The sequence below is a fragment of the Rhodococcus sp. Ni2 genome, from assembly GCF_021352185.1.
GTDB classification, from domain to species: domain Bacteria; phylum Actinomycetota; class Actinomycetes; order Mycobacteriales; family Mycobacteriaceae; genus Rhodococcus_F; species Rhodococcus_F qingshengii.
Genome location: NZ_WOXZ01000002.1, coordinates 130,344 through 188,014, shown reverse-complemented (window position 1 = coordinate 188,014; position 57,671 = coordinate 130,344). Strand labels below are relative to the sequence as shown.

The following is a 57,671-nucleotide window of genomic DNA, read 5'->3' as shown; positions in this document are numbered from 1 at the left end:
GGGGCGCCGCACCGTCGTCCGATACGATCCTGCGGGCAATGGCCGAAACCTTCCCGGACGCATTCAATGTCGCGGTCTTCGGTCAGACCGAGATGTCGCCCATCACTTGCGTTCTCGACGGCGAGGATGCGATTCGTAAGCTCGGATCCGTCGGTCGGGTCATCCCGACCATCTCGGCCAGGGTCGTCGACGAGAACATGGACGACGTGGCGCCCGGTGAAATCGGTGAAATCGTCTACCGCGGGCCCACGATGATGAGCGAATACTGGAACAACCCCACCGCCACCGCTGACGCCTTCCACGGTGGATGGTTCCACTCCGGCGATCTCGTTCGAGTCGACGACGAAGGCTTCGTCTACGTCGTGGATCGCAAGAAGGACATGATCATCTCCGGCGGAGAGAACATCTACTGCGCGGAGGTGGAAAACGTTCTCTACGAACACGAATTGATCGTCGAAGCGGCCGTCGTCGGTCGCCCCGACGCCAAGTGGGGCGAGGTGCCGGTAGCGATCGTCGCGATGGCGCCAGGTTCAGCCGTGGACCTGACCATCGAGGAGCTGAGCAGCTTCCTCAACGATCGTCTCGCGCGCTACAAGCACCCGAAGGACATCGTCGTCGTGGAAGCACTGCCGCGCAATGCAAGCGGCAAGGTCGTCAAGGGTGAACTGCGAGAGAAGGTTCGAGCGGTCGACGCAGTTTCCTGACTTCACACGCAAACGGGCGGCACCTCCAGCGAGGTGCCGCCCGTTTGTGTGTGCCCGTCAAGCGCTCTGCGAATGCAACTTCCGATGCAGTTCTCGCACCAGCGGAACCAACTCCGGCACCGGGCCTTCGACCGGGACGTTCGGCGCAACCTCGTTGACGGACAGAGACTTCACCGGCGCCGGGGACACACCCCACTCCGCGAGCCAGTCGCCGAGTTGAGCCGAAGAGCAGATGTAGACGATACGTCCGAGGCCCACCCACGCGTGCGCGGCCGAACACATCGCGCAGTGCTCTCCCGAGGTGAACACCGTTGCCGTCGAACGCTCTTCCGGCGTCAGGTACTGAGCCGCCCACCGAGCCAGCTCGAACTCGGGGTGGCGAGTGTTGTCGCCGCCCGCGATCCGGTTTCGATCTTCCGCCAGAAATGTTCCGTCGGCCGCTGCCAGGACGGAACCGAAAGGTTCGTCGCCCGCATCCAATGCTTCCGTTGCCAATTCGACGCAACGACGCAGGTGACCCAGTTCGATGTCGTTCATGTGTACGCCCTCTCCCGTGATACACGAAACGGGCGGCACCGGTGAGGTGCCGCCCGTTCGTTACCTACTCTGCTGTACTACTCTGCTGCGCTTTCGCTTTCGCCGGCCTTGGTCAGCTCGATCGGCGGTGCGTCCGGCACGTCGATCGGCTTCTTGGTGGGCGTGAACGTGAACTTCGCGTCCTCACCCGAGCCTTCGCCGTCCCAGTTCTCGACGTCGACGAGCACGATGTGGCCGGGTCCGATCTCTCCGAAGAGGATCTTCTCGGACATCTGGTCCTCGATCTCGCGCTGGATGGTGCGACGCAGCGGTCGTGCACCCAGTACCGGATCGAATCCGCGCTTGGCCAGAAGCGACTTGGCCTTGTCGGTGACCTCCATGGCCATGTCCTTGTTCTTGAGTGCCGCCTCGACGCGAGCGAGCATCAGGTCGACCATCTGAACGATCTGCTCGTTCGTGAGCTGATGGAAGACGACGATGTCGTCGATACGGTTCAAGAACTCGGGACGGAAGTGCTTCTTCAGCTCGTCGTGAACCTTGAGCTTCATGCGCTCGTAGTTCGACTCCGTGCCCGTTCCCGAGCTGAAGCCCAGGCCGACTGCCTTGGAGATGTCAGACGTACCGAGGTTGGACGTGAAGATCAGCACCGTGTTCTTGAAGTCGACGGTACGTCCCTGGCCGTCGGTGAGACGGCCGTCCTCGAGGACCTGCAGGAGGGTGTTGTAGATCTCCTGGTGTGCCTTCTCGATCTCGTCGAACAGGACAACGCTGAACGGCTTGCGGCGCACCTTCTCGGTGAGCTGGCCACCCTCTTCGTATCCGACGTACCCGGGAGGGGCACCGAACAGACGCGAAGCGGTGAAGCGGTCGTGGAACTCGCCCATGTCGATCTGGATCAAGGCGTCGTCGTCACCGAACAGGAAGTTGGCGAGCGACTTCGCGAGCTCCGTCTTACCGACACCGGACGGGCCGGCGAAGATGAACGAGCCCGAGGGACGCTTGGGATCCTTCAGACCTGCACGCGTACGACGGATCGCCTTCGAGACGGACTTGACCGCCTCTTCCTGGCCGATGATCCGCTTGTGCAGTTCCTCTTCCATGCGGAGCAGACGAGTGGTCTCCTCCTCGGTGAGCTTGAAGACGGGGATACCGGTCCAGTTGCCCAGAACCTCGGCGATCTGCTCGTCGTCGACCTCGGCAATGACGTCCAGGTCGCCCGCACGCCACTGCTTCTCACGCTCAGCGCGCTGAGCAACGAGGGTCTTCTCCTTGTCACGCAGGTTCGCAGCCTTCTCGAAGTCCTGCGCGTCGATCGCGGACTCCTTCTCGCGACGCGCGTCGGCGATGCGATCGTCGAATTCGCGCAGGTCCGGCGGTGCAGTCATCCGACGGATGCGCATTCGCGCGCCCGCCTCGTCGATGAGGTCGATCGCCTTGTCCGGCAAGAAACGGTCGTTGATGTAGCGGTCGGCCAGCGTCGCCGCTGCCACGAGAGCACCGTCCGTGATGGAGACACGGTGGTGAGCCTCGTAGCGGTCACGAAGACCCTTGAGGATCTCGATGGTGTGCTCGACGGTCGGCTCGCCCACCTGAACGGGCTGGAAACGACGCTCGAGAGCAGCATCCTTCTCGATGTACTTGCGGTACTCGTCGAGCGTGGTGGCACCGATGGTCTGCAGCTCACCGCGAGCAAGCTTGGGCTTGAGGATGGAGGCCGCGTCGATAGCGCCTTCGGCCGCGCCCGCACCCACGAGGGTGTGCAGCTCGTCGATGAACAGGATGATGTCGCCGCGGGTGTTGATCTCCTTGAGAACCTTCTTCAGGCGCTCTTCGAAGTCACCGCGGTAACGGCTGCCGGCCACGAGCGACCCGAGGTCGAGCGTGTACAGCTGCTTGTCCTTGAGGGTCTCGGGGACCTCACCGTTGACGATTGCCTGAGCCAGGCCCTCGACCACAGCGGTCTTACCGACACCGGGTTCGCCGATGAGAACCGGGTTGTTCTTGGTACGACGCGAGAGAACCTGCATGACACGCTCGATTTCCTTCGAGCGGCCGATGACCGGGTCCAGCTTGCCTTCGAGGGCAGCTTGCGTCAGGTTGCGACCGAACTGGTCGAGCACGAGCGAGGTGGACGGCGTGCCGGCCTCTCCGCGGGTGCCACCGGTTTCGGTGGGCTCTTTGCCCTGGTAGCCCGACAGCAGCTGGATGACCTGCTGGCGGACGCGGTTGAGATCGGCACCGAGCTTGACCAGAACCTGGGCTGCTACGCCCTCACCCTCACGGATGAGACCGAGCAGGATGTGCTCCGTACCGATGTAGTTGTGTCCGAGCTGCAGCGCTTCGCGCAGACTCAGCTCGAGGACTTTCTTGGCGCGCGGTGTGAAGGGGATGTGACCGGACGGAGCCTGCTGGCCCTGGCCGATGATCTCCTCGACCTGGCTGCGGACTCCCTCGAGGGAGATACCCAACGACTCCAACGACTTGGCTGCGACACCTTCGCCCTCGTGAATGAGGCCGAGAAGGATGTGCTCCGTGCCGATGTAGTTGTGGTTGAGCATCCTGGCTTCTTCTTGAGCCAGGACAACAACGCGCCGCGCGCGATCGGTGAACCTCTCGAACATCGCTCTCCCTCACACTCTCCGGCGGGCAGGTTCGAGACCGGATGTCTCGTCCCTGGTCGCCGCGTTTCGCTCCGGCACTACAGACTGATCGCCTCGCCGGTCAGCGGACTGACGTCCACGAATCGACAAAGGTTGCACGACCCCACTTATTACTCTAGAGGGCGCGAAGTCCACCTGCTGCTCCTCCACCCGATTGGCGGCGGAAGCCGGACTGCTTACCGTTCACAACGTCGCAGCTGAGGGAATCGTTTCCCGGTTCCTGTACGCCTGAAGCGAACAGCGATTTTCGACGCCTGATCAGCCGAATATCGGGAGTACCCGAGCGCACGGCACCTCACGCGGATTCGACGGATCCAGCGCGTTGAGCGTCAGAGTCGCCGTTCGCTGCGACGCCACCAGCGCGATGTGATCCGACAGGTCCTGCTCGCAACCGTCCTGAACAACTATGTTCGACGCGTTCGACGCGGCCAGTATTCCGCTGCTGTACGGAACGACCACTTGATCGAACCGAGTCACGATGTTGGTGTACTCGACGTCATCGGAGTAGACGCCCGCGTCGCGCAGTTCGGTGACGAAGCTGGCGTTGTCGAAATCCGGTCCCCCGACGCCTTCCGGCGGGCCGACCTCCGAGCCGTCCCACAACGGAGCGATGGAGACGATCTTGGAAACGTGCGTGTCACCGCCGAGGAACTTGGCGTAGTAGGCACTGACCGTCGTCCCCTGGGAGTGCCCGATCAGGTCGACCTTCGAGGCACCCGTCGCAGAGAGAACGTCGTCGACGAAGTCCGACAGCTGCCCTGCGCTGTCTCCGAGTGGTGCGAGACCGCCGGCCGCGGAAATCGGCCACGGCTGGTCCGTTCGATTCCCGAAGGTGAGCGCAAAAACGCAGTATCCCTCGTTGGCCAGTACGGGTGCGAGTACGCCCCAATTGGTCTGACGGTTGGCCGCCGTCCCGTGCACCAGGACGACCGGATCAGGATGAGCAGCGGAAGGCGCGCACGAGAAGTCGTTGGTGCCAGGGGCCGATCCGCCCGGGTTGGTCGCTTCGAGGACGATTCCACTGAGGAAACCGGACGGAACGGGAAGAGGTTCGTTCGCCGACGCAAGAGACGGCGCGGACGCGGCCACGGCTCCCGCCACAGCGAGAGCGCCCACGCATGTTCGAATCCCCACCGAAGGCCTCCGCATAGTGATCAACCCACGACGGGCAATACCGAGTTGCACGGTACCGGCCGCTGATGCGCGGGGTCGAGTGCATTGAGAGCAAAAGTCGCGGCGCGCAGCGATGCCGCGATGGCGAGGTGATCGGAGATGTCTTGCTCACAACCGTCCTGGACGACGATGTTGGTGGCGTTCGGCCCAGGCTCCAGCCCATTCGTATACGGCAGCACCAGTTCGTCGTAGCGGGTCGTGATGTTCGTGTAGTGAACACCCGGCGCGTAAACGCCTCCCGCACGGAGATTTTCGATGAACTCCGAGCCTGCCCCCATGTTCAGACATGCCTTGCAGATCGGGAATCCGGCCTGCGCTGCCTCGGATACCCCGAGTTCGCGAAGGCTGCGGCCGACACTTGCCTGCTCGTTTCCGAGCGTTCCCTTCCACAGCGACGCCACCGAGACGATGTTGTCCACTTTGTCGGCACCACCGAGGAACTTCGCGTAGTACCCGTTGATGATGGTGCCCTGGGAATGTCCGATCAGATCTACCGATGTAGCACCCGTGGCATCAAGTACTTGATCGACAAAATTCGACAATTGTGCTGCGCTGGAAGGAATTTCCTGCATTCCACCGATCGCCGACAACGGCCACGGTTGCTCGGGGAAGTTGCCGTACGTCAGCGCGAAGACGCAGTAGCCCTCGTTGGCGAGCAACGGCGCATAGGTGGCCCAGTTGGTCTGCCTGTTTCCACCCGTTCCGTGAACGAGCACAACCGGATTGGGATGTTCGGCAGTCGGTTTACACGAAAAGTCATTGGATCCCGGAGCTGAACCGCCAGGATTTCCCAACTCCTGAGGCACACCGGCAAGGAAGGCATTGGGCACGGGCAACGGAGCCTGAGCCGAAGCCACGGAGGTGAACCCGACGAGCATCAGAGCGGCAAGAACCACGCCCCCGAACAACCTGTTTCTGTGCACGACCGACTCCTCTACGAGAGATGCGAACCGTGCAGACGCTAACAAACTAGAACGCGTTATCAATCCGTTTCGGCAAAATGCGCCCGAATCCATTCGCGATCCATTTCAGACGGCCTTTTCGTAGGCTCGGCGCACCTCGGTGGAAATACGACCGCGGGCCGAAATCTCGAAGCCGGCACCCTTGGCCCATTCACGGATGGCGGCACTCTGATCGCGGTCGGCAACGGGACGGGATTTGGTCACCGCTCCGTTGACTGATTTGGCGGAATTCGACTTTCTCGCATGAGGAATCCACTTTTTCAGTGCATCGCGCAGTTCCGCGGCGTGAGCGGCGGTGAGATCGATTTCGTAAGCAACTCCGTCGACGGAAAACTCCACAGTTTCGTCCGCGGGCGATTTTTTGTCCAGATCGTCAACCATCGTGACAACAACCTTTTTCACCACGACCATTCCTCCCCAGATCCTTCGATAAGCAGCGACAATAGCACCTGGACAAACGTCCTGTCTTGGCTCGTCAGGATGATTGGGACTTCTCGCCGCCGGGTATGCCGGTCGACTTGTCTTGCGACAAAGACAGTGCCGATACACTCCTCGCGACGCATCGGGGGATGCATCCAGACGGGGGAATCATGACAGACGACGGCTCGAGAAAAGACCTCTACCGAGCGCAATCTTCGCCTCCAAGAACAGCACTCTCGCCAGTATCGCTTACGGCGGACCCACGAATTTCACCATCTCCGGACGCCCTGCGATCCGGTACGCCGCAACCGTCACAAATATCCCGGCGGACAACGAATGCGATCCGCCCTCAGCACAATTCGATGTCGTCACCACACCCGGATACTCCACAGCCGAGGTCATGGTCTTCCTTGTCCAGTCGGATCAGGGACTACCTGACACACTCAACCAGGGCACGATCGACCAAATCATCGCAACAATTCGAGAGTCCGAAACTCGGGCGACCGCGCATGGATGAATCCTTTGCCGCAGGCGAATGTCGTTGGGAACTATCGAATACCTTGGGAGCGCCCCAACTGAAAAAGGTTCGGCCGCAACATGTGCGGCCGAACCTTGATCGAAGTAAAGCTAGCGAGCGGACGGACGAACGATCGGGAAGAGGATCGTCTCGCGAATACCGAGACCAGTCAAAGCCATCAGCAGTCGATCGATTCCCATGCCGGTGCCGGTGGTCGGCGGCATGCCCTGTTCCATCGCGGCGAGGAACTCCTCGTCCAGCACCATCGCTTCGTCGTCGCCTGCCGACGCGAGGCGCGCCTGGTCGACAAAGCGCTCACGCTGGATGACCGGGTCGACAAGTTCGGAGTAGCCGGTCGCCAACTCGAATCCGCGGATGTACAGGTCCCACTTCTCGGTGACACCCTTCTTGCTGCGGTGATCACGGGTCAGGGGCGACGTCTCGACCGGGAAGTCACGGACAAACGTCGGGACGTACAGCTGATCGCCGCACTGGTGCTCCCACAGCTCCTCGACAAGCTTGCCGTGGCCGTAACCCTTGTCCTTGGGAACCTCGAGGCCGACCTTCTCCGCCAAAGCGAGAAGCTCGTCGACCGTCGTATCGGGGGTGATCTCGGTGCCGATGGCCGCCGACAACGACGGGTACATCTCGAGGACCTGCCACTCGCCACTGACGTCGTACTCGGAACCGTCGGCGAGGGTGAGGACCTGCGTGCCGAATGCTTCCTGCGCAACTTCCTGGACGAGCTCACGAATCATCTTCGCGGAATCGTCGTACGTGCCGTAGGCCTCGTACGTCTCGAGCATTGCGAACTCCGGCGAGTGGGTGGAGTCGACGCCTTCGTTGCGGAAGTTGCGGTTGATCTCGAAGACCTTCTCGATACCGCCGACGACGCAACGCTTGAGGAACAGTTCCGGCGCGATACGCAGGTACAGGTCGATGTCGAGAGCGTTCGAGTGCGTGACGAACGGGCGAGCTGCCGCGCCGCCGTGCAGCGTCTGCAGCATCGGCGTCTCGACCTCGAGGAAGCCGCGGCTCTCGAGAGCATTGCGCAGTGCGCGGACGACAGCAACACGCTTGCGGGCGTTGTCCCGAGCCTCAGGCCGAACGATCAGATCCGCGTAGCGCTGCCGCACGCGAGACTCTTCGCTCATCTCCTTGTGTGCGACCGGCAGGGGGCGCAGCGCCTTGGATGCGATCTGCCACGCGTCGGCCATCACGCTGAGCTCGCCGCGACGGGAGCTGATGACCTCACCGTGGATGAAGACGAAGTCGCCGAGATCGACGTCGGACTTCCAGGCGGCCAATGCCTCTTCGCCGACGCCGGCGAGGCTGATCATGGCCTGCAGCTGGGTGCCGTCGCCTTCCTGCAGAGTCGCGAAGCACAGCTTGCCGGTGTTGCGCATGAAGATGACGCGACCGACGACGCCGACAATCACGCCGGTAGCGGTGTCAGCTTCGAGTTCCGGGAACTCTGCGCGGATCTGCGCGAGCGTGTGGGTGCGATCGACCGAGACCGGGTACGCCTCCTGCCCCTGCGCGAGGATCCGTTCACGCTTCTCGCGCCGGATACGGAGCTGCTCGGGGGTGTCGTCGACTGGCTGGGCTTCTACATCACTCACGGGGTACAAGACTACTGGGCCGTGTCCACCGCGTTTGTTGCTGGTAGTACCGCAGCCACCGCGAGCACGATTCCCGACAGCAGGTACAGCCCCACCCTGACGTGATTCCACATCGTCCAACCCGCCTCGTACGACGCCCATGCGCCTGCGTCGGTAGTGCTGACCGAGGCAAACGCGTCGTTGCGGGGGACGTGGTAGATCGCGGTCACCGCGAAGGACGCGAGTACCCCGACGCAACCGACAACAGCAAGGACCCAGCCGTCCGGCCTGGAGATCGATGCCCAGATTCCAGCAGCGATCGCGGTGAGCGCCGATCCGACCAGCGGCAGCATCAACGCACTACGCGGCGCTTCGAGGTTGATCGCCTGCATCGACGCGATCGCGGTCTGCGCATCCACCGATCGCAGGGCGGGCATCACAAAGGAAGAGAACGCGAACAACGCACCCCCGGCGACGAGCGCGCCGAGTGCAGTCCCGCCGACCAGCAGCTCCAGAATGATTTCGGACTTCTTCACGACCAAACCCCCGTTCGAGCGACCTCGGCGGCAAAAGTGGAGAAATCGCGGGCGGGCCGTTCCAGGACCTCTTCGACGACGCCGGTCACACTTTGATTTCGTCCGTCGAGAACCTCGGCGAACAGGTACGTGAGCAACTCGACTACATCACTCGGGACGCCGACTTCGGCCATACCATCGGAAAACTGTTGCAGTCCAATCCTTTCGAATATCACGGGGCGGCCCGACGCCCTCGAAATCGCACTCACTGCCTCCGCGAAAGTGAGCAACCGCGGACCCGTCACCTCGAGAACGCGGCCGAGGAGGTCGGCTCGAGTCAATGCGGCCACCGCCACGTCAGCGAGATCGTCGACGTCGATGAAGGGCTCCCCCACCTCACCGACCGGAAGTGCCAGGTGGCCTTCCCTGATCGGATCGAGCAGATACCCCTCACTGAAGTTCTGGGCAAACCAACTGGCCCGCACCACAGCCCATTCCAGTTCGCTGTCGGCCAGAACCTGTTCGGCTTTCTGTGCCGCCGGTTCACCCCGTCCGGACAGGAGCACCATGCGACGAACCCCTTCGCGGTACGCGAGATCCGCGAGTTCCTCGATGTGGGTGCTCGATTCCGGCACTGCGAGGTCCGGCGCATAGGTCACGTATGCCGCTTCGACACCGGACACAGCGGGCCGCCATGTCGTCTGATTGTTCCAGTCGAAAGGTGTCCCGGATGTTCTCGACGCGATTCGGTTAGGGATTCCCGCTGTCGTCAACCTCTGTGCAACGCGCGCACCGGTCTTGCCGGTACCACCGATCACTACCGCCGACTGAATTTCACTTGTTGAAGTCATGAACTCATTCGACCGCGCGACGCCAATACGATCCATAGCCGAAGGTCGCAAAAACATACGCCAGCGTCTACCGTCGAATCATGGATGCATTGTCGATGATGCTGGCAGGATCCCGAGCGGAAGGTGCATTTCTGTTGCGCTCGTTGCTCGATCCGCCGTGGTCGCTACGTATCGAGGACCACGCACCCGTCACCGTGTTGGTTCTGGTTCGCGGCACCGCAGTCGTCCTCTCCGACACCGGACAGACCGAGAATCTCGGGGCCGGCGACGTGGCACTTTTGCGGGGACCGGATCCTTATACGGTCGCCGATCAACCCGGCACCCCGGTCCACGTACTCATCGACGAGGCGCAGAACTGCGCCGCGGTCGACGGCTCACCACTCGAGGACATGTCAGTGCTCGGAGTTCGCACGTGGGGCAACTCTACGAACGGCAAGACCGTCATGCTCACGGGCACCTATCGCTTGGACTCCTACGTCAGCCGCCAGATCCTCGACAGCCTGACACCCGTCGCGGTAGTACGACGCAGCATCGAAACCGCGCCGATGACAAACCTTCTGGAACAACAGATCGCCGCCGACGGGCCCGGACAGGAAGTGTTGTTGGACAGGCTCCTTGACCTGGTCCTGATCTCAGCGGCCCGGACCTGGTTCGCCGAGAACCCGAATCGATCACCGCGATGGATCAAGGCCTACGAGGATCCCATCATTGGGCATGCCTTGCGGCTCATACACAATCGGCCGGAACACCCCTGGACGGTCGCGAGCCTGGCCCAGGAGTCCGGCAGTTCGCGAGCGGCCTTCGCGCGCCGGTTCACCAGCCTCATGAGGCTCGGACCTGTCGGCTATCTGACCGAGTGGCGACTGTCCGTGGCGGCAGATCTGCTCGCAGACCCGGCACGAACGGTGTCGTCGATCGCGCGAGAAGTGGGTTACTCGAGCCCCTTCGCCCTCACAACCGCGTTCACCCGTCATCACGGAATGAGCCCGAAGATGTACCGCCAGACCCGCTGTGCGCCTTTATTAACCGCCCGCGGTTAACAAAGGCGCACAGCAAATACCTCAATGAGCCGAAACCGCCGCCAACTCGCGGGAGCAATGACGCACTCCGCTGAGCGCACCGAGCAGGCCGGCGGCCTTGATCGCCTGGTATCCACCCACGAGATCGGTGGCCTTGTGCAGACCCAACTGCTGCAACGACGCTGCGGCCAGGCTCGAGGTGTAACCCTCGGAGCAGACGATCACCCACTCGACGTCGTGGTCGGTGGCCAACGCGAGGTGTGCGCTGCTGGTGGGGTCGAGGCGCCATTCGAGCACGTTCCGCTCGATCGCGAGTGCGCCGGGAAGAGTTCCCTCGATGGCGCGCTGCGCCTGCGGGCGAATGTCGACGAAGATCGCGCCGCGGTGGAAGGCTTCGGTGAGCTGGAAGACGTACATACGATCGATCTGTGCGCGAGCGTCGTCGAGCATTTGGTCGATGGTCATTTGGTGCCCCCCTCGGGCAGGTCGGTCAGCTCGGTACGGGTGCGGCGAAGTGTCCGGTGATCCGTCACTTCGTAGAAGGACATTGCCGTCAGCGGCGGCGAGTACGCGTGAACGCTCAGAGTCGGTGCATCAGAGCTGATTTCGATCGGAGCACCGGGAGCATCCGTCGAACGCACGACATCGTGAACCCAGCCGAGTGGGAACGAAGCCTGGTCGCCGGCGTCGAGCTGGCGTTCCACCAGGGCGTCACCGGCCCAACGGAATTCGGTGAGCGAACCACTGAGGACGGTCAAGGCGCCGAACGAGCCTGCGTGGTCGTGCAATTCGGTGTTGCGTTCGGGCACCCAACTGATGAGCCACACATCGACGTCGTCGTCCGCGTGCAAGCGGGTGGACCAACGGTCGAGCGTCGGGAAGGTGTCGGGGATGAGGTGATCGAAACGGCCGTCGAGCACGCCGTTTGCTCCCTCGTCGGTCAGACGCAGCAGATCGGCCGGGCGAAGGCGGGTAGGCAACGACGCACCACTCGGACGGCGTCCGGACGCCCCACGATTAGCGCTACGACCTGCGGAAACAGCACGATCAGCAGCGAGAGTCGGGGTCAAAACAGAGAGATCTGCAGAATATGTGGATAGCACGAGCTAGCTCCAAGGAATGTGAATTGGTCAAGGCAGCGGTCAGCCTCGACAACACTCCTGAGCACCCATGCAGCGATTCACGAGCACCATTGTGGCATAACTTTTGCAATCGCGAAACCGCTGGAACGAAACCATCGATCAGGCGACGGGTCGTCGACCGGATCCACGACGCGCCTGATTGCGCTCGAAGACCAACCTCAGCCCCTCGAGGGTGAGGTCCCGTTCGAGGTGATCGATGGTGTCGGACTCGGGAATGATCAGCGGTGCGCTGTCCCCGGTCGCGATCACGGAGACGTCGTCACCACCGAACTCCGGTAGTTCGTCGCGGACGCGGTTGACCAATCCGTCGACGAGGCCTGCAAAGCCGAATACCGCACCGGACTGCATGCATTCGACGGTATTCTTGCCGACCACCGAACGCGGGCGCACCAATTCGACCTTGCGCAGCGCAGCGGACTGCGACGCCAAGGCATCGGTCGAGATCTCGAGTCCGGGCGCGATGCAGCCGCCCAGAAACTCACCCTTGGCGGAAACGACGTCGACACAGGTCGACGTACCGAAGTCCACGACAATGCACGGCCCCTCGTAAAGATGGTGAGCGGCAAGGCTGTTGACGATCCGGTCGGCTCCCACCTCTTTGGGGTTGTCCACCAGCAGTGGCACACCGGTGCGAATACCCGGTTCGACCACCACATGGGGAACGTGACCCCAGTACCGCTCGAGCATCACACGGATTTCACGCAAGACGGACGGCACTGTCGACAGCGCCGCAACGCCGGTGATCTGATCGACATGAGAACCCAACAGCCCACGGAAGGTCAACGCCAACTCGTCGGCAGTCATCCGAGGATCGGTTCGCATTCGCCAGTCCTGCAACAGCTTCGAATACTCACCAGTCCCGGAGAACAGACCGAGAACGATGTTGGTGTTCCGGACGTCGACCGTGAGCAGCATGGATTACACCAGGCTGGATTCGCGCGAGGCCTCGAGCGTCGACAGCATGCGTGGGGTGATCAGACCCGAACCCTCCGGCGCGTGAGCCGGGTCGGAACCGAGTTCGATCTGCTTGTTGTCGGCATCGACGAAGACGACGCGCGGGGAGTACTCCTTGACTTCCTGCTCGTTCATCACGCCGTAGGCGATGAGGATGACCAGGTCGCCTGGCTTGACCAGATGCGCTGCCGCACCGTTGATTCCGATGACACCAGTTCCGCGCTCGCCGGCAATGACGTACGTCTCGAGACGCGCACCGTTGTCGATGTCGACGATGCACACCTGTTCGCCTTCGAGGAGGTCTGCGGCGTCCATCAGATCCTGGTCGACGGTGACGGAGCCGACGTAATGCAGGTCGGCGTGAGTCACGGTGGCGCGGTGGATCTTCGACTTCATCATCGTGCGAAACATATCCAGGTCCTTACTCGTGAAAAGTGCTCAGTGAGACAGCAGGTCGTCGATGGCGTCGGCGGATGGGTCGGTGTCACGCTCGAGGAAGCCGGTTCCCACCGCGACACCGACGTTGTCGATCAAACGGGTGGTTCCGAGCTTGGCGGCCACCAACAGTCGACCGTCACCTCGCTCGGGCGCGGGGCCCAGATCGACGCCCCGAACCTCGAGGTAGTCGACCTCGATTTCCGGAACAGCTGCCAGAACAGCGCGTGCGGTTTCCAGGATTGCTTCCGCTCCCCCAGCCGCCGCGTGTGCACCGGCGATCAGAGCGGCGGACAGCGCGACCGCTGCCGCGCGCTGGTTCTCGTCGAGGTAGCGATTGCGAGAGGACAACGCGAGACCGTCGAACTCGCGAACCGTCGGAACTCCGATGATCTGTACATCGAAGTTGAGATCCCACACCATCTGACGGATGAGCGTCAGCTGCTGGTAGTCCTTCTCACCGAAGTACGCGTGATTGGGTGCCGCGATCTGCAGCAACTTCGCCACTACCGTCAGCATTCCCGCGAAGTGAGTGGGGCGCGCTCCGCCTTCGAGTTCGCTACCCAACGGGCCCGGCACGACGGTGGTGCGCTGGCCCCGCGGGTACATCGTCTTGGCGCTCGGCGCGAACACCAATTCGACGCCCTCGGCGCGCAACAGGTCGAGATCCGCATCGAGAGTGCGCGGGTACGCGTCCAGGTCTTCACCGGCACCGAACTGGAGCGGGTTCACGAAGATGGAAACGATCACGACGGCGCCGGTGACCTTGGCCTGACGAACCAGTTCGATGTGGCCGGCATGCAGCGCACCCATCGTCGGAACGAGCGCCACCTGACGCCCGACACCTCGCAGTGCCCGCGAGACGCGCCGAAGCTTGTCCGGATCGTGGTGCACCGTCAGTTCGCCGCGCTTGTATCCGCCCTGCAGATCACTCACGACGGTCACCTCCCGTTTCAGTCAAGATGTCGAACAATTCGGTGGGGGCGCCCACCCGCTGGGCCGATCGCAAGGACATCGCCCGATAGCCGGCAGCGAGCTCCGGATCCAGGTCTGTCAGTACGCGCAAATGTGTGTCGACAGCAGCAGCGTCGCCGCGTGCCACCGGGCCGGTCAACGCCGAGGGACCGCGTCGTAGCGCGTTGTCCAAGGCCGCCGACAGCAGCGGCTGCAGGACACGCTCGGCCACTCCACCCGGATCGCCGTCGACCAACTGCTGACCGAGCAGCTCGTCACCTTGCAACGACGCTCGCAGGGCCTCGACGGCGTCGACCACGAGCGTGACCAGGTGATTACTGCCGTGAGCCAGTGCGGCGTGGTAGAGCGCGCGGTTCTCCTCGCGCACTCGGACGGGCTCGCCGCCGATCTCGAGGACCAGTGACTGCGCGATCGCGTAACCGATGTCGTCGGCAGCGGTGATTCCGAAGCATGCCGACGACAGCCGTGCGGTGTCCTCGTCGTGACCGGTGAACGTCATCGCCGGATGGATAGCCAGGGGTAGTGCGCCCAGTTCGGTGAGTGGAGTCAGGATCGCGATCCCGTTGGCACCGGACGTATGGGCGACGAGCGTGCCCGGCTTGACGGCATGGGTGGCCGCCAGACCTCGAACAAGATCCGCAAGCTGATCGTCAGGAACGGCGAGAATCAGCAACTCGGAACGAGCTGCGACGTCGGCAGCCGGAAGAATTTCGGTATCGGGAAGCCGCTTCACAGCGCGGGCAACCGAGGCGCTGGAGACGGCGGAGCAAGCGCTGACAACATGACCGGCTCGCTCCAATGCGGCACCGACAGCTGTTCCGACCCGGCCTGCTGAGACAATTCCTACCGTCAATCGCGCAGGTGCAGGTCCATTAGTGATCCCGAAGGAAGTCACCGGATTCCTCTCGTTCGTTCCAGTCCCGCTCGGCGGGTACCAGACGTTCTGCGTCCGAGGATATCCTTCGCCCGAACCGTCATGCCATGGCCGGGCGAGTGATCTGCGACTCAGTCCTCTCGGCGACGGCGTCGACCGGAGCCTTCGGACGGGTTGTTCGAACTCAGGTTTGCCATGATTTCGGCGACGGTCAATCCGTTGGAATGAGCACCACTGGCGGCATCTTCCGGGGCAGCACGGCGACGACGTCGCGGCTCCGCGTCAGGCTCCGCAGCGGATTCGGGTTCAGCTTCCGCGACAGCTTCGGGAACAACCGCGGGAACAACCTCGGGCACCTCTTCGACGACAGCGTCTTCGATGACGGCATCTTCGATGTTCGGGGCCTGGGCGGGAGCCTTGACTTCAGGCTCGACCGGCGCGACCGGCTCCGAATCCTTCTTCACCGGAACGTCTTTCACCGTTCGTGTCGGCGAGGAACTCACCGGAGAACTCGGTGCTTGGTTCCCGCTCTGGGGCTTCTGCGTCTCTCGAGACTTCTGGGTCGGGATGACGCGCGGCGCCACGAAGCTGCTGTCACGCCACGACGTCTCCGCGAACACGACGGTTGTCTCAGCAGTCACCGGATCGTCGTTGGGTGAAGCCAGGCCGCCGACGTTCGGTGCCGGTTGGCTGGGCCCGCTCTGGCCGGCGCCGGGAACGTACAACCCCGACGGTGCCGGCTGGTACGCGCCGTACGAACTACCGCCAAGTTCCGGCACTCGCGTCGAATCGGTCTTGAGCGCGGTCTGTTCGGGCAGCAGCCCACCTTCGAACAGTGCTTCGAGGTTTCGGCGCAGCGCTACCAATTCGGCGCGCAACCCGGCCAGCTCCTCCGCGTCCGCGGTCACCTCACGTCGCACGCGACCTTCGACGCTCAGTTCGTACTCGCGTCGAGCAGAAATTTCACGTTCGAGCTGCAGTTCGTACACGGTCTGCAGATCAGCAACCTTGGCTTTGTCCAGTGCCGACTCACGCCGATACTTGGTCATGGCGATAGCGCCGAGGGTGGCTGCCCACAGAGCGACGACCAGACCCACCCGAAGAAGCTGAACGCTGTTGCTGAAAATCAGAAACAGCGAAGCAATGACAGCAAGTGCCAGAAGAGCAGCAATGATCATCTGGCTCGCGCTGCGCTTGCTTCGGCGCGCAGACTTCGATCGACCAGAATTTGTCATGGTTGCCAGGGTACTTGCCGAGACCGGGGTCGCCACGTACCTCGGTGGGTGATTTGCCGACCAGGCTGTCAGTGCGCAGGCTCGTCAGGTGTATCTTCCGGCGTCTTGCAACAATGTTCGAGCCACAGAGCTGCCGCTACCAGCGCAATTGCGGCGCCCAACCCCACCCACGCGCCCGGCGTGTCGGAGGCTGCAGCCTGCAGAACCGAGCGCTGTGGGATGAGATACACCAGCACTCCGACCCAGACACCGACGGTAGCTGAACCGACCAAAGCGGATGCTTTGGCCAATGCCAGCGCTCGGGCGGCGGTGATCGGATGAAGCTGTCTGAGCCCGTCGCCGACCTGCCGGTTTTTGACGCGTGAACGAATGACAAAAGCGAAGACGGCCTCGGCAACGGCCACGAAGTACAGCGACGCTCCCGCATAAACAGGGATGGGCGGCATCGAACCGTAGAACACGCGAATCAGAATCCAGGTGGCCACGGCCGCCACTGCGGCGAGTACCGCGAGTTCACTGATCCGGGTCGGCTTCAAACCCTTGTCGTTTTCGGTCACCGCGCAAGCACCACATCGGTAGTGCGGACACCTTCGCGCTCAGTGCGATCGAGGCCGTCGAGAATTTGTGCCACCGGCAACTTCTGGCCGTCGACGATCAGCGTCGCGTCAGGCTCGACGTCCAGCCAGGGAACGAGAACGAATGCCCGAAGATGCGCGCGCGGATGCGGAAGTGTGAGCACGGGATCGGAACTGACGACGCCTTCGCAGTCGACTACGTCCACGTCCAGGCTCCGTGGCCCCCACCGCTGTTCGCGCACCCGGTCTGCGGCTTCCTCGAGAGCTTGCGAGCGGCGAAGCCATTCAGCGGCATCGGCTTCGGGATCGTCGACCACCACCACCGCGTTGTAGAAATCCTGCTGCTCGACGCCACCCCACGGCGCGGTCGAGTAGACCGGTGAGACAGCAACGACGGCGCTGCCCAACCCGTCGACAACGGACTGCAGGTGAGCCACGCTGTCGCCGATGTTGGAACCGATCGACAGAACAGCGCGCGTCATGCCGATCGGGTCCGATGTGCGACGACGGCGACGTCCGCAAAAACCAGCGGAATCGGTGCCGACGGTTTGTGGACAACAACCTCGACGCTCTCGACTCGCGAATCTTTCATGACGTCGTCGGCGATCTCCGCGGCGACGGTCTCGATGAGATCGCGCGACGGGCCGGCGACTATCGCTGCGGCGGCTTCCGCCAACTCGCCGTAGTGCAGGGTCTGCGTCAGGTCGTCCGACGCCGCGGCGGGAGCCAAGTCCATCCATACGGTGATGTCGATGAAGAAGTCCTGACCGTCACGCTTCTCGTGGTCGAACACTCCGTGATTGCCGCGAACCTTCAGTCCGCGCAATTCGATTCGGTCCCCCATGTCAGGCCCTTTCTCGTCCACGGTTCCAGGCGTCGACCACGGCAATGGCGTCGAGCGAAGCTTGTGCGTCGTGCACCCGAACTCCCCAGGCGCCTTCGCGCGCTGCAAGGGCGGAGACCACGGCCGTCGCAGTCTCGCGGCCACCGGGTGGACGCGGATTGCCGTCGGGATCGCTGAGCAGAGACCCGAGGAAACGCTTTCGGGAAGCGCCGACCAGTACCGGGAATCCGGTCGCGTTGAACTCGGGTAGTGCTCGCAACAGTGCCCAGTTGTGGTCGGCGTTCTTAGCGAACCCGAGGCCGGGGTCGAGGATGATCGACGACGAATCGACCCCTGCTTTCAACGCCAGATCGACCTGCGACAGCAGTTCGTCACGGACGTCGCGGACCACGTCGTCGTAGTGATCGGCGCTGCCACGATGGACGTAGTCACCGGCCGAGCGCCAATGCATGAGGATCCAGGGCACTCCGGCGTCGGCCACAACGGAGGCCATGTCGGGGTCTGCGCGACCACCCGATACGTCGTTGACGATGCCTGCGCCCGCTTCGATCGCGGCGGCGGCGACGGAAGCACGCATCGTGTCGACGCTGACGCGAATTCCGGCTGCCACCAGTTCTTCGATCACCGGGGCAATTCGGTCCGCCTCGAGTTTCGGATCGACGCGGGTGGCTCCGGGACGCGTCGACTCGCCGCCGACGTCGACGATGTCGACGCCGATGCGTTGCAGTTCGAGTCCGCGAGCGATCGCCGCGTCACGATCGAGAAATTGACCACCGTCGGAAAACGAATCGGCGGTGACGTTCAGAATCCCCATCACGACCATCCGGGCCGGATCGCTGCCTGCAACGGGAGCCGCGGACATCTTGCTCACTTACGCAGGATGAGGTCCAGCGCTTCGGACCGCGAGGCCGCGCTGGATTGCAGGAGCCCACGAACCGCAGACGTGGTCGTGCTGGCTCCGGGCTTGCGGATACCGCGCATCGCCATGCACAGATGCTCGGCTTCGATGACGACGATGGCTCCACGCGGGTCGAGCTTGCGCATCAAAGCATCCGCGATCTGACTGGTCAGGCGTTCTTGAACCTGCGGACGCTTGGCGTACAGGTCGACGACGCGCGCGAGCTTCGACAAACCGGTGACCTTGCCCGACTTTCCCGGGATGTAGCCAACGTGAGCAACACCGTGGAAGGACACCAGGTGGTGCTCGCACGTCGAGAACATCGGAATGTCTCGCACGAGCACCAACTCCTGGTGACCCTCGTCGAAAGTCGTGTTCAACGCGTCGTCAGGTTCGGAGTACAGACCCGCGAAGATCTCCTTGTACGAGCGCGCAACCCGGGCCGGCGTATCGAGCAGGCCTGGGCGCTCCGGATCTTCACCGACCGCGATCAACAATTCCCGTACGGCAGCCTCTGCCCGCGCCTGATCGAACGGGCGGCCCGTTCCGAGCGACACCAGTTCACTGGCCACATCATTCACCGACAACCGAACTCTCCTCGAGAATTGTTCACAGGTCCCCCGCCGCAGAGCCTAGTGGCGCAAGGTCAGCGAGATCCGTCCGGTCCGTCCCAGCGAACGGTGCTCGGTCCCTCGTCCTCAGCCGAATGGTGCGGCGGAGGAGTTTGCGGCTGTTCCGGTGCGGGGCTCTGCCACTGGTTTTCACCGGTCGGGTTTCCCCGGTTCGGATCGGCGAAGGGTCCACTGTCCGGGTACTGCACCGGGTAATCGGGCTGCGCGGGGTAACGGCGGCCGGGATGCGGCTGCTCCGGGTACGCCTGCTGTCCCGGGTGCGGCTGGCCGTACTGCCCCTGATCGGGCTGGGGCTGACCGTGTTGGGGCTGACCGTACTGGCCCTGCGACTGGTTCGGCGGGGTCGGATTCTGTCCACCGGTGTACCCACCCGACTGCTGTCCGGGGTACGTCGGCGACGGGTTCTCACGCGGAGGCCAACCCGGTGCCGACCATCCGGCGGGCGCTCCGTAGTCGGGTGTTCCCGGTTGCGGAGTCTGCTGCGGAGCACTCGGCTGCGGGTACGAAGGCTGTGCGTAGCCGTTCGAGGGTCCCTGGTTGCCGTTGTTGGGGAGACCACCGTTGTTGGGGAGACCACCGTTGTTGGGGAGACCACCGTTGGGGGCACCGCTGTTGGGTGCACCTGCCTTGACGAGAACAGGTGCCGCAGCGGGCTCCGGCCAGGTTTCGCCGCGCTCGATCGCGAGTTCGCGAGGAGTCTTCACCGGCGGACGATCCGAAGGCGTACGCCCACCGAAATCGTTGAAAGCCGTGATGCGCGGACGCTTTTCGACGCCGGCAAGGATCTTCTCGAGGTCCTTGCGAGTCAACGTCTCACGCTCGAGCAGTTCGGTAGCGATGAGGTCGAGCGCATCGCGGTACTCGTTGAGGATTGCCCACGCTTCGGTGTGCGCTGCCTCGATGAGGTTGCGCACCTCTTCGTCGATTTCACGGGCGATCTCGTGTGAGTAGTCGGACTGAACGCCCATCGAACGGCCGAGGAACGGATCCCCGCCCTCCTGTCCGTAGCGAACCGCGCCGAGCTTGGCACTCATGCCGTATTCGGTGACCATCGCGCGGGCGATCTTGGTCGCCATGTCGATATCGGACGACGCTCCGGTGGTGGGCTCGTGGAACACCAACTCCTCGGCGGCGCGTCCACCCATCGCCATGACGAGACGAGCGATCATCTCCGAACGCGTCATCAAACCCTTGTCGTCCTCGGGCACGGTCATCGCGTGGCCACCCGTGCGACCGCGAGCGAGGATCGTGACCTTGTAGACCGGCTCGATGTCAGGCATTGCCCAAGCAGCCAGAGTGTGACCGCCCTCGTGGTACGCCGTGATCTTCTTCTCGTGCTCGCTGATGATGCGACTCTTACGCCGCGGTCCACCGACAACACGATCCACCGATTCCTCGAGCGAGGCTTCGGTGATGACGGTTCCGTTTTCGCGTGCGGTGAGCAGCGCAGCCTCGTTGATGACGTTGGCGAGATCAGCACCCGACATTCCGACGGTCCGCTTGGCGAGACCTTCGAGGTCGGCGTTGGGATCGATCGGCTTGCCCTGCGAGTGCACGCGCAGGATCGCGCGGCGACCGGCGAGGTCGGGGGCGCCGACCGGAATCTGGCGATCGAAGCGTCCCGGACGCAGCAGTGCGGGGTCGAGGATGTCGGGGCGGTTGGTTGCGGCGATCAAGATGATGCCGGTGCGATCACCGAAGCCGTCCATCTCGACGAGCAACTGGTTGAGTGTCTGCTCGCGCTCGTCGTGTCCGCCGCCCAGGCCTGCGCCGCGCTGACGACCGACGGCGTCGATCTCGTCGACGAAGATGATGCAGGGGCTGTTCTGCTTGGCCTGCTCGAACATGTCGCGAACACGCGAAGCACCGACACCGACGAACATCTCGACGAAGTCAGAACCGGAGATGGTGAAGAACGGGACGCCGGCCTCGCCTGCGACAGCGCGTGCGAGCAGCGTCTTACCGGTTCCGGGAGGGCCGTACAGCAGGACACCGCGCGGAATCTTGGCGCCGAGCGCCTGGTAGCGGGCCGGGTTCTGCAGGAAGTCCTTGATCTCGTACAGCTCTTCGACAGCCTCGTCCGCACCGGCGACGTCGGCGAACGTGGTTTTCGGCATGTCCTTGGTGAGCTGCTTGGCCTTCGACTTACCGAATCCCATGACTCCGCCGCGACCACCGCCGCCCTGCATCCGGTTCATGACGAAGAAGAAGATGCCGAACAGAATGATCATCGGCAGCACGAACAGAAGGATCGACGTCAGCCAGCTCTCCTGAGTGACCGTCGTGTTGAACTTGTCCGCACCGGCGCCTTCGACCTTGTCGAAGATCTGCTCCGACGCACTCGCGGGGTACTTCGCCAGGATCTGCGTCTTACCATCGGTGGCGTCGTTGCCGTTCTTGAGCCACAGACGAACCTGCTGCTCACGGTCGTCGATCTGCGCCGACTCAACGTTCTTGGCGTCGAGTTGGGAGATCGCGACCGAGGTGTCGACGGTCTTGAAGTCGCGGGTGTCGTTGCTGAAGTAGCTGAAGGCATAGATCACCAACAGCACGACGGCTACGAGTAGCACGTTACGGAACACAGTCTTACGGTTCATACAGGTCGGCCGATGTGGCCGGTCCTTTCGAGAGTGCGGGTCTGCCAGGTCGCCTTCCGGCTGCCAACCGGACACCTGCAGGTTACCGCGATCGGCCCCATCGATGCCCGCCAGCGGCCGTGCCGCTTGGTTGGAACGGTCGTCACTGTGTTCAACGTGCGCATTGCCGATCAGGTTCCCGGGCTACGTCGCAGCACAGTTTCCTGTGAGCGAACATGCCCATAGTGGTTATCGTGCGCTTTTCCGACGCTCGTCCGTCGTTATTCGTCAGGCCGTTTCGGAGAGGATTCCCGCAACAGCGTCAGCGGCGCCCGATTGGTCACCGTCGATGATCCGGTGGGCGAGCTGATCGAGTCGCGCAGACAGTCGCGCCGAGGACTCGGGCACGTCTGCCTGCTTGGCGATGGTGTCGTCGAGATCAGCCAATAGGCCGCCACCGGCCAGGTGCCTGACGCAGCGCCATGTCTCGGCGAAGTTTCTCGCGGTCCCGTCGTCGGTCAACATCGCGACCCGAAGCGCAGCGTTGGGATTCGACGCCGCCGCCCGAGCCAGGCCGGCCATGATCGCCTCCCTGGCAGCAGTCAGTTCGTCGACAGTTCGGTCTTGCAACCGCACTCCCGAATCCGCAGACCTACCCGCGTCGGGCGTGGGAGCTTCGCGAATCACCGCTCCGTTACCGTGCTGAATTTCGACTCTGCCCCGAATCTCGAGGGCCACGAGCGCTTGAGCCAGCGACGCGCGACTCACGCCGAGTTCGGCAGCCAGGCTGCGTTCGGGAGGAAGCCGATCGCCGGGCGAAAGGCCTTGAGCCTCGATGAAATTCGAAATGTGCTCGGCCAACTGCTCATACAGACGCGGACGCTTCAATCGTCCGGGCAGGCCCGAGCGCGAGCCGGGCGATGACGTCGAATTCATGCCTCGGAGTGTACTTGACAAATGGAGCAGTGGCAGAGAGGCTAGGCCAATTCCAAGTGATGCAGACCACAAGCTGGTCGCGAACGAATTGAGAGTTCGATGGCAAATGTCATAGCCCTGTCAGTACTTGTCCTGGTGTTCGTCATATCCACCGTGAGGTCGGTGAACATGGGTGCGCTCGCCCTGGTGGCTGCCTTCGTCGTCGGAACACTGGTCTTCACCGTCGATACCAGCGAGATCCTCGACGGCTTCCCGGCCAGCCTCTTCGTCATCCTGGTCGGCGTCACCTACCTGTTCGCGCTGGCCAGAAACAACGGCACGGTCGACTGGATCATTCACGCGGCAGTCCGCGCGGTCAGAGGACGAGTGGCCCTCGTGCCGTGGGCGATGTTCGCGGTGTGCGCGGCCGTCACCGCCATGGGCGCGGTCAGTCCCGCTGCCGTCGCCATCATCGCGCCCGTGGCAATGGGCTTCGCCACCCGCTACCGGATCCACCCCATGCTGATGGGCTTCATGGTCGTCCAGGGCGCAACGGCGGGCAGCTTCTCCCCTATCGGAATCTTCGGTGTGATCACCAACGACGTCATGCGTCAGAACGGCCTCCCGTCGAGCCCGGCCTTGCTGTTCGTCTCGACCTTCGCGGCCGCGGCCGTTGTTGCTGCCATCGCGTACGTCTCGTTCGGCGGACGCGCGTTGATTGCGCGCGGCGCCTCCGAACGCGTGCTCGTCAACGCAGTCGGCAATGCGTCTGGCGGTGGCGACACCATCACCGGTTCGGGTTCCGGCGACAGCTCGAAGGGTGGCGGCAAGTCCTCGGGTGGGGCCGCTCCGCACGAGGGAGCGCTCAATCTCGAGCGGCGACTCACCCTGCTCGGACTGGCGTCGCTTGCACTCGGCGCCTTGGTGTTCGACCTCGACGTCGGATTCACCGCACTGACCGTCGCGGTACTTCTCACCCTGATCTTCCCTGCCTCCGCCCGCGGCGCCGTCGACAAGATCAGCTGGGGCACCGTGCTCCTCATCGGCGGAATCGTCACGTACGTCGCTCTTCTGCAGAACCAGAACACCGTCCAGTGGCTCGGGGATTCTGTTGCACACGTGGGGATTCCACTTCTCGCAGCCTTCTTGATCTGCCTGATCGGCGCGATCGTGTCGGCGTTTGCATCCACCACGGGAATCCTCGGCGCACTCATCCCTTTGGCAATTCCATTCCTCATGACCGGTCAGGTCAATGCAACCGGTCTGGTCATCGCGCTGGCAATCTCCTCGTCTCTGGTCGATTGCAGTCCGTTCTCGACCAACGGCGCGCTGGTGGTCGCGAACGCCGCTCCGGAAGAACGCGACGTGGTGTTCGGGCTGACGATGCGGTGGGGCATGACCATCATGGTGGTGACGCCGATTCTCGCCTGGCTGCTGTTCGTTGTTCCATGGTCCGTCTGAATCTTCGCTCAAAGAAAGGGAACTCGCGATGAACAGCGAATCCACACTTCTGCGCTCCCTCGACCCCCGCATCTTCGACGATCACGGAGCGGCGGTCAGTTTCGGCGAAGGCGCAACCCTCTCTCGCGCCGACTTGTTTGCCGCCGCCACCGCGGTCGCCGATCGAATCCACGGTGCACAGCGAGTGGCAGTACAAGCCGCCGCCGGCCTCGAGACAGTGGTCGCCGTCGCCGGCGCACTGATCGCCGGTGTTGCCGTGGTCCCGATCCCGCCCGACTCCGGCCCGCTCGAACGTCAGCACATCATCGCCGATTCCAAGGCCGAACTGATACTCGGAGAAGGGCCGACGGATTCGAGTATCCCGTTGATTCCCATCGATATTCACGCGCGATCTGCGACGTCCTATCCCGAACCGAGTGCGGCAGCTACTGCACTGATCATGTACACCTCGGGAACCACCGGAGCTCCGAAAGGCGTTGTCCTCTCGCGAGCATCGATCGCAGCGGATCTCGACGCGCTCGCTCATGTGTGGAATTGGACGCCAGAGGACACACTCGTCCACGGACTGCCTCTCTTCCACGTCCACGGGTTGATTCTCGGCGTGTTGGGCGCCTTGCGCGTGGGTTCGCCGCTGATTCATACCGTCAGACCAACTCCGGATTCGTATGCCGCAGCGGGTGGCTCGTTGTACTTCGGTGTTCCGACCGTCTGGTCACGCGTGTGCGGTGATCCCTCGGCGGCAGCAGCATTGCGATCCGCGCGCTTGCTCGTGTCCGGAAGTGCACCACTTCCGGTTCCATTGTTCGAGCGGATGAAATCGCTGACCGGGTTGGCTCCCGTCGAGCGCTACGGAATGAGTGAAACCCTCATCACCGTCAGCACGACGCACGACGGCGAACGTCGCCCGGGTTGGGTCGGGCACGCCGTTCCGGGAGTCAGGACGAGGTTGCGCGGCGAGAACGGCCAATTGTCGGCGCACGACGGAGAGCAGCTTGGGCAACTGGAAGTTGCGGGCGCCGTTCTCTTCGACGAGTACCTCGGGAACCCCTCGAAGACAGCGGAATCCATGACCGAAGACGGCTGGTTCCGCACCGGCGACATCGCGGTGATCGACGACAGCGGATTCCACCGCATCGTAGGTCGCGAGTCGGTCGACATGATCAAGTCCGGTGGATACCGCATCGGTGCCGGCGAGGTGGAACAGGCACTTCTGGCATACCCCGGCGTTCGCGAGGCCGCCGTCGTCGGTATGCCGGACGACGATCTCGGCCAGCGCATAGTCGCCTTCATCGTCGGCGACGTAGCCGACTGCGCTGTGGTTTCGGACTTCGTCGCCGAATCACTGTCGATTCACAAGCGCCCACGCCAGGTTTGTCTGGTGGACAGCTTGCCGCGCAACGCTATGGGCAAGGTCCAGAAGAAGCTGCTGACGCTCTGAGGCTGGACCTGTAGCAGCCACCGACGAACCCAGTGGCTGCTACGTGCTAATTTGCGGTGCGAGTCAGCTCGGACTAGGCGGCCAGGGCGGGAAAGACGACAACCGATCCATCACGCCGTCTTGCGATCTCGATCGCCACGTCGGATTCGTTGTCCGACATTGCGACCCCATCTCCCAACTCCCGCAACAGGTATGCGGTCCGCAGCATCTTGTCGACTTCACTCGACTTGAACACAAAATCACGAACACCGTGGGATCGGTCAAGCCTCAGCTCGGAAAGTCCCATGAGCAGTGACGCGATGCCCGACTCCAACTTCGCGACACGCTGCTGATCGCTCTTCAACGCGCGAGTAAAGCTCTCGAAAGGGTTGGCTTCGTCCATCTGAGCGTGCTCCACAGCTTGAAGGACGATCACACGCTTCTTGAGCGCGATAGCGAGTGCGGCAAGCTCGAGGTGGGCGCGGAACTCGCCACCGTCCTCGTCGATTCCGGTGAACGCTTTTCGCAGAGTATCGAGCTCGACGCGACCGGTCTTCAATGCGTCGAGTCCCTGCTGCCATTTCTTCAGTCGCCCTTCGGCATCCGCCATACCGACACTGATCGCGTGTACGGCGGAGTCCAGTCCAACTGACGCGCCGATGCGTCCCTGATCGAGCAGAATCGCAGTCGCAGTGTCGATCGCGCCCCGACATCCGTTCAGGGAGTTACGTTCCTTTTGCAACGCGTCATCGTGGAGCTTCTCGAGTAACTTGGTGATGTTCTCGATTGCGAGTTCACGCTTGTGGTCGGCGTGGGCGCTGACACCAACCGCGACTGCCATCAACACCAGGGGAGCCGCGACTGTCAGTGCACCCGCACTGGCTGCTGCAAGACCTGCCGTCGCGGCGGACCCGCCAGCGGCACCAACCGCGGCTGCCTGTCCTGCAACAGGCACGAACGAGGCCTGCGCAGCAATCCCCGAAGATCCGATAAGCGCACTGTGCACGCCACCCGCCGCCGCCTTGGACGTCATCGGTTTCACCAGCCCACTGCCAACTTGCGCGGCGACTTTTGCCGGGACAACCATGCGGTACAACGTCTCGCCACTCGCGACCGCTGAACTCGACGAAGCTTTGGATGTCTGGCTGATCAGCTGCGACAGATGGGTAGCCAGTGGACTCGCACTATCCAGGGAGATCCCTCGATCGAGGTCGATCGACTTCGGAAGCGGATGCGCCTCGAGTGTTGCGATCGGGGTCTCGGCCAACACCGCCAGGACTGTCCGCAACTCCGCCAGTCGGTCGGGCGTCATGGTTCCCTCGTCCGGAATAGCGGGCACCTCCGCCTGCTTTGTAGCAAGCGTCCACACCGGAATTACATTGTCATTGTTGACCACATCGAGCCTTCCTCGGTTACGTCGCGCTCACGCTATCCGGTCACTCAGATATTTGGATGCGTACACGGTATGCGGCTGGGATGGACCAGTGCCGCCAACATTCCCCCACGCCAAGACTGCAGTGCTGGTACAACCATCTCGTGGACACACTGCTCGCACCAACATGTCATGAGGTGTGCTCATGACCTCAGCGCTCACGGGCTTCACGGTCCCCCAGTTCTCAGAGTTCGATCCGCCGGTCGCAGGAGAAGGGAGCCTGGACCCAATGGGTCTCGGCGCCATTTCGGAAAAGTTGTCTGACAAACTGGTTCCCGACTTCCGCGCGCGAATGACTCGGTTTCGCCTGATGACAGCCATGGCCGTCGGCAGTATCGTCTGTGACGATTTCGAATCCACACGTGCCGCAGACGGCGTGACAACACCCCAAATCGCATTCGAATGGATAGTTCTGGAGGCGTTTGCGCGAAGTTCTAAAAGTGCACTGCGTGGCGTCCCCGGGATGCAGAAAGCACGGGCGGTGGTCGGGCGCCGAGATCGCCTGTCTGCGAACTCGTACCTCAAAGGTCCGTCGGTGTTCGGTTTTCACGGCGTGTACAAGCCGCTCGCGAAAACGCTCGACATCGTTACTTCGAGCTTGACGGCGGGGTCGCAGCAAACAGCATTGGTGTCGATGTGGGAACGCGAAGCCAACCTTCCTGGCTTCGTCGATGAGACCGCAGGAACGGACGGTGGCGAACTACGTCGCGACCTGCGCAACGCCCTACGTCGAAGCTTCGAGTCATCTCGCTGCGATGTTGCTCCTACTGGTAGGACAGTCGGCACACTTGCGCAGGCATTAGATCCCGACGGCCCGGGAGCAGGTGAACGCAGCTTACTCCGGGGCCTGTCCGAAGAACGCCACCCGCTACGCAGTGAACTCGCGCGCTTGCTGGAACCTTCACTCGACGACGAAACCCTGACGGAAAGCGATGTGATTTCGGAGATTGTTCGCGCTTCGTCGCCCGCACTTCGCGAGACGATCAACGCCGTCATCGCATACGAGAACTTTGCGCGCTACCTCGACACTTGCTTCCGTACGGTGTGCCACGTTTCGTATTCGCTGGGCACGACGCCATTGAAAGCCGACGCGTTGAAGCACGATCCGACCTTCGTCCGCGCAGCAGGAAATCTCCCGGCTCTCCACAAGCGCGCGTTTGAGACGCTCTCCGCGACAACGGGCACAGTTGAATTCGATGCGCGTTTCACCGGTTTCGCCGACGAACACACACCCGCCGATCTGGCCCAACTGGTTCTGAATCATCATGGCGCGATACAAGCGTCGAAGCCGCCACTGGGCAAGCGGCCATGGTTCGAGCCGTACAAGAACGGCTGGTTGGTGCGGCCCGGATACGAGGAACGAACCCGGCCATCGCTCGACGGACCATTCATTCATCCCATCCGAATAAACGCATTGCGTCGATTCTTACGAGATACCGCCGTATGACCACAAAAATGCTCGACCACTGGTCCGCGCCGGCAGGCAGCGGATCTGCAGTGGCATGTCTGGCAACAACATTCACATTCGACCCTCAGTTCTTCACGGATGATTGCCTTAGCAGATTTCTTGCGCTATCTGCGGTAACCGGCGAGGGGGACAAGATCAGCTCGATTGCCGCAACCTTCGAAGAGGAGCTTCGACTTAGTGAAACCGCGGCCATCTCAGTCCTGGTCGATCGAGGCACTCGCACCGACAGACGCAATCTTCGATGGGACCTGATACCGGTTTCGACGGGCAATGGCCTACTACATGCCAAAGTCGTAATACTCATATGGGAACGCCATGCGCGCATCGTCGTCGGCTCGGCAAACCTCACCCCTGCGGGCTACCGAGAAAAGATCGAGGCGGCGCTTGCATTCGACATCACCCAAGGCTGCCAGATACCACGCCCAGTCCTTCTCGGCATAGTGAGCGAACTGCGCAGCTACCTTGAATTGTTGCCTGGTGCAGCTAGTTCGACGACGGATCGGGCAACGGACACGCTCAACCGCATCACCAGCCGCATCGAGCAACATTCCCCTGCCTTGCCGACAGAAACCGCAGTGCACCTCGCGGTCGCGCCTTCAGCTCCCGGTTCTTCCCCACTCGACGGTTACAAGGCTGTGTGGCGAACATCGAAGAAACCACTGCGGGCATCCGTACTGTCACCCTTCTGGGATGCCGCAACGAGCACGACGGCATTGACCTCGGTTCGATCGCTACTCACCGGCCAGCCGAAGACTGCGCGAAGCGTGACCGCTGTCGTCGGCCTTGATCGTGTGGGTGCGGTAATGGCACCGGTTGAGCTCGCCTCACAAGTGGATCGAGTGCGAGCACTGGCGCCACTCGATGCCGAGCAACGCACCTTGCATGCCAAGGCACTTGTGTTGGAGAACGACGAGTGGGTCGCGGCACTCATAGGATCATCGAACGCAACCACGGCCGGTTGGGGGCTCGCAACGACCCATGGCCACCGAGAACTCAATGTGTGGGTCGGCGCCCCGCGTACGTCGCCCACAGGTCGAGCTTTGCGCGCACTGGTCAGTACACAGAAATCCGTCGACTTGAATGCCATCGAAACGGTGAACACTGATGACGACGACAGCAACCTTCCTTCACTTCCGCTCTTCTTCTCTTGGTGCACAATCGAACTGACGTCGAATTCCGCACAGTTGGCGCTTTCGTTCGATCGAACGGAGCAAGAGCCGGACTCGTGGTCTGTGCACGCACTTGGCCTCGAGTGCGCTGTGGACCAAGAGTTGTGGCGGAAGCAATTGCAACCTGAACAACTTTTTGTGACGGTAGACAGAACCGCAGTACCTTCATTCCTCGACGTCGGTTGGACGGCTGACGGAACCCCGGTATCAGCCCAATGGGTAGCGAACGTCGACGACACGAGCAAGCTGCCGATTCCCGCAGAACTTGAGGACCTTCCTGTGCAACTCTTACTGGACGCCCTCGGATCGACCCGTCCGCTCCCAGCTGCGGTGGAGCATGAACTCCGGCGAATCGAAGCTCGAAAGCTGGCGGGTACGGATGCAACCGACGCCCTACGCCGATTCGATTCGAGCGGTCTACTGCTGCATCGCACACGCGCGCGGTCTGCAGCCCTCTGGGCGTTGCGTGAGCGACTCGGCACACGTGCTGCTTCGCTCGAGGTATTGCGAAATCGCCTGTTCGGTGTGGTCGGGCCAGTCGAGATCGGTAGGCTCCTCGTACTTGACCAGACAGCTCTCGATGGGGGTTCGTCGGGCACAGGGACCGCAGCACCCGCCGAGACTCATTTCCTTCTCGCTGAGATCGCACTGACGGTCGGGACCGTCGACTGGAAATGCGCTCTCCAATCTTTGGATCGCGCTGTCGCACAGAGTGTTCTCGCCGAGGCACTTTCGAAGATCGAGGACAGACAACGATCCCTGAATTCCGATGAATTGGAGAGTGACATGCTCGAATACGTTGCCGACGCATTCAAGGAGGCACGGCGCTCATGTGGACTTTGAGCCCGGACATCGACCTCTCGAACGACAACCTCCCCACAGCAGACTCGACGCGCCAGCAGAAAACCGCTGAGGAGATTCTTCGTAGATTCGCGAATCAGCCGGGTCTGGTACTTGCCGACGAAGTCGGCATGGGGAAAACATTTGTGGCACTGGCAGTCGCAGCATCGGTCGTTCGAGCAACCGGCCACCGGCATCCGGTCGTGGTGATGGTGCCACCATCCGTCGCCGAGAAATGGCCTCGAGAGTGGAATGTCTTCGCCGAAAAGTGCTTGCCGGACGCGTCGGACATTCGTGTCTCGGGAGCCATTCGACACGGAATCGAGTTCTTGAAGCTTCTCGATGATCCACCAGAACGCCGACGTCACATCATCTTTCTGACGCACGGAGCCTTGACAAGAACGACAAATGATCCGTTCGTCCGACTCGCACTACTTCGACGTGCGGGCCGCAGAAGAGCTGAATTACAGAGGCGACGGCCGGCGATCGCTCGGCATGCATCATTCCTCCTCTCAGACAAACGCTTCCGCGACGAAGCCCTTGTTACGCGCCTTCTCGAAACGCCCGAGAGCAACTGGATGGACTTGTGGAACAAGCACTCGGGGGCTGCACCATTGGATGACGACCCGGTTCCCGCCGCGTTTGTCGATGCCATCGACAATGACATCCTCGAACCACTCCGCGATGCACTCACACTGCTACCAATGAAGCAATCGATCAATTTCGACGATCGGTTGTCCGGAGCCAAGAAAGCTTTGACGACGGCGATGCGCGGCGCTTGGGCTGACGGGCTTCGCCAACTCGATGTCACCCTCCCATTGCTCGTGTTGGACGAAGCCCATCACGTCAAGAACGACAACGCCACATCCGGTTTGTTCGCGAACGAAGAGGCCCAAGGAGATGCCGAAGCACTCCGGGGCCCACTCGGCGGAATGTTCGAGCGCATGTTGTTCCTGACTGCAACCCCGTTCCAGCTCGGACATCACGAATTACTCAGTGTACTAAGGCGGTTCGACGGTATTCGATGGCCGAACCCCGTCGACCGCGTCGCGTTCGAAGACTCGATCAGCGAACTCGGTGATGCATTGGACACTGCGCGATCAGCCGCCCAACGGTTCGAGCAGCGTTGGACAGCCATTGACCCCGTACAGGATTCCAGTTTGAAATCGCTTTCGAGCTTCGACAATGCCGACATCGAGAGTTTGAGTCGTTCGGCCCGTGCCGCTGTAACAAGCGGGATCGATGCGCGTAAGGCCAAAGACTGCGCCGCAGAGGCATTGCGCCCGTGGGTCATCCGCCATCTGAAGTCCAACGACACCGAACGTCGTCGCTATCGTGCCGGTGCGGCGGTCCTCGACAGTAGGGCCGGCGATCTCGGGTTGCCGATCGACGGCGCCGCGGCTTTGCCGTTCCTGCTTGCAGGTCGCGCAGATGCTGTCGCACGGCTGTCTGGCGACTCGACAGGCTCCACCCGATCGCTCTTCTCTTACGGGATAGCATCATCGTTCGAGGCCTATCGCAGAACTCGATCAAATGGGGCGGCAGATATCGACGATGTCGAGGGCGCAAAGCGCACCGCGCCCACGACAGGCCCCGTCAAGTGGTATCTGGATCGTATCGAACAACAACTCCCCGACAATCCAGAGAGCCTCGCGCGCCATCCGAAAATTGCTGCCACAGTGGAGCTTACACTCCGTTTATGGGACGAGGGCCACAAGGTCCTGATCTTCTGTTTCTACCGAGAAACCGGGCGCGCACTTCGGTTGCACATCGCACGAGCACTACAGAAGCGCATAACCGAGCGAGCAGCGGGCGCACTGTTCGTCGATGCCACTGATCCGACAGCAGTCGGCGAAGCCGTCAATCGATTGCGCAATCGCCTGTTACGTAGCGATTCCTCTGGAAACAAACGCATTCGAGATACTGTCGAGGAATGGGCCGACCTTCTCGATAAAGAATCTCGATACCAACTCGGCGAAGTAGTCGTGAGATTTCTTCGCACGGATTCCTTCCTCGTTCGGTTCACGCCCATTTCCCCTTCGATGACCGTCGAAGAACTGATGAAGGGACTCGAAACAGCTCCTCCGGGTGGCATTCCACTACGAAAGCGTATCGAGTCATTTGCCGAGTTTCTTTCCAAGAGAACCCCGGAGGACCGCGAACGCATTCTGAATATTCTGCTGACAACGCGAACCGGCGACATCACAGTCGACGAATCCGCGGACGACGAAATCGATCCAGCAGAGCACTCACCCCTTCACACCACGGTTGCACCCAATGTGCGGCTCGCGAATGGTGAAGTAGCTCAAAAGACTCGACAAAGGCTCATGGCGTCATTCAACTCCCCGTTCTTCCCCGATGTGCTCATCGCCAGTTCCGTGATGTCTGAGGGTGTGGATTTGCACGTTGCCTGCCGACATGTCATTCACCACGACTTGGACTGGAACCCCGCGACGCTCGAACAACGAACGGGTCGCCTGGATCGACTCGGCTCGGCCGCGCAACTGGCGGGCGAACCTTTGATCGTGTACGAGCCATACCTCGGCGGCACCCACGATGAACGTATGTATCGAGTGGTCAAAGATCGAGATCGTTGGTTCGGCGTCGTCATGGGAGATACGCGTACTGCGGACAATGCAGAAACGGGTGGTGTGGAAACTAGGGTGCCTCTTCCGTTGTCACTGGTACGTGAACTCACAATGGACTTGGCAGTCACGGAGTCATCCCACTGACGCACACATACTCAGCCGCTCTCCAACAGGACGGCAACAACTCCACACAAATGCCGCACCTCGGCGACGGTCGGCGCAAGTTCATACGCATGGTGATGACAGACATTGCTCAATCTGTTCCACGCCACTGCTGCGGCGTCGGCACGTGCCGGTGTGTCGAGGGAACGCAGTATCACCAATCGCGAGCGCATGCTTGCTTGCGGCGCTTCGGCATTCAGCGCGATACACCGTTCGGCTACCAGTTCCTCCAATGCCTGCCTGGCCAGAAAAGCAGCCAACCGTGCCGAACTTCCAGCAGCACCGACACTTCCATCGAGCAGTAGCTCCGCATTTCGCAGCACAACAGCCGGCGGCATCTGTGTTGTCATTCCGCGAGGATCCCGTCGATCGTCTTCCTGAGGTCATTCACTTCGCTCCTCGTGATCGACATGTCGGCCCCGACATGCGAGCCGGCGTTGGCAATGTTGAGCGTCGCTTTGCGCCCTTCTCGCAGAATTTGCCACTGCGACAAAGGCTTCTCGGCATCGCCGTACACCGCGAGCGCGATCTTGGCCCGCGTCTTTTTCACCGATGTCCACCGGTTCTCGGTATCGACCCGACTCTCGCCCGCCTTGTGCTGCTTCGCGTAATACACCTGCTGCGCCGCGGATTCCAAGGCCAACCGGAACAAACCTGGTGCCACTCGGCGCTTGACCTCGTCGGGAACGTTCTCGTCGAGCACCAGCGCGCGGACGTCGTCCACATAGCGGGTCGCCTGGTTCAGTGTCTCTGCGACACAGACCTGCGATCCGGTCTCACGTGCAACCTCGACCAGTCGCGCATTCACCGCAAGTTGCCGTATCGCAGTGGCCAATCGGTCGTCGTGGGAGAACACGATGACCTGCCGTGTCTCCGACAGCTTCGACAAAACTCGGATGAACCCGTCGATCTTGGCCGGGTCCATCGCCTGAATCGGATCATCGAGAACGATGAAGCGGAACGGACTGTTCGGTGTGGTCGCACGTGGAATGAACAGTGCAAGCGCCAGAGCGTGCAACTCCCCCTGACTCATCACCGCCAATGCTTCGGTCGGCACTCCGTCCACCGACCCTTTCAGCACCGCCCTGCGTCGAGTATTGCTGCCTTCCAGGCTGATCGACCCGATGTCGACGTTGCTTTCCTGCCTGAGCTCCGACCAAATCTCGCGCGCCTGCTCCGCGATCGGCTCGAGTCTCTGATTCCGCAGTTCTGCCGCATGGGCGGCTACCCACCTCTTCGCCGCATCCAGGGCTTTGACGGTGTCATCACTCAATCGTGCGTCACGCTCGAGGTTGACCCACGTCATCAAACGACCCGCGATCGGAGCCCATGTGTCTTCCTGCTCGGCGATTGCGACCGCCGCCTCTTCGCGCACGGCGTTCGCAGCGTCGATCACCGCAGGCAAGGTCTTCTCGATGTGCTCGGCGAGCTCGGTTACCCCGGTCGGCGCACCTTGGGCAGCGGCCACTGAGTCTCGGTACCGGATCAACGACTCCAATTCCGGACCCTCGACCGTTTCCAGACGCACCAGCTCGTTCAGCAATTCCTTTGCTGCCCGACATGCGTTGTCAAGATCGCGTCGAGACTTCCGATACTTCCCCAGCTTGCTGTTCTGTTCCGCGAGGCGCGTTCGGGATTGCGTAGCCCAGGCGTCGTCGAGCACCCCCGCCGCACATACCGGGCACTCGATTGTGCCTGTCTCACTGTGCAATTGAATGGCTCTATCGAGGATATCGCTGCGCTGTTCCACTACCGACAAAGCATCGCCAGCGTGCTCGACGGTGTCGGCGACCGCAACCCGAAGATCGGCGACAACCATGTCGATCGCCGGCTTCTGTGGGACCGCCAGATTCGCGCACCTGCGCAGACCAGACAGGGTGGACGCAACAGCCGAACCAGAGCCTGTGGCGAGCGCAAGCACCTCGTCGAGATCGTGAGTCCGCTTCTTCAACTGAGTGACGGCGGTTTGTGCACGCTCGTCTGCTGATTCGGCGACAATTTCCTTGAGTTGACGCAGCTCCTCATTCGCGCACTGACGCGCAGTCTTGGCAGACTTCAGCGCGGCGGTGAGCCGTTTCTCGGCGTCCGCGATCTCGTCCAGTCCCAATAGCTTTGCAAGTGCGTCGTACAGCGTGGACGGGCTGTCCTCGACCAGCCCTCCGATCTCGTCGTAAGACAAGATCGGCCGATGCAGCTCGACGGCGGACTTCCATCCGAGTTCGTCGGTACCGACAGTGCGCTTCTGTTTGCCCGTCTGGGTCCACGCTTCGTTGTCGTGCAACGTGGCACCGATCGGCCAGTTGACGGCGACGACGGTCGGTTCGGAACCCTCGACGGTCAGCCCAACGCGCACCTCGCATGGATCCGGGCTGTGCAGGTTTCGCCAGCTGTCAGCCCATAATTTCGCCTTGTTTTTCCACCGGTAGCTCGAGCTGGTAACTGCAAATTCAAGAGCTTCCGCAAAACTCGACTTACCCGACCCGTTGCGTCCACTGACGATCGTGATGCCAGGCGCAGGATGCAGATCGAGAACGGCTTTCGGTCCGATGCCGCGGAAGCCGGCGACCGAGATAGATGTAAGGAATGCTCCAACTGGTTCTTCTGCTGGGCCGCTGGCGGTTTCGGGTCGGGTTCTCAGCTGCTCCGTACCGCCAATCTGCTTGCTGAGCGCATCATCACCCTCGAGTGCTGCAAGAACGAGATACTTCGCTGCATCAGGCAGATTCGTGTCTTCGTCGATCGCGTCCCAGACAACCTCGTCGAGCGATCTTTCTGCATCTCTGTTGGCAGTTGTCACCAAAACTCCCTCGCCTCGTCGATCCCAACCGACCCAACGGTTTCATATGGGACCGACAGTACGTCTTGGCGAGGGAGCTCAGCTGCACATCAGGACACGACAAAATGCGACAGGATCGCCTGGACTTCGTAGATGTCAACCTGCTTGGTGAACTGTTTCTGGATCGGTGTCGCGTTCCCCGAGATCCATATCTTCAGCTCGGCGTCGAGATCGAAGGTTCCGGCTGTCTCGACCGCGAAGTGGGTGATCGACCGGTACGGCACACTGTGGTACTCGATCTTGCGACCCGTCAGCCCCTGCTTGTCGACCATCAAGAGTCGCCGATTCGTGAACAGAAATGCGTCGCGAACCAACTGATACGCCGCATGAACCTGCTCCCCGTGTCCGAGCAGACGCGCGTATTCGTGGTGCGCGGCAGCGGGATCGATCTTTCCAGCGTTACCGATCAACCCGTCCATGAGACCCATCAGGCCCGATACCTCCGTGCTCGTCCAAATTGCCTCCACGGTCGAAGGCGACAGCGACGCTATCGGTGGACGAGTCAGTGGTGTTACCGGCGAGCAGGCTCAGCCGCCGTAGACCTCGGGGTCCAGGGTGCCGATGTACGGCAGATCGCGGTACCGCTCGGCGTAGTCGAGGCCGTAACCGACGACGAACTCGTTGGGGATGTCGAAGCCCACGTCGCGGACGTCGACGTCGATCTTGACCGCATCCGGCTTACGGAGCAGGGTGACGACCTCGAGCGAAGCGGGATTACGTGTCTTGAGGTTGCGCATCAGCCACGACAGCGTGAGACCGGAGTCGATGATGTCTTCGACGATCAGCACGTGGCGACCGGCGATGTCCTTGTCGAGGTCCTTGAGGATGCGGACGACGCCCGAAGACGAGGTCGAGGATCCGTAGGAGCTCACGGCCATGAATTCCATCTGCGACGGGATCGGCAGGGCGCGGGCGAAGTCGGTCATGAAGAAGACCGCTCCCTTGAGGACGCCGATCAGCAGGAGATCCCCTTCGGGGGCGCCTGCCGGGTAACGCTTGGCGATGTCCTCAGCCAGTTCCGCCGTTCGTGCACGGATCTGTTCTTCGGAGATCAGTACCGATGCGATGTCGCCCTCGTACACGCGTCAAACCCTTCGTCGGTCTTCGAATCCGAGGATCAGCCTGCCACGTCGCCGGGCCGCCACCAACCTCGCCTCCGGTGTTCCGCCCCCGATCGCGACGCCGCCTTGCCCCCGCCAGTCGGTCACCAGGGCGTCGACTGCGCGTAACTGTTTGTCCGTCAATGCTTTTGCGCCGCCCTGCAGCAGCCAGGCCCGCAGAGCGCGTCGGCGGATTGCGGTGGGCGCTTCGGCAAGTGTGTCCACTTCCACTTCTCCGTCGACGACAACCCGTAGGAGTAGGGCTTCGGCGTACTCGTCGAGCGCCTCGCCGTCCTCACGCAACTGCGTCGCGGTTCGGGCCAACGCTTCGGGAACTCCCCCGCCGAGAATTTCTTCGAGCAGCGGCAACGCCTCGTGCCGCAGACGTACGCGAGTGAACTCGGGATTGTTGTTGTGCGGGTCCTCCCACGGCGTGATTCCCAGGTCGACGCAGGCCGCCCTGGTCACCGATCGCCGGAGGCCGAGGAGCGGCCGTCCCCAGGGAGCGTCGAATGCAGCCATACCTTGAATCGATCGCCCACCGGACCCGCGCGAGAGTCCGAGAAGCACGGTCTCGGCCTGATCGTCGAGCGTGTGTCCGAGCAGAACCGGGAGGTCAGCCCTCGCGTCGCGTAGGGCGTTATACCGAGCCTCACGCGCAGCGGCTTCGAGACTCCCACCATCGGCTACGTCGACTGTCAGCACCGTCGCGGTCCGGCAACCCAGCGCCAGCGCCTGGTCTGCGGCCGAGCGCGCGACGGCATCCGAACCATCTTGTAGGCGATGGTCCACGATCAACGCGTCGACCGAATCGGTTTCCGCCACCGCTGCTGCTGTCAGGGCCAACGAATCGGCTCCCCCGGACAGGGCGACGACCACACGGCGTCGTGGCTCGAATGCGAGCGTCCACGCCCGCACGGCCTGTCGCAGCGCCAGTAGGGCAGGCGTCTCAGGCAGCAGCATCTAGCCGAGAACGCGCTTTACCCACGCGTCGGGATTGTCGATCTCGTCGAGCAACGGCAAGGTCTCGGGCCCGGTCCAGATGGTGTTGAACTGCTCCATGCCGACCTTGAGAACCACCGCGTCGACGAAGGCCTTGCCGCGCACGTACTGCGCCATCTTGGCGTCCATGCCGAGAAGCATCTTGATGATCCGCTGCACGGGGTTGGACTTGCGCTGCCGACGCTTGTCGAAGGCCGCGCGGATAGTTGCCACCGACGGCACCACGGCGGGGCCGACGGCGTCCATCACATGGTCTGCATGCCCTTCGAGGAGGGTGCCGAGTACAAGCATCCGATCCAGCGCGTCACGCTGAGGTTCCGCCTGCGAGGCGCGCAGCAGTCCGATGATGCCGCCCGCCGTCGCACCGTCACCGGAGTCGGGTTCCTTCCGCGAGCGCAGCTCTGCAGCAAGGCGCCCGACAACGTCGGTCATCGACTCGTCCACCGTCGCACCGAGCGTTTCGACGGATTCCTTCATGTACTCCGCTAGCCACGGCGAGGACGAGAACTGAACCCGGTGCGTGACCTCGTGCAGGCAGACCCACAACCGGAAGTCACTCGGGTTCAGCCGAAGGGACCGTTCGACGGAGACGATGTTCGGTGTGACCAGAAGCAGGGTGCCGTGCTCGCCGGTGAACGGGTCGTACTGCCCGAGGATCGCCGAAGACAGGTACGCCAGCATTGCACCGGCCTGCAAGCCCGCCGGCTTTCCGACGATGAGATTGCCACTGCCGTCAGGGTCGGCGCCGGTGAGATGTGCCATCGACCGCGAGGCCGCCGTGATCCACCCGGCCCGGTCAAGCACGTCAGCAGCCGGGACCGGTAGACCGTCGGCCAGCCCGGTCACTTCACGAACCGGCAGTTCTGCGCGCTCGGACGCTTCGGCGAGTTCTGCGGTTGCCGTCTCGGCCGTGTAGCGAGACATCGCGGGGCCGCCGCGCGCCAGTTTTATCCCGGCTTTGGCGGCAAGACTCCAGTCGACGGCACCACCGAGCGGAGCCGAGGCTTCATCATCTTGTGGAGTCTTTTCGGCCACTATTGGCACCCGCAATTCCTCAATGCTCCGGCAATCGCGTCCAGGGCAGGACGGCTCACTTCTGGCGGCCGGTCATTGGACATCAGTGCGAAGGTGAGCACTCGCCCGTTCTGATCGACCACGAACCCTGACAACGCGCTGGCCGTCGAGAGAGTTCCCGTCTTGGCCCGTACCCAACCCGCACCGGTTCGGTTTCCGGACGCGTAGCGGTCGGACAAACTTCCTGTTCCGCCGGCCACCGGAAGGTAGTCCAGCAGCGGACGCAGTTTCGGATCACCGTCACCGGCCGCAGCCGTCATGACCCGATCGAGTACCTGAGCGGGAATGAGATCGTCGACGGACAGTCCGCTGGAATCGTGCAGCGATACACCGGTGTAGTCGAACCCGGCCGCCTGCAGGGTCTTGCCGGTCGCGTCGACTGCTCCGGTGAACGAGGCTTCTATTCCGGAGGCAATCGCGACCTCACGCCCGATGGTCTCTGCGAGCACGTTGTCGGAATGTTCCATCATCTGCAGCAGCCGGTCGCTCAGCGGCGCCGACTGCACGGTGGCGATCGGCTTGGCACCGGCAGGCGCCGCGCCGAGACTCACGTTGGCGGGATCGACACCGAGGGCCTGAGCGAGGACCTTGCCCGCGTCCAACGCGGGCGTTTCCGAACGCGGCGACTCGTCTTGAGTGCCGTCGTACCGACCACCTTCGATCATCACCGATTCGATCGGGGTGATGTAGCCGGCCGCGATGTCCGCGGGGAACCATCCGGTGGCCATGTTGTCGCCCTTGAACAAGCTCGAGTCCACCACGACGCTGGTCACCGGCGTACCGGCAGCCTTGATCTGGTCGACGAGATCCGCGATGGGCGCTGCGTTGGCGTAATACCCGCTCTGCCCCTTCGGCGTGGCCGTCAGCGTCGGGTCACCACCGCCGACCAGAACGACCTGCCCGGGGCTCGCTCCGGGAACCACCGTCGTGGACAGCCGGTGGTCGAGCGGCAACTTCAGCAGTGCCGCCGATGCGGTCAGCACCTTTGTCGTGGACGCGGGCGTCATCGGCGTCGACGGGTCCGTGCTCCAGAGAATGTTTCCGGTGAGCGCATCAGCGACTACTCCGGTGAACTTCCCCAGATCCGGGTTGGCCACGGCCGGGCCGATCGCCGCTGCGATTCCCGACGCGCTCGGGATCGGTGCGTCCGTCGGGACGGGCACCACCTGAGGTGACGGCGTCACGAGCGCAGGCTGCGGCGACGTAGTCACGGTCGCGCTGCCCGCGGTGTCGTTCGACGTACCGAGTTTCACGACGACAACTCCGGCGACGGCCAGTACAACCACTGCACCGACCGCCAGAAGGATGCGGAAGTTACGCCGTCGACTCTCTTCCAACGAGCCGATCTTCTTCTTTCCTTGGCCCGCCAACGCCCCTCCGTCTGTGCTCTGCCTACTGGGTGGTCAGGCAACCTTATCCTTGACCCGATATCCTTCCGACGAATCATTACCGACACGACAGCGAGGAATCGGCGTGGAGTTCGACGTCACCATCGAGATCCCCAAGGGTCAGCGCAACAAGTACGAGGTCGACCACGTAACCGGTCGCGTCAAACTCGATCGCTACCTCTACACAGCTTTCGGCTACCCGGCCGACTACGGCTTCATCGAAAACACCCTGGGTGAGGACGGCGATCCGCTCGACGCCATGGTCCTGCTCCCCGAGTCGGTCTTCCCCGGCGTCATCGTCGAGGCTCGCGCAGTCGCGATGTTCAAGATGGTCGACGAGGCCGGCGGAGACGACAAGGTCCTCTGCGTTCCGGCCGGTGACCCCCGCTGGGATCACATCCAGGATCTGGGTGACATCTCACAGTTCGAGCTCGATGCGATCAAGCACTTCTTCGTCCACTACAAGGACCTCGAGCCGAACAAGCACGTCGAGGCAGCCAACTGGGTCGGCCGCGCCGAGGCAGAGGCCGAGATCGAGGCTTCGATCAAGCGTCTCGCTGCCAACGGCGGTCACTGAGCTCGAGTTCTCAGGCCTTACGAGAATCCCCGCACATCGGAAGATGTGCGGGGATTTTTGTGCTGTTTTTACTCGCCCTTGCAGTTTCTACTCACCCTGGAAGACCGGCGGGCGCTTCTGGAAGACGGCGGTGATGGCCTCGGTCAGATCCTGCGAAGGCAGGAACGCCGCGTTCCAGGCTGCGACGTAGCGAAGGCTGTCGTTCACGCTCGCGCTGCGGGTGTGATCGAGCACGTCCTTGATCCCGTGGACGACGAGCGGCGGGTTGAGCGCAATCTCCTTGGCGGTCGCGCGCGCCGCGGCCAGTACCGCGTCGGCATCTTCGAACACGTCGTTGACGAGGCCGATCTTCTCGGCGCGCGCTGCGTCGATGTCCTTGCCGGTCAGAGCCAACTCACGCAGGTGTCCGTCGCCGATGATCGCGGGCAGACGCGCGAGGCTGCCCATGTCTGCGACGATCGCGACCTTGACCTCGCGGATGCTGAACTTGGCATCGGCACTTGCGTAGCGGATGTCCGCCGCCGTGATCAGGTCGACGCCGCCGCCGATGCACCAGCCCTGCACAGCTGCGACGACGGGCTTGCGGCAATCTGCGACGGCATTGATGCCCGACTGCATGCGCTTGATCATGTCGTGGAACTTGGTGCGCGGGCCTGCCTGAGCCTTGTCCGCGAGGACGGCACCGAATTCGCCGCTCATCGCCGGCAGGTCCAGTCCGAACGAGAAGTGCTTGCCTGAACCGGCGATGACGATTGCACGCACCTCGGGGTCGGCGTCGAGGTCGGCGAAGATTTCGGGGAGTTCACTCCAGAAATCCGGCCCCATCGCGTTGCCCTTGCTCGGCCCGATCAGCGTCACCTGGGCGATGTTGTCTTCGCGCTCGACGGTGAACGCATTCCAGCTCTTCTGTTCAGTCATTACTCAAGAGTAACTAAAGGTCCGGCTCAGCCGAAGACCGCTGCCTTCATCCGAAAATTCCTGCCTCGTCAAGTACCAGTACGACGAGGGTGACGGCCATCAGGGCGAACATGATGAGCATCGCCATCCTGGCCGCCCGCTCACTGGTCGGTGGGAAAACGCGCTGCGCCGGATGCTCGGCCACGTACTCGGACAAGGACATGGTCCTGGCACGTGAGCGTGTCGGATTCTGTACCGCTGCTGTTGTAGCCATGTCGGTGATCCTTTCAACTACGCAATCTCAGTCAGGTACCCCAAAGGTGAAGTACCCGACTGAGTTCGACTTCTCCAATGTAGACCCGCAGATCGAAGAAGTCAGCGTGAGTTTGGTGCGAATTACCTGAGAGTCAGTCCACACAGGGAATGCCGCCATTCGCGTCGGCCCGGATGGGTGATCCCTGCGCTCCCGTATCGGGAACGGTGCCGGCGGATACCGACGAGTCCGACTGCGCCGGAGCGGCCGAGAACACGGTCTGCGCATTGTCCTCACCGATGAGTACAGACACTGATTCGGCCGCTGCCTGCTCGTTAGGCACTGCGGCCACGCCCAACTGCTCGGCCAGCGCCTCTGCGACGGCTTTGGCGCCGACTCCATAGCTGACCACCGACTTTGCCGTCGCAGCTGCGGTGCTCACCTCTCCGACTTCGACTCCCGACGCTTTCGTCGCCGCTGCCAACGCGGCGCCCAACCCGTCCGTCGCGGTTCCGTTGCGGATGTCCACAACTTCGTTCCCGGTCGAGACAGCAGTGTCCATCGCAGGTGCAGATGCCGAGTCACCTCCCGCGAAGATCCGCGACACTTCACTACGCAGACGCGCCGGATCGACCATGTTGACGTCCTGGCCGTCGACTGTCTCGTATCCCTCGATGGGCAGGGTGTAGAAGTCGATGTTCCCACCTGCGAGAGCGCTTGCCTGAGAAGCGAATCGGACGGGATCCATGGCAGAATCGATCACCACGTCCTTCTTCACCACGTCGGCCAGTGCCGTCATCTTCGGAATGTTTCCGATGACGCCGGAGCCCTTCAAGTTGGCGATCACCGCGCTGATGAAAGCCTGCTGCCGGTGGGTGCGATCCAAGTCCCCGTTGTCCAGGCCGTGGCGTTGACGGACAAACGAAAGTGCCTGTGACGCATCGAGAGTCTGAACTCCGGCCGGGAAGTTGGCGCCCGAGAAGTCATCCTGCACCGGATTGTTGAGGCACACCTGAACGGGGCCGATAGCCGAGACGACGTCGTAGAAGCCCATCAGGTTCACTTCGGCAAAGTGATCGATCGGAACCTTGAGCAGATTCTGCACGGTGGTCAGTGTCGACCGTCTTCCGACTTCACGCGCTTGTTGTTCTCGTGCAGCAGGATCCGTCACCCCGTCCGCTATCAGTTTGGCGTCCGCATCAGCCTTCGCCATTCCGTACGCTTCCTTGATCTTGGCCATTCCGTAGCCGGGTACCGCGACGTAATCGTCGCGTGGAATTGCCACCGCACTGGCCTTGCCACCATCGCCCGGAACATGGAGCAGGATAAGCGTGTTCGTGTTGTATCCACCCACATCACTGTCCCCCGCATGCAGCTTGTCGGTGACGAACTCAGCCGGCAGGTCGCTGCCGTCCATCGCTTTACGACTGTCGAGCCCGATCAACAAGATGTTGGTATCCCCGTCGAGCGAACTGCCGGCGTCGTCACCGAGGGCGGAGAGCGCGTCCGATCGGTACAGCCCCGACGTGAGATCCGACTGCACGTACCAGCCGATTCCGACGCCCACCAGAATCGTCGTCGACAGGGACGCCGCCGCCAGCTTGCGCCCCACCGAGAGCGTCGACCGCTGCGGTTGACGCCTACGCCTGTGCCTGGTTGCCGAGTGTCGAGGTCGCGGTTCCACGGCCGACACGCTATCCACCGTTCCTGAGTAGAACCTGTCGATACCGGACACGGCTGGTCTTTCGCTGAAAGAACGCTGAGAATGAAGTCCGAATTAGGCAAATCTGCTCTAGGCTCCGCCCTGTGGACCGCCGACGCTTCCTCAGTGCCCTCGCAGCAGCAACTCTGACCGGAACCGCCGCGGTGACCATGGGAACCGCTTGTTCGTCACGTTCGGTCGGCACGGCAATCGCCGCAGCCGACGAACCAACCGACCCCGTCCCTGTCCCGGATCTCCCGCCTGCCTTGTTGCCGCCTCCACCGCCGTCTGCCCGGGTGCCGCTGCCCGCCGGCGGATCGTTGACCGCGTTACCCGGCGGTGGGGATCTGTTTGCCCTGACGGTTGACGACGGAGCCAGCTCCGAAGTCGTGCGCCTCTACACACAGTTCGCAAAAGACACCGGCATCCGTTTGACGTACTTCGTCAACGGGCAATACAACTCGTGGACCGAAAACGCCGGACTTCTCAGACCGCTGGTCGAGAGCGGACAAATTCAGCTCGGCAATCACACCTACTCGCACCCGGATCTGACGTCCGTGTCGAAGCAGCAGATCGCAGACGAGCTGACGAAGAACGGCACGTTCCTGCGCAACACCTACGGCGTGGACGCGGCGCCGTACTTTCGGCCGCCGTACGGAAGGCACAACGCGACAGTCGATTCCGTGGCCGCGAGCGTCGGCTACACCGTGCCCACCCTCTGGTACGGATCACTGTCGGATTCTTCGTTGATCACCGAGGAGTACATCCTCCAAATGGCGAACCAGTACTTCAATCCGGGGGCCATCGTGATCGGGCACCTCAACTATCTGCCCGTGACCCACGTGTATCCGCAACTGGTGGACATCATCCGGAGCCGAAACCTGCGGACTGTCACGCTCAACGATGTTTATCTGAAGCCGTGACGCCGTGGTGACCGCAGCCGACAACGAGGTCCCGGCCGACAACACGGCTCCGTCTGTGAAACAACGCACCGAGGCCTGGCTGCTCGCGGACATCACCGAGGAACCAGCCGGACATCTGGGGCCACACCGGATGGCGCCGAAGAAGGAGAAGCGCCACCCGTGGTGGAAGGTGATGTGCCTGACGGGTGTCGATTACTTCTCCACTCTCGGTTACCAACCCGGTATCGCGGCACTGGCGGCCGGCACGTTGGCTCCCATCGCGACAGTCGTATTGATCCTGCTGACACTCTTCGGCGCTCTACCGGTCTACCGGCGAGTGGCTCGCGAGAGTCCGCACGGCGAGGGTTCGATCGCCATGCTCGAGAAGCTGCTGCCCAAGTGGCGCGGCAAGATCTTCGTTCTCGTGCTTCTCGGCTTCGCGGCCACCGATTTCCTCATCACTATGACGCTCTCGGCTGCCGATGCCACGGCGCACCTCGTCGAGAACCCTTTTGCTCCAACCTTTCTCTCCGGACACACCGTCGCCGTCACCCTGGTTCTGCTCGCGCTCCTCGCTGCGGTCTTCCTCCGCGGATTCACCGAAGCGATCGGTATCGCGGTCGGATTGGTCGCCGTCTATCTCGCCTTGAACGTGGTGGTCATCTCCGTAGGTCTGTGGCACATCGCGACCGCGCCGTCGTTGGTCACCGACTGGACGCGCGCCATGACCACCGAGCACGGAAACCCGGCGATGATGATCCTGATCGCGCTGATCGTCTTCCCGAAGTTGGCTCTCGGTCTGTCCGGCTTCGAAACCGGCGTCGCGGTCATGCCGCAGATCAAGGGCGATCCGCACGACACCGAACAGAATCCACGTGGCCGCATCAAAGGTGCGCGGCGCCTGCTCACCACGGCGGCGCTGATCATGAGCGGATTCCTGCTGACGTCGAGCCTGGTCACCACCATCCTGATCCCAGAAAACGAGTTCCAACCCGGAGGCGCTGCCAACGGTCGCGCGCTTGCCTTTCTCGCCCACGACTATCTGGGTGAGATCTTCGGAACCGTCTACGATCTCAGCACGATTCTGATCCTCTGGTTTGCCGGTGCATCGGCAATGGCAGGGTTGCTCAATCTTGTTCCGAGGTATCTCCCCCGCTACGGCATGGCGCCGTCGTGGGCCCGCGCCGTGCGTCCGCTGGTCCTCGTGTTCAGCGTCATCGCCATCACTGTCACGATCTACTTCGACGCCGGTGTCGACGCTCAGAGTTCCGCGTACGCAACCGGTGTCCTCGTGCTCATCTCGTCGGCGACCGTCGCCGTTGCACTGTCCGCTCGTAAGCACGGTCAGCGAAAACTGTTCGTGGGGTTCAGTTTTGTCGCAGTTTTGTTCGTCTACACGACGATCGCGAACATCTTCGAACGTCCAGACGGTGTGAAAGTGGCGTCGTTCTTCATCGCCGCGATCATGGTGGTGTCCTTCCTTTCCCGGATCTCGCGAGCCTTCGAACTACGGGCAACCTCCGTCGAATTCGACGAGACCGCGCTGCAATTCATCGCCGAGGCAGCCGAGAAGGGTTACCTCGCGATGGTGGCGCACGACGTCGACCGTCTCGACGAGGACGAGTATCGGCAGAAGGAATCGCAGCAGCGCGCCGAAAGCAACATCCCGGAGGCGGAGTCGATCATCTTCATCGAGGTCAACGTCACGGACTCCTCCGAATTCAGCACCGACCTCCTCGTCCACGGCCGACAGCGCGGTGAGCACCGGATTCTGTGGGTCGACAGCCCGGCCGTCCCCAACACCATTGCGGCGGTTCTCCTGCGGACGAGAGACATCACCGGCGTGATTCCCGACGTGTACTTCGAGTGGACGGAGGGAAACCCGCTCATGTACCTGCTCCGCTTCCTGTTCATCGGTGAGGGCGAAACCGCTCCCGTGACCCGTGAGGTCCTCCGCCGCGCCGAACCCGACCAGTCCCGCCGGCCACACGTCCACGTCGGTTGACGCCCACTCCCACTAACCGCTCACAAGCCCGCTCGCGATTGCTGTCGAACATCGCTGCATCCAGGGCTGTGGTGGCCGAGGTGGCGGGCGACCAATGCGGGCGCGATGGTGAGGGGCGTCGTTCGTCATGGCGACCTTCCATTCGTGTCTGGGGGCCAATCTCGGTCCCCTTCATGGATTTCGCCTTCTGACAACGGAAATTGCACCGGCAAGAGGGACTGGCGTGCAACTGGTGAGCGAAAAGTCTGTCCGCACGCGCGAGTGCAGATTGAAAGGCCTTTCGACCCGCAGGTGGACGGGACGATGCGACGGAGATCGAGAATGACCGCGACATACAATCGCGATCAGAGCGAAGCTCCAGGCCGAGATTCCGGCGCCGCTGTGATGGAGGGGTCAGGATGTTCGGTTGGAAAAAGAAGCGCAACGATTCAAAGATGACGCTCGACGATGTGATGTCGAAGCTCAGGCCTGACCTGAGTCGGGAATCACTCGGCGTCGGACCCGACTTTCCGGGCGTCGCCCCGAACCCGCTCATGAGCAGTGATGCACGCAAGCGCAATGCGGAACTGCGGACGGGGGTGCTTGCGCTCGGCGTTCTCGTCGACTGGCGGGAGGTCAACAGCAATCCACGCGTGGTCCTGATGTTCGACGTGGAGACCTCCGACGGCATCTTGTTCCGCGGTATCGCAGACGAAGACCTCACGATCACCGAGCTGACACGACTCGCCCCAGGACAGACGTTGCCCGTGCGCTACCGGCCGGCCGTCATGGACCACTACGTCGCCCTTGCCCGGGACGCGGACGCCGCCCACGTTCAGCAGCTCTCCGACGAGATCGCGACCCGCAAGCGGACCTGACCCGAAGCCTTGGCCGGATCCTAGGTCGCCGGCACTCCGATGATGGCGTCGGCGGTCACACGCATGTCGATCACGACGAGACTGGTTGGTAGACGCATTCTCTCGGTTGAAAATAATATGTAGACCGGTCTATTGTTGGCTCATGGCATCCAAAGGAGACCTGACAAGGGCACGGCTCGCAGAATCCATGCTCGAGCTCATCCAGACCAGCGGCTACAGCGGCACGGGCCTGAACGCCGTGATCGAACACGCCGCAGCGCCGAAAGGGTCGATCTACTTCCACTTCCCCGACGGGAAGGAAGGCCTGGGCGTCGCAGCGATTGAGCTCGCCACGAAGGCATTCGGGACGCTGATTGCAGAGGCCGCGATTTCCCGGGTCGATGCGGCCGAGGCAGCACGCGCCGCGATCGAGGCCCTGACGACCATCGTCAGCGAGAGCAACTTCCGGCGGGGTTGCCCGGTCTCTGTCGTCACCCTGGAGATGGGCGCGGAGAACGAGCGTCTGCGGCAGGCGTGCGCCGCTGCCTTTGAGTCGTGGATCGCCCTGACAACCGCGTTTCTCGAGGCCAGCGGCGTTGTCCCCGACGAGGCCCGATCCCTGGCGACCGTTGTTGTGTCGACGATCGAGGGGGCGGTCATCGTCTCTCGCGCTACGCGAAACACGCAACCCCTGATTTCGGCCGCTGACATCGTTGCGGAGCTCATCAACCAGCGCTGCCAGACCGTTGGCGGAACGCGATGACTCCACGCGACGTCTCCCGTCACGCCCTGGTCTTCGGGGCCTCAGGTCTGGTCGGTCGGCACCTCGTCCTGACCCTCGCCGAGGCTGGTACGAACGTCACGGCGGCAGTTCGGACCGCCGAGTCCGGGGCCCGTGTCGAGCGATGGGTCAGAGAGCATGGCCTGACGCGGAGCATCAGCACGACGATCGTCGACTTCGACGCTCCTGAAATCGTCGCGGGTGGCCCATCGGCGTTCCCTTTCATCACAGAGATCCACAACTGCGCCGGGTCCTACCGATTCGGAATGACCGCCCAGGAGGCACGCAGCGCGAACGTCGGCATCGTCGAGAAGCTGATCGACTTCGCCAAGGACCTCCCCAACCTGCAGCGCGTGATCCACGTGTCGGGCTACCGCGTCGGCGGACAAGACCCCACAACGGTTCCATGGCCCGACGATCACCGCACCGCGGTTTACAAGGACCTTGGCGCCTACGAAGCGTCAAAAGTGGAATCCGACGCAATCTTCCAGGCCCGAGCCCTCAAGCACGGAGTTCCCTGGACCATTGTCAATCCGTCCAGCGTGATCGGCGACAGCGCCACCGGGGAATCCGACCAGCACATCGGGCTGGCCAGCACAGTCGAGCAGATTTGGAACGGCACCGCAGCAGCGTTGCCTGGAAACGAATCGACGTTTCTCCCGATCGTCACGGTCGACTATCTGGCGGCCTTCATGACGGCAGCTGCGGTCGATCCCGCTGCTGAGGGCATGGCCTACTGGGTTCTCCACGACGACACCCCACCGCTAGCGGACCTGCTCACACACGTCGGTCGGCATCTCGGTGCGAAGGTCCCGCGGGTCAGGATTCCGATCGGCGTCATCAAGCGGCTCCCGCAGCAGATCACCAAGGCCGATCCCGAGACCCTCACCTTCATGTCCGCCGACCGCTATCCGACAGAGTCCGCCGTCGAGTTCGCCGACAGACACGGGATCCTGATGCCCGACGTGCTGGTGTCCCTCGAACGGTGGGCCGACTACCTGGCAGCGCATCGGTTTGGTGCCGTCATGTCCGCCGACCGTCGATTCGTCGACGTCGGCGGCCTGAGGACATTTGAGCTCGGCGTACGAGGATCGAGTCGGGTGATTCTTCCCGGCTTGCCCGTGAACGCGGACACGTGGGCAGAGGTAGCTGCCGGCATCGAGGGGCGGGTCGTCGACTTGCCCGGCCTCGGCCTCAGTAGCGGGGCCGGCGTTCAGGACTGGGATGAGTGGCTGCCGGCGGTAGTAGCTGGTGAACCTGCTGACCTCGTCGGCCACTCCATCGGTGCGGCTGCTGCAGTAGTTGCGGCTGACCGGTTCCCGGCGCAGGTGAAGTCCCTCACGTTGATCGCACCGTTCTTCCTCCAGGCCCCGATGGGTTCCTCGGCCAGACTGAAGCCGCTCGTACGCGCCTACTTGCGACACGCAGACCCGGCACGGCTCTCACGCAAACTGACCGGATCAGAAGCGAGCGCGGATTCTCTCGTTTCCAGTCTCAGTGACCTCGAGCGAAGCAGTTCCAAGAGCGTGGCCGAGCATCTCGCCCGTGCGAGATCGAAGCGGTGGCGTGCTGAACTCCAAGAAGCGCTTAGGCGATTCAGTGGCCCGGTCCGCATCATCACAGGAAGCAAAGACCCAATCGACCCGGCCGCGGTTGCGCAGCTCGAGTCACTTCCGAACATCAAGCTGATCTCGCTGCCGGGTGCCGGGCACCATCCGCAACTAACCCATACCGATGCTCTCGTCGATCTGCTCGAGGGATCGCTCGCGTGACATAGACGCCTGCGGTTTCAGCAGCTGACAGAGATACGGGCATCCAATCTGTAGCTGGCCAGTCTGTCGGTGACCATCACACTCAGCACAACTCCAGTCCTTTGAGCAGTCGACGTAAGAGCTTCATGGCCGCCGAAGTGTTCACCAGGGCGTCAGTAAAACTGCGTTCCGCTTGAGCTCGCATGGAGTCACCTAGGAGAGCGCTATCCGCCATTCCCACGGCAATGGAAGCCACCGAATCCCACCCCAGCAATCATCTGAAGCCTCCTCGAATGCGTTGTTGCTCCGGATCAGTGACAACCGGGGAGGTCGACGGGCCGTGCAGTATTCGAATCGCGCAGTGTTCCTTCACTTCAATTGCAACGGAGGGGAGCGTTGAGTGGCTCGAGGCCGCATCACCGGAACCCGATACGAGTAGCGAGGCAACATGATCGGCGGGGCCGGCGCTGCAGCTTCGAGGGTGCCCGCCGCGAGCCTGGTGAGCAACACCCCATCGCCGACGGCATCAACCTCGTCGGCATCAGGCGGGTCCTCGAACTCGAGGACAGCACCGCAGCACTACGCCGCGACAACGCGCAAACAACACTGAAATCCGCACAGCCAGAAGGACACACCGCACAGTAAGGACCACCGCCATGGAAAACGACCGCGTACCCGCAGCCGTCGACGCGACACCCGACGCCGACTACATCGAACAATCAATACCCGTCGTCCAGGACGAAAACCTCTGAGTGAGTCACGGCACCTCATGGAGAGTTCGCCGTTCACACACCAAACGGCGCAGATAAACCGTGGAAGATCGTGACGTCTACGAGCTACTTCCGAGGCAGCGAGCGCTTGCGTCGCCCCACAAAAAGAATCGCCGAGCTACTTGCGTTCGAATGGCGTAGCTGCGAGGACGGTTACGTGAAATTCCGGTTTCCCTGCCACCGCCGCCATACGGACTCACATGTTCAACGTCCCCACATCACTACGCCCCTTCCGTCGAGCCGGCCACGCCCGAACTGCCTTCCGCCCGGAGAAAACCGCCAACGCTCCCGTCACCAATGACAGCGAACTGCTCAAAGCCACGATCAGCGTCGGACTCGATCCGACCAAGTGACCACTCGAACCCCGCCACAACCTGACCGTCTGCCCCACAGCGTATTCGTGCGCGCTGGAGCACTCGACGAACGATTCGATGTGGTCCACCTCGTCCTGCGCCCATCCCACCGTATAGGTGCGCGGATGCACACAACGGCCCAGCGTGGCACCGTCCTCCACGTCCAGCACCCTCGCTTCGACAGCAGGACCCATACCACCGGAGATCGACTGCACAGCAATGCTGAACGTCACCACCGCGCAGATGAGTGCTGCCAGAGCAAGTATCGACAATGCGGCGACGATCCACATCCCCCTCCGCTCGCCCACCGTATCCACCCTCGACCTCATAGATTCTTGATATGACATCTACGGCCCGATACAAAATCGAGCCAACCGCGAACTCGCGCGGAGCCTCCACGACTGCCAGCGAACGAGACACACTCCCGGCCCATTGCAGGGGCCGACGCCGAGAGCCTCAAACGAGAGCCGACCCTGTCAAGCCGCTGGTCGCCTTTCGGAGACGGCGGGATCGCCAACCGATCTCCGTGAAGTTGCATCAGACGCAACGTTGATTGGCCTCTTTTCGGGACAGATTGCTCGCCATCTCCTGTAGTCATCGGCGCCCGGGTGAGTCGGCTTCGTCAGCGAACCTTGTCGGGTGGAGATCGTGTCGGTCAGCTCGTTACGCCGCGTTAAGAACCTGAAAACTCGGTGAGCAAACCTTCCTTTCCCAGGTGAAGCGGCGGATTATCGAAGTGGTCGCGCATCTGGTTACCGCGCGGCATGTCGAGCGCGCCTGAAGGCACAACGGGCCGGGAGGTCACATGCTGCTACATCAATCGATCGGGTTGGAGCGCTTCAACGAACTACCGCGGCAGAAGGCAGTTCACGCATTGTTCGAGTGCTGCTGCTCGCTGACGTGGGCCGGGTGGGTCAGCGACGGACGTCCGTTCGCCGACCACGCGGAGATCCTCTCGCGCGCCGAGGACGCGATTCTCAACCTCTCGGACGAGGACGTCGAACGCGCCCTGCAATGCCATCCACCCGTAGGCGTGCGCAAGAACAGCGTGCCGTCCCACCTCGAGCAATGCTCGATCTGGGTTCCGGACGACGCCGTCATGGCAACCATCTATCGCGCCGGCGAGGAGTACGAGCGGAACTTCGGCTTCCGGTATCTGTGGTGTTCGCACGGCCACGACGCCGACGACCTGCTCGAGAACATCGGCCAGCGCATGTCCAACGAACGGTCCGTCGAGCGCAAGGTCTGCGTCGACGAGCTCGCCAAGATCACGCGGACGAGGATCGAGCGGATGCTGGGACCCGAGGACGGCTATCCCGAGTACTGAAAAGAAAAGCGGGTGCAGCGCTTTCGCGCCGCACCCGCTTTCATGCTCTGAATCGATCAGAGATCGAACTCGGCCGGAGAGATTCCGACTGCAAAACACATGTCGCGTACGACGCCGCGCTCGTGCTCGTCGAAGTTGCCGTCCGCGCCGCCGATGATGATGCCGATCTGGATGACCGCGCGGGCCTGATCCTGCTTCGACTTAAGCTTGGCAATGGTTGCGGTTGCCTCGACCTTGCCGAACTCGTAATCCGAGGACAGCTTGCTGCAGTACCAGTCGAACTGCTCACGAAGCTCGTCCGGCGGGAAGACCGCGAGCGACTCGTTGCTCATGATCAGCGCGGCGGTCTTCTGACGCTCCGACGGATCGATCGAACCGTCTGCGGCGGCGATCAACGCGCACATTGCCATGCTCGCGTTCTTGAATTCCTTGTTCTGGAACTGGCTGGTCTTTGTCTTGAGCTGGCCGTTCATCTCCTGAGCCTTAGCCTTCAACTGATCCCAGAATGCCATGAGTCTCCTCGAGTATTGCCGCCACACACCGCGCGTGGTCGTACCACCACTCTGCCTGTGCGCTCGGCAATCCGCCATCGGCCGCTAGGTGCGGTCGAACACTGCCAGAATTCGCGACTCGGAGATCGGGTCGAGCACGTCCGGGGTGAAGTGCCATTGCGTGCGGGTCCACGGATCGTGAACCTCCGTCTGCCCTGCTGCCGAAAGATGTTGGCACCCCTCGGACAGCGCGGCGACGGATTCTTCCGCGAAGTTCGACTCGTCCTCTCCGACAATCAGTATCGACAAACCGATTCCCGGTCCGCGTTCGGCGAGGAACATGATGGTCTGTGCGTCTTCGGCGGAGTATCCGTGCGGGAAATCGCTGAGGATCAACAGGCGCAGGGAACTCGGGCCATCTGCGACACCACTCATTCGCGCGAGTTCGCCCATGTCGACGGCCTCGGCCAGTGCCCGCAAGCGCGCCGAGATCTCGGTGTGAGCGGTGATGACCGGGCCCGCGAGCATCGGTGCCAGTCGGTCGGTCAGTGGCGTCAGCGAGCCGGTCAGGTCGACGACGTCGAGTAGCGGCATCGGGCCGGCGGCCATGACGCGCACGGTGACGGCACTGATCAGACCGAGCGCTGCTTTGCTCGACGTGCTGTCCACCCAGATCGGCCGGCGCAGTGGCAACGGGACGCAGTAGGGAACGGTGAGTGTGCCGCGGTCCGGAGCCGACAGCTCGCCAAGACGCATTCCGTCGCTGACGGCCGTGATCTGGGCCGGATCGGTTGTACCCGCCCAGGACACCGACTTCCACGACGCCATCGACCGTGGGAGCACGCCGTCGATCACGCCGAGTTCGTGCGCAAGCTGAGCGCTGTCGCGGGCGTGATTGTCCCGCGCGAGTGAGACGAGGTCGTCGTGACGCTTCTGTGCGGCATCGCGCGCCGCCACTCCCGCTGCCGAGTTCCGCAACGACGGATCTGCGACGGCTGCGGTCAGATCCTCGTCCAAACGGGCAAGCGCGTACTCGCTGCTGGAGACGAAGGAAGCGGCAGAACGCGAGGCGTCCTCGAAGATCATCCACGCACGCTCGAGGCCGCGGCCCACCTCCAACGGCTCCACGGCGGAGTCCCACTCGGGCGCAGCTGTCGGGCCTGGTTGTGCCGGCTCGTCGTCCACCTCGACGCCGTGCACCGAGATCAGTTCCGCCAGACCACCCGCATAGCCCTGCCCTACGGCCCGAATCTTCCAGGCACTGGACTTTCGGTACAGCTCCCAGCAGATGACCGCTGTCTCGGTACCTGCGGTGGGGATCGCGAATTCGGCCAGGACCGAACCGGATTGATCGCTCAGGGTGGCGGAGAGCCCGGCCGTGCGAAAGGCGCCCGCGGCCGTCGCCGCCGGATCCACGCTGACGATGCACAACACCGCTGCCGCATCGGGGTGAAGTCGATCGAGTTCCACCCGGATGCCGCTCTCGTCGAGTTGCACTCCAGCGGTGGACGGTTGGTTGTAGAACACGAAGTCCGCGGACGTCAATGCCCGCAGGTTCGCGTCCGCTACCAGCGCCGACACGTCGAACGGCGTCTGGCTCTCGGCTCGAAACGTCACCACGGGCGCCTGCAGCGGCGCGTTCTGTCCGGGAACAAAAGTCATACCCACAGCAGCGAACTATGCCATGACCGGGCTCTCTCGGTCAGCCTTGCAGGTCCGCCACCACTAGATCGGCGACCGCGGTCATCCCGGCGTCCGTGAAGTGCAAGCGCTGCGCCGTCGACTCCGAGAACAGGCCTTCGAACCAACGCTGATCTGCACTCGCACATGCGTCGTGTCCGCCGGCGATGCTCGCCGCCGCAATGTCGACAGTGCGCACACCGTGGGCGTGGGCGACCTCGTCGAACTTCGTGTTGTAGCGAGCGAAGTAGTCCATGAACCAGGATGCGTCGGCGTCTGAGAACGGAATGTTCGGCCAGCATCCGCGAGAGGAGATCATGCCGCCCTCTCCGATCAGGTAGATGCGAGCGCTAGGCGCGCGCTGCGTGACCGCAGTCAGGATGCGATCCAATTCTCCGGCAGCCCGGTCGATTCCGGACTGGGCGACGGAATTCGCGAGCGGGTCGTACCGGCATCCACGATCGGTTCCTGGCCCCGGAGCGACGCACAGGGGGCCGAGGAAGATGCTGTTGGAGTCGTTGCCGCCGATCGAGATGGTGATCAGGTCGGTGTCCGGGTGAACGGCATCGAGTTGGACAGGCCAGTAGTTCGGAATCAGCTGTGGAGTGTCGATGATGTTCTCGGCGCGTGCCGCGCTGCAAGAGACGTCGGTGAACTCCGCGACCTCGAGTGCCCGAGAGATCTTGCCCGCGAAGTTCTCGTACGAACGCGAACAGGCGTCGGGGTACATCGGTTCCAGCCTTGGACCGGAGGCACGGGAGTCACCGAGGGCGACGTACTTGATCCCGGTGCCGGATACTCCTGACCGAGTTTCCGACTGGGGCACCGAAGCCTGCGCGATTCCGGTGCTCACGAGCGCCAGCACAACGCCTGCGACGGCCGCCGCCCGACCGAGAAGTTTCCCTCGAATGATCATCTACTGTGCCAAGTCCTCTCGCGCACGGCCGCTCGACTGACGGCTCGACATGCCGCATGAGGTTAACGCACAGAGGGGGAAACGATGTCCGGTTCGACGGACGGCGATCGAAATCACCTACCGCCGAACCGGATTCATCTCGAGTATGCAGTCTCGACTCAAGCAGTGAGGAAACGGCCCAGCTGCGGCGCAGCTTCTCCTGCGTGCTTGGCCTGGATACCTTCACCGATGGCCTGCAGCTTCCATTCACCGTTCACGCGGTACACCTTTGCCATCACCATTCCGGTGAAAGCCATGCCGCCCTGGAGCGTGTATCGAGCGAGCTCGGAGTTGGTGGTGCTGTCCACGAGACGGCAGAAAGCGTTGGAGACCTGCTCGAACGTGTGTCCGCGGTACGAGGTCACGGTGAAGATCACGGTGGTCACGTGAGCCGGGACCCGCTGAAGATCGACGAGCATGACCTCGTCGTCGCCGTCTCCGTCGCCGGTCAGGTTGTCACCCATGTGACGGACCGAGCCGTCCTTGGACGTCAACTGACCGTAGTAGCAGACGTCGACGAGGTTGCCGTCGGCGTACAGGAGTGCCGAAGCGTCGAGGTCGACGTCGGCGGTACGGCTTCCGAACAGGCCGCTCTTCTTGATCGGATCCCAACCCAGACCCATCTGGATCATGGTGAGCGCGACGCCGCCCTCCTTGCGGAGTGTGACCTTCTGGCCCTTGGTCAGGCTGACGGGGCGTCCCTTGACCAGGCTCACCTCGGGCTGCTGCGCCGGCGGCTGGTTCTGCACGGGAGGCGCCGGGGGCGCCTGGTTGTACGTCGGCTGCTGGTTGTACGTCGGCTGCTGGTTGTACGCAGGCTGCTGCGCCGGCGGGTAGGCCGGCGGCGTCGGTCCCTGGTTGTAGGCAGGCGGCTGGTTGTACGCGGGCGGGGCCGGCGGAACCGGCGGCGCGTTGTACGAAGGCTGCTGCTGCGGCGGCTGGTTGTACGCCGGCGGTGTAGGAGCGACGGACGAGGGCGGGGTGATCGGCGCCGGAGCCGCGACCGGAGTGGGCGGCGGCGGCGCGGGCGCATCGTCGACGGACACACCGTGATCGGTGACCAGCGCGGCAAATCCACCCGCGTACCCCTGGCCGACGGCGCGCACCTTCCATGCACCCTGGCGTCGGTACACCTCGAGCGCGATGACGATGGACTCGGTGGTGAGGCCGTCGATCACGTACTCGTACAACACGTTCCCGGCGGCATCGGAGACCCGAGCGGTCGGTGCAGCAGTGCGCCCGAAGTTCGACGAAGCGTCGTCGAGCGTGATGACGGCGCGAACCTGCTCGATATCGGCGGGTACGCCGGCGAGTGAGACTCGGAGTGAGGCAATGCCACCCGGGTTGGGTACCAATTGCACGCCGGGTCCGGTCGGCTGGTTGAAGAAGACGAAGTCGGCGTCGGAACGAACTTTTCCGTTGCTCGTCACGAGGAGTGCA

52 protein-coding genes (2 of these 52 cut by a window edge) are annotated in these 57,671 nt (G+C 62.6%); 14 read left to right on the top strand and 38 right to left on the bottom strand.

Going from position 1 to position 57,671, the window contains the following annotated elements; translation table 11 throughout:
* A protein-coding gene (gene fadD5, locus GN300_RS14460; RefSeq protein ID WP_003945871.1) for a fatty-acid--CoA ligase FadD5 crosses the window boundary here: on the top strand, window positions 1–704 show its end. The gene continues 886 nt to the left of window position 1, outside the view; 704 of the gene's 1,590 nt are visible here — the last part of the coding sequence; its start codon lies beyond the left edge, outside the window; it ends in the stop codon at window positions 702–704.
* A gap of 57 nt (window positions 705–761) precedes the next feature.
* Here the strand turns inward: fadD5 and GN300_RS14455 are convergent, their stop codons facing one another.
* The 8 genes from GN300_RS14455 to GN300_RS14420 all read right to left on the bottom strand — a co-directional run bounded on the left by GN300_RS14455 (window position 762) and on the right by GN300_RS14420 (window position 9,940).
* Entirely contained in the window at window positions 762–1,241 is a 480-nt protein-coding gene (locus GN300_RS14455; protein ID WP_054187906.1) for a nucleoside deaminase, read from the bottom strand.
* Window positions 1,242–1,318: 77 nt separating this feature from the next.
* Window positions 1,319–3,862, bottom strand: coding sequence for an ATP-dependent Clp protease ATP-binding subunit (locus GN300_RS14450; protein ID WP_003945604.1), 2,544 nt, complete (start codon window positions 3,860–3,862; stop codon window positions 1,319–1,321).
* A 297-nt stretch (window positions 3,863–4,159) separates the two neighbouring features.
* Window positions 4,160–5,017 (bottom strand): triacylglycerol lipase, encoded by an 858-nt coding sequence (locus GN300_RS14445; protein ID WP_063315060.1) that lies wholly within the window; start codon window positions 5,015–5,017, stop codon window positions 4,160–4,162.
* A 38-nt stretch (window positions 5,018–5,055) separates the two neighbouring features.
* On the bottom strand, window positions 5,056–5,952 hold the full coding sequence (locus GN300_RS14440; protein ID WP_047269726.1) for a triacylglycerol lipase: 897 nt from the start codon (window positions 5,950–5,952) through the stop codon (window positions 5,056–5,058).
* A gap of 150 nt (window positions 5,953–6,102) precedes the next feature.
* A complete protein-coding gene (locus tag GN300_RS14435; RefSeq protein WP_003945673.1) occupies window positions 6,103–6,441 on the bottom strand; it encodes an Lsr2 family protein in 339 nt (112 codons plus the stop codon).
* Window positions 6,442–7,083: 642 nt separating this feature from the next.
* On the bottom strand, window positions 7,084–8,595 hold the full coding sequence (gene lysS / locus GN300_RS14430) for a lysine--tRNA ligase (protein WP_063315061.1): 1,512 nt from the start codon (window positions 8,593–8,595) through the stop codon (window positions 7,084–7,086).
* A gap of 11 nt (window positions 8,596–8,606) precedes the next feature.
* Window positions 8,607–9,110, bottom strand: a complete 504-nt coding sequence (locus GN300_RS14425) for a DUF1772 domain-containing protein (protein ID WP_063315062.1) — start codon at window positions 9,108–9,110, stop codon at window positions 8,607–8,609.
* Window positions 9,107–9,940 (bottom strand): NAD(P)H-binding protein, encoded by an 834-nt coding sequence (locus tag GN300_RS14420; RefSeq protein ID WP_063315165.1) that lies wholly within the window; start codon window positions 9,938–9,940, stop codon window positions 9,107–9,109. Before GN300_RS14420 ends, GN300_RS14425 begins: the two co-directional genes overlap by 4 nt.
* Before the next feature lie 80 nt (window positions 9,941–10,020).
* On the opposite strand from GN300_RS14420, the gene GN300_RS14415 reads away from it, so the two are divergent.
* Complete coding sequence (locus GN300_RS14415) at window positions 10,021–10,980, top strand: AraC family transcriptional regulator (protein ID WP_063315063.1); 960 nt, start codon at window positions 10,021–10,023, stop codon at window positions 10,978–10,980.
* Between the two features lie 21 nt (window positions 10,981–11,001).
* Here the strand turns inward: GN300_RS14415 and GN300_RS14410 are convergent, their stop codons facing one another.
* From GN300_RS14410 to GN300_RS14345, 14 genes are all read right to left on the bottom strand, one after another.
* Window positions 11,002–11,424: a rhodanese-like domain-containing protein gene (locus tag GN300_RS14410; RefSeq protein WP_003945445.1), complete on the bottom strand. Its 423-nt coding sequence runs from the start codon at window positions 11,422–11,424 to the stop codon at window positions 11,002–11,004.
* A complete protein-coding gene (locus GN300_RS14405) occupies window positions 11,421–11,939 on the bottom strand; it encodes a cysteine dioxygenase family protein (protein ID WP_007726989.1) in 519 nt (172 codons plus the stop codon). The genes GN300_RS14410 and GN300_RS14405 overlap by 4 nt, the downstream gene beginning before the upstream one ends.
* A gap of 261 nt (window positions 11,940–12,200) precedes the next feature.
* Complete coding sequence (locus GN300_RS14400) at window positions 12,201–13,016, bottom strand: type III pantothenate kinase (protein ID WP_007726991.1); 816 nt, start codon at window positions 13,014–13,016, stop codon at window positions 12,201–12,203.
* Window positions 13,017–13,019: 3 nt separating this feature from the next.
* Window positions 13,020–13,466, bottom strand: a complete 447-nt coding sequence (gene panD / locus GN300_RS14395; protein WP_003945761.1) for an aspartate 1-decarboxylase — start codon at window positions 13,464–13,466, stop codon at window positions 13,020–13,022.
* A gap of 27 nt (window positions 13,467–13,493) precedes the next feature.
* Window positions 13,494–14,426, bottom strand: a complete 933-nt coding sequence (gene panC / locus GN300_RS14390; protein ID WP_175280118.1) for a pantoate--beta-alanine ligase — start codon at window positions 14,424–14,426, stop codon at window positions 13,494–13,496.
* A complete protein-coding gene (locus tag GN300_RS14385) occupies window positions 14,419–15,360 on the bottom strand; it encodes a Rossmann-like and DUF2520 domain-containing protein (protein ID WP_003945822.1) in 942 nt (313 codons plus the stop codon). The genes panC and GN300_RS14385 overlap by 8 nt, the downstream gene beginning before the upstream one ends.
* 110 nt (window positions 15,361–15,470) lie before the next feature.
* The gene (locus GN300_RS14380; RefSeq protein ID WP_197487696.1) at window positions 15,471–16,574 is read right to left on the bottom strand and encodes a DUF6779 domain-containing protein; all 1,104 of its coding nucleotides are present in this window, start codon (window positions 16,572–16,574) and stop codon (window positions 15,471–15,473) included.
* Window positions 16,575–16,642: 68 nt separating this feature from the next.
* Window positions 16,643–17,110 carry a DUF3180 domain-containing protein gene (locus GN300_RS14375; RefSeq protein ID WP_153213529.1) on the bottom strand — a complete coding sequence of 156 codons (468 nt, stop codon included), beginning with the start codon at window positions 17,108–17,110 and terminating at the stop codon, window positions 16,643–16,645.
* Between the two features lie 17 nt (window positions 17,111–17,127).
* Window positions 17,128–17,631: a 2-amino-4-hydroxy-6-hydroxymethyldihydropteridine diphosphokinase gene (gene folK, locus GN300_RS14370; RefSeq protein ID WP_003945848.1), complete on the bottom strand. Its 504-nt coding sequence runs from the start codon at window positions 17,629–17,631 to the stop codon at window positions 17,128–17,130.
* Window positions 17,628–17,993 carry a dihydroneopterin aldolase gene (gene folB / locus GN300_RS14365; RefSeq protein WP_003945780.1) on the bottom strand — a complete coding sequence of 122 codons (366 nt, stop codon included), beginning with the start codon at window positions 17,991–17,993 and terminating at the stop codon, window positions 17,628–17,630. The genes folK and folB overlap by 4 nt, the downstream gene beginning before the upstream one ends.
* 1 nt (window position 17,994) lies before the next feature.
* The gene (gene folP, locus GN300_RS14360) at window positions 17,995–18,855 is read right to left on the bottom strand and encodes a dihydropteroate synthase (RefSeq protein WP_020968349.1); all 861 of its coding nucleotides are present in this window, start codon (window positions 18,853–18,855) and stop codon (window positions 17,995–17,997) included.
* Between the two features lie 5 nt (window positions 18,856–18,860).
* Window positions 18,861–19,478, bottom strand: coding sequence for a GTP cyclohydrolase I FolE (gene folE, locus GN300_RS14355; protein WP_019746783.1), 618 nt, complete (start codon window positions 19,476–19,478; stop codon window positions 18,861–18,863).
* A 59-nt stretch (window positions 19,479–19,537) separates the two neighbouring features.
* On the bottom strand, window positions 19,538–22,120 hold the full coding sequence (ftsH, locus tag GN300_RS14350) for an ATP-dependent zinc metalloprotease FtsH (RefSeq protein WP_063315065.1): 2,583 nt from the start codon (window positions 22,118–22,120) through the stop codon (window positions 19,538–19,540).
* Between the two features lie 267 nt (window positions 22,121–22,387).
* Window positions 22,388–23,035: a FadR/GntR family transcriptional regulator gene (locus GN300_RS14345; RefSeq protein ID WP_007727006.1), complete on the bottom strand. Its 648-nt coding sequence runs from the start codon at window positions 23,033–23,035 to the stop codon at window positions 22,388–22,390.
* Between the two features lie 99 nt (window positions 23,036–23,134).
* On the opposite strand from GN300_RS14345, the gene GN300_RS14340 reads away from it, so the two are divergent.
* Together GN300_RS14340 and GN300_RS14335 are read left to right on the top strand one after the other, a co-directional pair.
* A complete protein-coding gene (locus GN300_RS14340) occupies window positions 23,135–24,475 on the top strand; it encodes an SLC13 family permease (protein ID WP_058039267.1) in 1,341 nt (446 codons plus the stop codon).
* A gap of 28 nt (window positions 24,476–24,503) precedes the next feature.
* Window positions 24,504–25,913 (top strand): acyl-CoA synthetase, encoded by a 1,410-nt coding sequence (locus GN300_RS14335; protein WP_063315066.1) that lies wholly within the window; start codon window positions 24,504–24,506, stop codon window positions 25,911–25,913.
* Between the two features lie 73 nt (window positions 25,914–25,986).
* Here GN300_RS14335 and GN300_RS14330 read toward each other — a convergent pair whose 3' ends face one another.
* Window positions 25,987–27,288: a hypothetical protein gene (locus GN300_RS14330; RefSeq protein WP_063315067.1), complete on the bottom strand. Its 1,302-nt coding sequence runs from the start codon at window positions 27,286–27,288 to the stop codon at window positions 25,987–25,989.
* Between the two features lie 181 nt (window positions 27,289–27,469).
* Here GN300_RS14330 and GN300_RS14325 point away from each other — a divergent pair, with 181 nt between their 5' ends.
* The 3 genes from GN300_RS14325 to GN300_RS14315 are packed head-to-tail and all read left to right on the top strand — an operon-like array spanning window position 27,470 to window position 33,533.
* A complete protein-coding gene (locus GN300_RS14325) occupies window positions 27,470–28,771 on the top strand; it encodes a hypothetical protein (protein ID WP_156511694.1) in 1,302 nt (433 codons plus the stop codon).
* Window positions 28,768–30,804: a hypothetical protein gene (locus GN300_RS14320; protein WP_156511695.1), complete on the top strand. Its 2,037-nt coding sequence runs from the start codon at window positions 28,768–28,770 to the stop codon at window positions 30,802–30,804. Before GN300_RS14325 ends, GN300_RS14320 begins: the two co-directional genes overlap by 4 nt.
* Complete coding sequence (locus GN300_RS14315; RefSeq protein ID WP_063315070.1) at window positions 30,792–33,533, top strand: DEAD/DEAH box helicase; 2,742 nt, start codon at window positions 30,792–30,794, stop codon at window positions 33,531–33,533. The genes GN300_RS14320 and GN300_RS14315 overlap by 13 nt, the downstream gene beginning before the upstream one ends.
* A gap of 11 nt (window positions 33,534–33,544) precedes the next feature.
* On the opposite strand, the gene GN300_RS14310 is transcribed toward GN300_RS14315, so the two are convergent.
* The 7 genes from GN300_RS14310 to dacB all read right to left on the bottom strand — a co-directional run bounded on the left by GN300_RS14310 (window position 33,545) and on the right by dacB (window position 40,933).
* Complete coding sequence (locus GN300_RS14310; RefSeq protein WP_230587424.1) at window positions 33,545–33,901, bottom strand: hypothetical protein; 357 nt, start codon at window positions 33,899–33,901, stop codon at window positions 33,545–33,547.
* Window positions 33,898–36,348 carry an AAA family ATPase gene (locus GN300_RS14305; protein WP_063315071.1) on the bottom strand — a complete coding sequence of 817 codons (2,451 nt, stop codon included), beginning with the start codon at window positions 36,346–36,348 and terminating at the stop codon, window positions 33,898–33,900. Before GN300_RS14305 ends, GN300_RS14310 begins: the two co-directional genes overlap by 4 nt.
* A gap of 89 nt (window positions 36,349–36,437) precedes the next feature.
* Complete coding sequence (locus GN300_RS14300) at window positions 36,438–36,815, bottom strand: PH domain-containing protein (RefSeq protein ID WP_030534814.1); 378 nt, start codon at window positions 36,813–36,815, stop codon at window positions 36,438–36,440.
* 99 nt (window positions 36,816–36,914) lie between these two features.
* The gene (hpt, locus tag GN300_RS14295; protein WP_003941159.1) at window positions 36,915–37,469 is read right to left on the bottom strand and encodes a hypoxanthine phosphoribosyltransferase; all 555 of its coding nucleotides are present in this window, start codon (window positions 37,467–37,469) and stop codon (window positions 36,915–36,917) included.
* Window positions 37,470–37,472: 3 nt separating this feature from the next.
* Complete coding sequence (gene tilS, locus GN300_RS14290; RefSeq protein ID WP_007727016.1) at window positions 37,473–38,450, bottom strand: tRNA lysidine(34) synthetase TilS; 978 nt, start codon at window positions 38,448–38,450, stop codon at window positions 37,473–37,475.
* The gene (locus GN300_RS14285; protein WP_063315072.1) at window positions 38,451–39,524 is read right to left on the bottom strand and encodes a zinc-dependent metalloprotease; all 1,074 of its coding nucleotides are present in this window, start codon (window positions 39,522–39,524) and stop codon (window positions 38,451–38,453) included.
* A complete protein-coding gene (gene dacB / locus GN300_RS14280; RefSeq protein WP_063315073.1) occupies window positions 39,524–40,933 on the bottom strand; it encodes a D-alanyl-D-alanine carboxypeptidase/D-alanyl-D-alanine-endopeptidase in 1,410 nt (469 codons plus the stop codon). Before dacB ends, GN300_RS14285 begins: the two co-directional genes overlap by 1 nt.
* A gap of 103 nt (window positions 40,934–41,036) precedes the next feature.
* Between dacB and GN300_RS14275 the strand changes: the two genes are divergently transcribed.
* Window positions 41,037–41,528, top strand: a complete 492-nt coding sequence (locus GN300_RS14275; RefSeq protein ID WP_003941181.1) for an inorganic diphosphatase — start codon at window positions 41,037–41,039, stop codon at window positions 41,526–41,528.
* Between the two features lie 87 nt (window positions 41,529–41,615).
* Here the strand turns inward: GN300_RS14275 and GN300_RS14270 are convergent, their stop codons facing one another.
* From GN300_RS14270 to GN300_RS14260, 3 genes are all read right to left on the bottom strand, one after another.
* A complete protein-coding gene (locus GN300_RS14270) occupies window positions 41,616–42,446 on the bottom strand; it encodes a crotonase/enoyl-CoA hydratase family protein (RefSeq protein ID WP_007727023.1) in 831 nt (276 codons plus the stop codon).
* Window positions 42,447–42,492: 46 nt separating this feature from the next.
* Window positions 42,493–42,699, bottom strand: a complete 207-nt coding sequence (locus GN300_RS14265; protein ID WP_124568973.1) for a hypothetical protein — start codon at window positions 42,697–42,699, stop codon at window positions 42,493–42,495.
* A 133-nt stretch (window positions 42,700–42,832) separates the two neighbouring features.
* Complete coding sequence (locus GN300_RS14260) at window positions 42,833–44,362, bottom strand: LCP family protein (protein WP_233405644.1); 1,530 nt, start codon at window positions 44,360–44,362, stop codon at window positions 42,833–42,835.
* Window positions 44,363–44,484: 122 nt separating this feature from the next.
* Between GN300_RS14260 and GN300_RS14255 the strand changes: the two genes are divergently transcribed.
* From GN300_RS14255 to GN300_RS14235, 5 genes are all read left to right on the top strand, one after another.
* On the top strand, window positions 44,485–45,303 hold the full coding sequence (locus GN300_RS14255; RefSeq protein WP_007727026.1) for a polysaccharide deacetylase family protein: 819 nt from the start codon (window positions 44,485–44,487) through the stop codon (window positions 45,301–45,303).
* A gap of 4 nt (window positions 45,304–45,307) precedes the next feature.
* Window positions 45,308–47,287 carry an amino acid permease gene (locus GN300_RS14250; protein WP_082845684.1) on the top strand — a complete coding sequence of 660 codons (1,980 nt, stop codon included), beginning with the start codon at window positions 45,308–45,310 and terminating at the stop codon, window positions 47,285–47,287.
* Window positions 47,288–47,721: 434 nt separating this feature from the next.
* Window positions 47,722–48,144, top strand: coding sequence for a hypothetical protein (locus tag GN300_RS14245; protein WP_228232423.1), 423 nt, complete (start codon window positions 47,722–47,724; stop codon window positions 48,142–48,144).
* Window positions 48,145–48,286: 142 nt separating this feature from the next.
* On the top strand, window positions 48,287–48,886 hold the full coding sequence (locus GN300_RS14240; protein WP_233405643.1) for a TetR/AcrR family transcriptional regulator: 600 nt from the start codon (window positions 48,287–48,289) through the stop codon (window positions 48,884–48,886).
* Window positions 48,883–50,676, top strand: coding sequence for an alpha/beta fold hydrolase (locus GN300_RS14235; RefSeq protein WP_063315075.1), 1,794 nt, complete (start codon window positions 48,883–48,885; stop codon window positions 50,674–50,676). Before GN300_RS14240 ends, GN300_RS14235 begins: the two co-directional genes overlap by 4 nt.
* 945 nt (window positions 50,677–51,621) lie before the next feature.
* Here the strand turns inward: GN300_RS14235 and GN300_RS14230 are convergent.
* Window positions 51,622–52,086 carry a hypothetical protein gene (locus tag GN300_RS14230; RefSeq protein ID WP_156511696.1) on the bottom strand — a complete coding sequence of 155 codons (465 nt, stop codon included), beginning with the start codon at window positions 52,084–52,086 and terminating at the stop codon, window positions 51,622–51,624.
* Window positions 52,087–52,583: 497 nt separating this feature from the next.
* Here GN300_RS14230 and GN300_RS14225 point away from each other — a divergent pair, with 497 nt between their 5' ends.
* Window positions 52,584–53,105, top strand: coding sequence for a 2-oxo-4-hydroxy-4-carboxy-5-ureidoimidazoline decarboxylase (locus GN300_RS14225; RefSeq protein ID WP_007727034.1), 522 nt, complete (start codon window positions 52,584–52,586; stop codon window positions 53,103–53,105).
* A 56-nt stretch (window positions 53,106–53,161) separates the two neighbouring features.
* Here GN300_RS14225 and GN300_RS14220 read toward each other — a convergent pair whose 3' ends face one another.
* The 4 genes from GN300_RS14220 to GN300_RS14205 form a co-directional block, all read right to left on the bottom strand.
* Complete coding sequence (locus tag GN300_RS14220; RefSeq protein WP_003941110.1) at window positions 53,162–53,617, bottom strand: tellurite resistance TerB family protein; 456 nt, start codon at window positions 53,615–53,617, stop codon at window positions 53,162–53,164.
* A gap of 84 nt (window positions 53,618–53,701) precedes the next feature.
* On the bottom strand, window positions 53,702–55,258 hold the full coding sequence (locus tag GN300_RS14215; protein ID WP_063315077.1) for a TerD family protein: 1,557 nt from the start codon (window positions 55,256–55,258) through the stop codon (window positions 53,702–53,704).
* A 40-nt stretch (window positions 55,259–55,298) separates the two neighbouring features.
* Complete coding sequence (locus GN300_RS14210; RefSeq protein WP_063315078.1) at window positions 55,299–56,192, bottom strand: SGNH/GDSL hydrolase family protein; 894 nt, start codon at window positions 56,190–56,192, stop codon at window positions 55,299–55,301.
* Between the two features lie 158 nt (window positions 56,193–56,350).
* A protein-coding gene (locus tag GN300_RS14205) for a TerD family protein (RefSeq protein ID WP_063315079.1) crosses the window boundary here: on the bottom strand, window positions 56,351–57,671 show its 3' portion. It continues 92 nt past the right edge of the window; only the last 1,321 of its 1,413 coding nucleotides appear in the window; the start codon falls outside the window, past its right edge — the gene reads right to left on this strand; its stop codon occupies window positions 56,351–56,353.

Coding starts and splice junctions, on each gene's coding strand:
- GN300_RS14215 (WP_063315077.1), bottom strand. CDS start 55,258: ATGACTTTTGTTCCCGGACAGAACGCGCCGCTGCAGGCGCCCGTGGTG.
- GN300_RS14440 (WP_047269726.1), bottom strand. CDS start 5,952: ATGCTCGTCGGGTTCACCTCCGTGGCTTCGGCTCAGGCTCCGTTGCCC.
- GN300_RS14210 (WP_063315078.1), bottom strand. CDS start 56,192: ATGATCATTCGAGGGAAACTTCTCGGTCGGGCGGCGGCCGTCGCAGGC.
- GN300_RS14345 (WP_007727006.1), bottom strand. CDS start 23,035: ATGAATTCGACGTCATCGCCCGGCTCGCGCTCGGGCCTGCCCGGACGA.
- GN300_RS14300 (WP_030534814.1), bottom strand. CDS start 36,815: ATGGGTCTCATGGACGGGTTGATCGGTAACGCTGGAAAGATCGATCCC.
- GN300_RS14400 (WP_007726991.1), bottom strand. CDS start 13,016: ATGCTGCTCACGGTCGACGTCCGGAACACCAACATCGTTCTCGGTCTG.
- GN300_RS14340 (WP_058039267.1), top strand. CDS start 23,135: ATGGCAAATGTCATAGCCCTGTCAGTACTTGTCCTGGTGTTCGTCATA.
- GN300_RS14325 (WP_156511694.1), top strand. CDS start 27,470: ATGACCTCAGCGCTCACGGGCTTCACGGTCCCCCAGTTCTCAGAGTTC.
- GN300_RS14225 (WP_007727034.1), top strand. CDS start 52,584: ATGCTGCTACATCAATCGATCGGGTTGGAGCGCTTCAACGAACTACCG.
- GN300_RS14335 (WP_063315066.1), top strand. CDS start 24,504: ATGAACAGCGAATCCACACTTCTGCGCTCCCTCGACCCCCGCATCTTC.
- folK (WP_003945848.1), bottom strand. CDS start 17,631: ATGACGCGCGCTGTTCTGTCGATCGGTTCCAACATCGGCGACAGCGTG.
- GN300_RS14270 (WP_007727023.1), bottom strand. CDS start 42,446: ATGACTGAACAGAAGAGCTGGAATGCGTTCACCGTCGAGCGCGAAGAC.
- tilS (WP_007727016.1), bottom strand. CDS start 38,450: ATGCTGCTGCCTGAGACGCCTGCCCTACTGGCGCTGCGACAGGCCGTG.
- GN300_RS14265 (WP_124568973.1), bottom strand. CDS start 42,699: ATGGCTACAACAGCAGCGGTACAGAATCCGACACGCTCACGTGCCAGG.
- GN300_RS14410 (WP_003945445.1), bottom strand. CDS start 11,424: ATGACCATCGACCAAATGCTCGACGACGCTCGCGCACAGATCGATCGT.
- folB (WP_003945780.1), bottom strand. CDS start 17,993: ATGGGGGACCGAATCGAATTGCGCGGACTGAAGGTTCGCGGCAATCAC.
- folP (WP_020968349.1), bottom strand. CDS start 18,855: ATGTCCGCGGCTCCCGTTGCAGGCAGCGATCCGGCCCGGATGGTCGTG.
- ftsH (WP_063315065.1), bottom strand. CDS start 22,120: ATGAACCGTAAGACTGTGTTCCGTAACGTGCTACTCGTAGCCGTCGTG.
- GN300_RS14320 (WP_156511695.1), top strand. CDS start 28,768: ATGACCACAAAAATGCTCGACCACTGGTCCGCGCCGGCAGGCAGCGGA.
- GN300_RS14415 (WP_063315063.1), top strand. CDS start 10,021: ATGGATGCATTGTCGATGATGCTGGCAGGATCCCGAGCGGAAGGTGCA.
- GN300_RS14420 (WP_063315165.1), bottom strand. CDS start 9,940: ATGACTTCAACAAGTGAAATTCAGTCGGCGGTAGTGATCGGTGGTACC.
- GN300_RS14240 (WP_233405643.1), top strand. CDS start 48,287: ATGGCATCCAAAGGAGACCTGACAAGGGCACGGCTCGCAGAATCCATG.
- GN300_RS14450 (WP_003945604.1), bottom strand. CDS start 3,862: ATGTTCGAGAGGTTCACCGATCGCGCGCGGCGCGTTGTTGTCCTGGCT.
- GN300_RS14310 (WP_230587424.1), bottom strand. CDS start 33,901: ATGACAACACAGATGCCGCCGGCTGTTGTGCTGCGAAATGCGGAGCTA.
- GN300_RS14380 (WP_197487696.1), bottom strand. CDS start 16,574: ATGACAAATTCTGGTCGATCGAAGTCTGCGCGCCGAAGCAAGCGCAGC.
- GN300_RS14235 (WP_063315075.1), top strand. CDS start 48,883: ATGACTCCACGCGACGTCTCCCGTCACGCCCTGGTCTTCGGGGCCTCA.
- GN300_RS14245 (WP_228232423.1), top strand. CDS start 47,722: ATGACGCTCGACGATGTGATGTCGAAGCTCAGGCCTGACCTGAGTCGG.
- GN300_RS14315 (WP_063315070.1), top strand. CDS start 30,792: ATGTGGACTTTGAGCCCGGACATCGACCTCTCGAACGACAACCTCCCC.
- GN300_RS14455 (WP_054187906.1), bottom strand. CDS start 1,241: ATGAACGACATCGAACTGGGTCACCTGCGTCGTTGCGTCGAATTGGCA.
- GN300_RS14220 (WP_003941110.1), bottom strand. CDS start 53,617: ATGGCATTCTGGGATCAGTTGAAGGCTAAGGCTCAGGAGATGAACGGC.
- panD (WP_003945761.1), bottom strand. CDS start 13,466: ATGTTTCGCACGATGATGAAGTCGAAGATCCACCGCGCCACCGTGACT.